The 57,671-nt window shown below is 34.8% G+C and carries 54 protein-coding genes, 1 other RNA gene and 1 pseudogene (1 of these 56 running past the window's edge); 23 read left to right on the top strand and 33 right to left on the bottom strand.

The window, feature by feature from the left end; all coding sequences use genetic code 11:
- Positions 1 to 392: the 5' portion of an HDIG domain-containing metalloprotein gene (locus AACZ92_RS01840; RefSeq protein WP_339696382.1), read on the bottom strand. Its footprint begins 1,654 nt before the window's first position; the window shows 392 of its 2,046 coding nt (coding positions 1-392); it begins with the start codon at positions 390 to 392; its stop codon lies off the left edge, out of view.
- Between the two features lie 164 nt (positions 393 to 556).
- Here AACZ92_RS01840 and AACZ92_RS01835 point away from each other — a divergent pair, with 164 nt between their 5' ends.
- Together AACZ92_RS01835 and AACZ92_RS01830 are read left to right on the top strand one after the other, a co-directional pair.
- Positions 557 to 1,735 carry an acetyl-CoA C-acyltransferase gene (locus tag AACZ92_RS01835; RefSeq protein ID WP_339696379.1) on the top strand — a complete coding sequence of 393 codons (1,179 nt, stop codon included), beginning with the start codon at positions 557 to 559 and terminating at the stop codon, positions 1,733 to 1,735.
- Positions 1,736 to 1,769: 34 nt separating this feature from the next.
- On the top strand, positions 1,770 to 2,519 hold the full coding sequence (locus AACZ92_RS01830; protein WP_339696376.1) for a C40 family peptidase: 750 nt from the start codon (positions 1,770 to 1,772) through the stop codon (positions 2,517 to 2,519).
- 62 nt (positions 2,520 to 2,581) lie between these two features.
- Here AACZ92_RS01830 and AACZ92_RS01825 read toward each other — a convergent pair whose 3' ends face one another.
- Both AACZ92_RS01825 and gyrA read right to left on the bottom strand, forming a co-directional pair.
- Positions 2,582 to 3,847, bottom strand: a complete 1,266-nt coding sequence (locus AACZ92_RS01825; protein WP_339696373.1) for a tetratricopeptide repeat protein — start codon at positions 3,845 to 3,847, stop codon at positions 2,582 to 2,584.
- 12 nt (positions 3,848 to 3,859) lie between these two features.
- Positions 3,860 to 6,406: a DNA gyrase subunit A gene (gene gyrA, locus AACZ92_RS01820; RefSeq protein WP_339696370.1), complete on the bottom strand. Its 2,547-nt coding sequence runs from the start codon at positions 6,404 to 6,406 to the stop codon at positions 3,860 to 3,862.
- Between the two features lie 259 nt (positions 6,407 to 6,665).
- Here gyrA and AACZ92_RS01815 point away from each other — a divergent pair, with 259 nt between their 5' ends.
- Together AACZ92_RS01815 and AACZ92_RS01810 are read left to right on the top strand one after the other, a co-directional pair.
- Positions 6,666 to 9,218: an ATP-dependent Clp protease ATP-binding subunit gene (locus tag AACZ92_RS01815; RefSeq protein WP_339696367.1), complete on the top strand. Its 2,553-nt coding sequence runs from the start codon at positions 6,666 to 6,668 to the stop codon at positions 9,216 to 9,218.
- 82 nt (positions 9,219 to 9,300) lie between these two features.
- Positions 9,301 to 9,678: a hypothetical protein gene (locus AACZ92_RS01810; RefSeq protein ID WP_339696364.1), complete on the top strand. Its 378-nt coding sequence runs from the start codon at positions 9,301 to 9,303 to the stop codon at positions 9,676 to 9,678.
- A gap of 1 nt (position 9,679) precedes the next feature.
- Here the strand turns inward: AACZ92_RS01810 and hutH are convergent, their stop codons facing one another.
- Complete coding sequence (gene hutH, locus AACZ92_RS01805) at positions 9,680 to 11,191, bottom strand: histidine ammonia-lyase (protein WP_339696361.1); 1,512 nt, start codon at positions 11,189 to 11,191, stop codon at positions 9,680 to 9,682.
- Between the two features lie 359 nt (positions 11,192 to 11,550).
- On the opposite strand from hutH, the gene AACZ92_RS01800 reads away from it, so the two are divergent.
- A complete protein-coding gene (locus AACZ92_RS01800; RefSeq protein WP_339696358.1) occupies positions 11,551 to 13,251 on the top strand; it encodes a T9SS type A sorting domain-containing protein in 1,701 nt (566 codons plus the stop codon).
- Between the two features lie 53 nt (positions 13,252 to 13,304).
- On the opposite strand, the gene AACZ92_RS01795 is transcribed toward AACZ92_RS01800, so the two are convergent.
- On the bottom strand, positions 13,305 to 14,837 hold the full coding sequence (locus AACZ92_RS01795) for an NAD(P)H-hydrate dehydratase (protein ID WP_339696355.1): 1,533 nt from the start codon (positions 14,835 to 14,837) through the stop codon (positions 13,305 to 13,307).
- A 165-nt stretch (positions 14,838 to 15,002) separates the two neighbouring features.
- On the opposite strand from AACZ92_RS01795, the gene gcvT reads away from it, so the two are divergent.
- The 5 genes from gcvT (at position 15,003) to AACZ92_RS01770 (ending at position 18,967) form a co-directional block, all read left to right on the top strand.
- Positions 15,003 to 16,085 carry a glycine cleavage system aminomethyltransferase GcvT gene (gene gcvT, locus AACZ92_RS01790; protein WP_339696352.1) on the top strand — a complete coding sequence of 361 codons (1,083 nt, stop codon included), beginning with the start codon at positions 15,003 to 15,005 and terminating at the stop codon, positions 16,083 to 16,085.
- Position 16,086: 1 nt separating this feature from the next.
- Complete coding sequence (locus tag AACZ92_RS01785; protein WP_339696349.1) at positions 16,087 to 17,001, top strand: glutaminase; 915 nt, start codon at positions 16,087 to 16,089, stop codon at positions 16,999 to 17,001.
- A gap of 12 nt (positions 17,002 to 17,013) precedes the next feature.
- Complete coding sequence (locus AACZ92_RS01780) at positions 17,014 to 17,874, top strand: sugar nucleotide-binding protein (protein ID WP_339696346.1); 861 nt, start codon at positions 17,014 to 17,016, stop codon at positions 17,872 to 17,874.
- 4 nt (positions 17,875 to 17,878) lie between these two features.
- Complete coding sequence (locus tag AACZ92_RS01775; protein WP_339696343.1) at positions 17,879 to 18,160, top strand: 4a-hydroxytetrahydrobiopterin dehydratase; 282 nt, start codon at positions 17,879 to 17,881, stop codon at positions 18,158 to 18,160.
- A gap of 81 nt (positions 18,161 to 18,241) precedes the next feature.
- Positions 18,242 to 18,967 (top strand): YebC/PmpR family DNA-binding transcriptional regulator, encoded by a 726-nt coding sequence (locus tag AACZ92_RS01770; protein ID WP_117160203.1) that lies wholly within the window; start codon positions 18,242 to 18,244, stop codon positions 18,965 to 18,967.
- A gap of 73 nt (positions 18,968 to 19,040) precedes the next feature.
- Here AACZ92_RS01770 and AACZ92_RS01765 read toward each other — a convergent pair whose 3' ends face one another.
- The 6 genes and pseudogenes from AACZ92_RS01765 to AACZ92_RS01740 all read right to left on the bottom strand — a co-directional run bounded on the left by AACZ92_RS01765 (position 19,041) and on the right by AACZ92_RS01740 (position 24,741).
- The gene (locus AACZ92_RS01765; RefSeq protein WP_339696340.1) at positions 19,041 to 20,069 is read right to left on the bottom strand and encodes a hypothetical protein; all 1,029 of its coding nucleotides are present in this window, start codon (positions 20,067 to 20,069) and stop codon (positions 19,041 to 19,043) included.
- A gap of 188 nt (positions 20,070 to 20,257) precedes the next feature.
- Complete coding sequence (locus tag AACZ92_RS01760) at positions 20,258 to 20,794, bottom strand: 1-acyl-sn-glycerol-3-phosphate acyltransferase (RefSeq protein ID WP_339696337.1); 537 nt, start codon at positions 20,792 to 20,794, stop codon at positions 20,258 to 20,260.
- 23 nt (positions 20,795 to 20,817) lie between these two features.
- Positions 20,818 to 21,876: an iron-containing alcohol dehydrogenase family protein gene (locus tag AACZ92_RS01755; protein WP_339696476.1), complete on the bottom strand. Its 1,059-nt coding sequence runs from the start codon at positions 21,874 to 21,876 to the stop codon at positions 20,818 to 20,820.
- A gap of 45 nt (positions 21,877 to 21,921) precedes the next feature.
- A pseudogene (gene kdsB / locus AACZ92_RS01750) lies at positions 21,922 to 22,632 on the bottom strand (3-deoxy-manno-octulosonate cytidylyltransferase); the annotation flags it as partial.
- Between the two features lie 51 nt (positions 22,633 to 22,683).
- Positions 22,684 to 23,262 carry a DUF4126 domain-containing protein gene (locus AACZ92_RS01745; RefSeq protein ID WP_339696334.1) on the bottom strand — a complete coding sequence of 193 codons (579 nt, stop codon included), beginning with the start codon at positions 23,260 to 23,262 and terminating at the stop codon, positions 22,684 to 22,686.
- A 54-nt stretch (positions 23,263 to 23,316) separates the two neighbouring features.
- Entirely contained in the window at positions 23,317 to 24,741 is a 1,425-nt protein-coding gene (locus tag AACZ92_RS01740) for an AAA family ATPase (RefSeq protein ID WP_339696331.1), read from the bottom strand.
- A gap of 131 nt (positions 24,742 to 24,872) precedes the next feature.
- Here AACZ92_RS01740 and AACZ92_RS01735 point away from each other — a divergent pair, with 131 nt between their 5' ends.
- From AACZ92_RS01735 to AACZ92_RS01720, 4 genes are read left to right on the top strand one after another with little or no spacing between them, the layout of a single operon-like run.
- Positions 24,873 to 25,532 (top strand): hypothetical protein, encoded by a 660-nt coding sequence (locus tag AACZ92_RS01735; RefSeq protein WP_339696328.1) that lies wholly within the window; start codon positions 24,873 to 24,875, stop codon positions 25,530 to 25,532.
- Positions 25,510 to 26,334: a DUF3822 family protein gene (locus tag AACZ92_RS01730; RefSeq protein ID WP_339696325.1), complete on the top strand. Its 825-nt coding sequence runs from the start codon at positions 25,510 to 25,512 to the stop codon at positions 26,332 to 26,334. Before AACZ92_RS01735 ends, AACZ92_RS01730 begins: the two co-directional genes overlap by 23 nt.
- Complete coding sequence (locus AACZ92_RS01725) at positions 26,334 to 26,867, top strand: RsmD family RNA methyltransferase (RefSeq protein WP_339696322.1); 534 nt, start codon at positions 26,334 to 26,336, stop codon at positions 26,865 to 26,867. Before AACZ92_RS01730 ends, AACZ92_RS01725 begins: the two co-directional genes overlap by 1 nt.
- 8 nt (positions 26,868 to 26,875) lie before the next feature.
- Positions 26,876 to 27,265, top strand: a complete 390-nt coding sequence (locus AACZ92_RS01720; RefSeq protein ID WP_339696318.1) for a hypothetical protein — start codon at positions 26,876 to 26,878, stop codon at positions 27,263 to 27,265.
- A 41-nt stretch (positions 27,266 to 27,306) separates the two neighbouring features.
- Here AACZ92_RS01720 and rnpB read toward each other — a convergent pair.
- An RNA gene (gene rnpB / locus AACZ92_RS01715) (RNase P RNA component class A) lies at positions 27,307 to 27,620 on the bottom strand.
- A gap of 91 nt (positions 27,621 to 27,711) precedes the next feature.
- Here rnpB and AACZ92_RS01710 point away from each other — a divergent pair.
- The 3 genes from AACZ92_RS01710 to AACZ92_RS01700 are packed head-to-tail and all read left to right on the top strand — an operon-like array spanning position 27,712 to position 31,112.
- Complete coding sequence (locus AACZ92_RS01710; protein WP_339696316.1) at positions 27,712 to 29,586, top strand: DNA polymerase III subunit gamma/tau; 1,875 nt, start codon at positions 27,712 to 27,714, stop codon at positions 29,584 to 29,586.
- Between the two features lie 53 nt (positions 29,587 to 29,639).
- The gene (locus tag AACZ92_RS01705; protein WP_339696313.1) at positions 29,640 to 30,221 is read left to right on the top strand and encodes a tRNA-(ms[2]io[6]A)-hydroxylase; all 582 of its coding nucleotides are present in this window, start codon (positions 29,640 to 29,642) and stop codon (positions 30,219 to 30,221) included.
- 57 nt (positions 30,222 to 30,278) lie between these two features.
- A complete protein-coding gene (locus tag AACZ92_RS01700) occupies positions 30,279 to 31,112 on the top strand; it encodes an RluA family pseudouridine synthase (RefSeq protein WP_339696310.1) in 834 nt (277 codons plus the stop codon).
- Here the strand turns inward: AACZ92_RS01700 and AACZ92_RS01695 are convergent.
- The 8 genes from AACZ92_RS01695 to pyrR form a co-directional block, all read right to left on the bottom strand.
- The gene (locus AACZ92_RS01695) at positions 31,109 to 32,023 is read right to left on the bottom strand and encodes an exopolyphosphatase (RefSeq protein ID WP_339696307.1); all 915 of its coding nucleotides are present in this window, start codon (positions 32,021 to 32,023) and stop codon (positions 31,109 to 31,111) included. The two genes, AACZ92_RS01700 and AACZ92_RS01695, sit on opposite strands and share 4 nt — an antisense overlap.
- Position 32,024: 1 nt before the next feature.
- Positions 32,025 to 34,118, bottom strand: coding sequence for a polyphosphate kinase 1 (gene ppk1 / locus AACZ92_RS01690; RefSeq protein WP_339696304.1), 2,094 nt, complete (start codon positions 34,116 to 34,118; stop codon positions 32,025 to 32,027).
- Complete coding sequence (locus AACZ92_RS01685; protein WP_339696301.1) at positions 34,118 to 34,603, bottom strand: histidine phosphatase family protein; 486 nt, start codon at positions 34,601 to 34,603, stop codon at positions 34,118 to 34,120. Before AACZ92_RS01685 ends, ppk1 begins: the two co-directional genes overlap by 1 nt.
- 27 nt (positions 34,604 to 34,630) lie before the next feature.
- Entirely contained in the window at positions 34,631 to 35,275 is a 645-nt protein-coding gene (gene pdxH, locus AACZ92_RS01680) for a pyridoxamine 5'-phosphate oxidase (protein ID WP_339696298.1), read from the bottom strand.
- A gap of 74 nt (positions 35,276 to 35,349) precedes the next feature.
- Positions 35,350 to 36,255 (bottom strand): ribonuclease Z, encoded by a 906-nt coding sequence (locus AACZ92_RS01675; RefSeq protein WP_339696295.1) that lies wholly within the window; start codon positions 36,253 to 36,255, stop codon positions 35,350 to 35,352.
- 40 nt (positions 36,256 to 36,295) lie between these two features.
- Positions 36,296 to 36,631, bottom strand: coding sequence for a ribonuclease Z (locus AACZ92_RS01670; RefSeq protein WP_339696292.1), 336 nt, complete (start codon positions 36,629 to 36,631; stop codon positions 36,296 to 36,298).
- Position 36,632: 1 nt separating this feature from the next.
- Positions 36,633 to 37,559: an aspartate carbamoyltransferase catalytic subunit gene (locus AACZ92_RS01665; RefSeq protein WP_339696289.1), complete on the bottom strand. Its 927-nt coding sequence runs from the start codon at positions 37,557 to 37,559 to the stop codon at positions 36,633 to 36,635.
- 74 nt (positions 37,560 to 37,633) lie between these two features.
- On the bottom strand, positions 37,634 to 38,173 hold the full coding sequence (gene pyrR, locus AACZ92_RS01660) for a bifunctional pyr operon transcriptional regulator/uracil phosphoribosyltransferase PyrR (RefSeq protein WP_339696286.1): 540 nt from the start codon (positions 38,171 to 38,173) through the stop codon (positions 37,634 to 37,636).
- A gap of 180 nt (positions 38,174 to 38,353) precedes the next feature.
- On the opposite strand from pyrR, the gene AACZ92_RS01655 reads away from it, so the two are divergent.
- Positions 38,354 to 38,785 (top strand): hypothetical protein, encoded by a 432-nt coding sequence (locus tag AACZ92_RS01655; protein ID WP_339696283.1) that lies wholly within the window; start codon positions 38,354 to 38,356, stop codon positions 38,783 to 38,785.
- A 1-nt stretch (position 38,786) separates the two neighbouring features.
- On the opposite strand, the gene corA is transcribed toward AACZ92_RS01655, so the two are convergent.
- Positions 38,787 to 39,875, bottom strand: coding sequence for a magnesium/cobalt transporter CorA (gene corA / locus AACZ92_RS01650; protein ID WP_339696280.1), 1,089 nt, complete (start codon positions 39,873 to 39,875; stop codon positions 38,787 to 38,789).
- 85 nt (positions 39,876 to 39,960) lie between these two features.
- On the opposite strand from corA, the gene AACZ92_RS01645 reads away from it, so the two are divergent.
- The gene (locus AACZ92_RS01645) at positions 39,961 to 40,746 is read left to right on the top strand and encodes a LytTR family DNA-binding domain-containing protein (RefSeq protein ID WP_339696277.1); all 786 of its coding nucleotides are present in this window, start codon (positions 39,961 to 39,963) and stop codon (positions 40,744 to 40,746) included.
- Between the two features lie 178 nt (positions 40,747 to 40,924).
- Positions 40,925 to 41,887 carry a DUF5694 domain-containing protein gene (locus AACZ92_RS01640; RefSeq protein ID WP_339696274.1) on the top strand — a complete coding sequence of 321 codons (963 nt, stop codon included), beginning with the start codon at positions 40,925 to 40,927 and terminating at the stop codon, positions 41,885 to 41,887.
- An 83-nt stretch (positions 41,888 to 41,970) separates the two neighbouring features.
- On the opposite strand, the gene hisIE is transcribed toward AACZ92_RS01640, so the two are convergent.
- Genes hisIE through hisG form a run of 8 tightly spaced genes read right to left on the bottom strand, consistent with a single transcriptional unit; the run spans position 41,971 to position 48,965 of the window.
- Complete coding sequence (gene hisIE, locus AACZ92_RS01635; protein WP_339696271.1) at positions 41,971 to 42,573, bottom strand: bifunctional phosphoribosyl-AMP cyclohydrolase/phosphoribosyl-ATP diphosphatase HisIE; 603 nt, start codon at positions 42,571 to 42,573, stop codon at positions 41,971 to 41,973.
- A gap of 4 nt (positions 42,574 to 42,577) precedes the next feature.
- Entirely contained in the window at positions 42,578 to 43,333 is a 756-nt protein-coding gene (gene hisF / locus AACZ92_RS01630) for an imidazole glycerol phosphate synthase subunit HisF (protein WP_339696269.1), read from the bottom strand.
- Positions 43,323 to 44,051, bottom strand: a complete 729-nt coding sequence (gene hisA, locus AACZ92_RS01625; protein WP_339696266.1) for a 1-(5-phosphoribosyl)-5-[(5-phosphoribosylamino)methylideneamino]imidazole-4-carboxamide isomerase — start codon at positions 44,049 to 44,051, stop codon at positions 43,323 to 43,325. Before hisA ends, hisF begins: the two co-directional genes overlap by 11 nt.
- Positions 44,052 to 44,053: 2 nt before the next feature.
- The gene (hisH, locus tag AACZ92_RS01620) at positions 44,054 to 44,635 is read right to left on the bottom strand and encodes an imidazole glycerol phosphate synthase subunit HisH (protein WP_339696264.1); all 582 of its coding nucleotides are present in this window, start codon (positions 44,633 to 44,635) and stop codon (positions 44,054 to 44,056) included.
- Positions 44,635 to 45,771 (bottom strand): bifunctional histidinol-phosphatase/imidazoleglycerol-phosphate dehydratase HisB, encoded by a 1,137-nt coding sequence (hisB, locus tag AACZ92_RS01615; RefSeq protein ID WP_339696261.1) that lies wholly within the window; start codon positions 45,769 to 45,771, stop codon positions 44,635 to 44,637. Before hisB ends, hisH begins: the two co-directional genes overlap by 1 nt.
- Positions 45,768 to 46,820 (bottom strand): histidinol-phosphate transaminase, encoded by a 1,053-nt coding sequence (hisC, locus tag AACZ92_RS01610; RefSeq protein WP_339696258.1) that lies wholly within the window; start codon positions 46,818 to 46,820, stop codon positions 45,768 to 45,770. The genes hisB and hisC overlap by 4 nt, the downstream gene beginning before the upstream one ends.
- 4 nt (positions 46,821 to 46,824) lie before the next feature.
- On the bottom strand, positions 46,825 to 48,108 hold the full coding sequence (hisD, locus tag AACZ92_RS01605) for a histidinol dehydrogenase (protein ID WP_339696255.1): 1,284 nt from the start codon (positions 48,106 to 48,108) through the stop codon (positions 46,825 to 46,827).
- Entirely contained in the window at positions 48,108 to 48,965 is an 858-nt protein-coding gene (hisG, locus tag AACZ92_RS01600) for an ATP phosphoribosyltransferase (RefSeq protein ID WP_339696252.1), read from the bottom strand. The genes hisD and hisG overlap by 1 nt, the downstream gene beginning before the upstream one ends.
- Positions 48,966 to 49,265: 300 nt before the next feature.
- On the opposite strand from hisG, the gene AACZ92_RS01595 reads away from it, so the two are divergent.
- Genes AACZ92_RS01595 through AACZ92_RS01585 form a run of 3 tightly spaced genes read left to right on the top strand, consistent with a single transcriptional unit; the run spans position 49,266 to position 52,522 of the window.
- Positions 49,266 to 50,228, top strand: a complete 963-nt coding sequence (locus tag AACZ92_RS01595; RefSeq protein ID WP_339696249.1) for an OmpA family protein — start codon at positions 49,266 to 49,268, stop codon at positions 50,226 to 50,228.
- Positions 50,229 to 50,280: 52 nt separating this feature from the next.
- On the top strand, positions 50,281 to 50,784 hold the full coding sequence (locus tag AACZ92_RS01590; RefSeq protein WP_339696246.1) for a hypothetical protein: 504 nt from the start codon (positions 50,281 to 50,283) through the stop codon (positions 50,782 to 50,784).
- Between the two features lie 10 nt (positions 50,785 to 50,794).
- A complete protein-coding gene (locus AACZ92_RS01585; protein WP_339696243.1) occupies positions 50,795 to 52,522 on the top strand; it encodes a sodium:solute symporter family protein in 1,728 nt (575 codons plus the stop codon).
- A gap of 255 nt (positions 52,523 to 52,777) precedes the next feature.
- Here AACZ92_RS01585 and AACZ92_RS01580 read toward each other — a convergent pair whose 3' ends face one another.
- The 4 genes from AACZ92_RS01580 to sucD form a co-directional block, all read right to left on the bottom strand.
- A complete protein-coding gene (locus tag AACZ92_RS01580) occupies positions 52,778 to 53,593 on the bottom strand; it encodes a prohibitin family protein (RefSeq protein ID WP_339696240.1) in 816 nt (271 codons plus the stop codon).
- A 21-nt stretch (positions 53,594 to 53,614) separates the two neighbouring features.
- Positions 53,615 to 55,648 (bottom strand): vWA domain-containing protein, encoded by a 2,034-nt coding sequence (locus AACZ92_RS01575; protein WP_339696237.1) that lies wholly within the window; start codon positions 55,646 to 55,648, stop codon positions 53,615 to 53,617.
- A gap of 37 nt (positions 55,649 to 55,685) precedes the next feature.
- A complete protein-coding gene (gene fabG, locus AACZ92_RS01570) occupies positions 55,686 to 56,432 on the bottom strand; it encodes a 3-oxoacyl-[acyl-carrier-protein] reductase (protein ID WP_339696234.1) in 747 nt (248 codons plus the stop codon).
- A gap of 134 nt (positions 56,433 to 56,566) precedes the next feature.
- A complete protein-coding gene (gene sucD, locus AACZ92_RS01565) occupies positions 56,567 to 57,439 on the bottom strand; it encodes a succinate--CoA ligase subunit alpha (RefSeq protein WP_339696231.1) in 873 nt (290 codons plus the stop codon).
- Positions 57,440 to 57,671: the final 232 nt, after the last annotated feature.

Raw genomic sequence — 57,671 nt, 5'->3', positions numbered from 1 at the left:
TTGGTATAAATTTCTTTAAAAACAGCAAGGCCTTCCTCTTTAGCTACATTTTTTGATGTAGTATAAAGGCTGTCAACAAAAGCGTCATTAAATAGTTGAATAAATTCCTCTCTACTCCTCTCTACTATTTCAGCGTCATAATCAAAATAAGGTGTTGCATTCTCTTTAATTGTTTCCCCTTCCTTCTGAAGGGTTTTTGCATCTTTTTTTATAGTAAAACTAAACGGGGCGTATAGGTTTTCATATTGCCAAGGCTTTCCTTTTTGGAAGTTATATTTAAACTGTCCTCCTTTTGGTAATAAATAGATCACCAAGACTATAGAAAGTATAAATAGAAATCCCTTGTAAATAAGGGATTGGTTTTTTGAAAATAGAGCAAAAATATTATTCATAGAATTTTTTCGATACGTAAAGGTATAAATAACCGTTGACTAATCCCAAAAGCGAGTAGCTTAAAGATTGATATTTCAGGATAAAATCCGTAAATTCGCAGTCCTTTACTGCTGTATAGGAAAAATAGCGGTACTTATAAATTTAATAAAAAAAGTGTTATATAATGAGTAAAGAAGTTGTAATTGTAGCTGCGGCCAGAACCCCAATAGGAAGTTTTATGGGAAGTCTTTCTTCAATAACGGCAACCCAATTGGGCGCTACTGCTATTAAAGGAGCATTAAATAAAATTAAGCTAGATCCTTCAAACGTTCAAGAAGTTTTTATGGGTAATGTAGTGCAAGCTGGTGTAGGGCAAGCACCTGCTCGGCAAGCTGCTTTAAGCGCGGGTATTCCAGATACGGTGCCTTGTACAACTGTAAATAAAGTATGTGCCTCTGGAATGAAAGCTGTTATGCAAGCTGCTCAGGCTATCGCTCTTGGTGATGCAGATATTATCGTTGCTGGTGGTATGGAAAGTATGAGCAATATCCCTCATTACGTACATATGCGAAATGGGAAAAAATTTGGTCCCGCAACGCTTATTGATGGTATGCAAAAAGATGGATTAGTTGATGCGTATGATCAAAATGCGATGGGTGTTTGTGCAGACTTATGCGCAAAGGAGCATAATTTTTCTAGAGAAGATCAAGATAATTTTGCTATTGAATCGTATAATCGTTCTGCTAAAGCATGGGAAGAAGGAAAGTTTGATGACGAAGTAGTACCAGTTGAAGTTCCACAACGTCGTGGAGAACCAATAATGGTAAATCAAGACGAAGAGTTTAAAAACGTAAAGATGGATAAGATCAAATCATTACGGGCAGCTTTTAGTAAAGATGGTACTGTAACGGCAGCTAATGCTTCTACCATAAACGATGGTGCTGGTGCAATGGTACTAATGAGCGCCGATAAAGCTAAAGAGATGGGCTTTACTCCTCTTGCTACTATTAAAAGTTATGCAGATGCGGCTCAAGAACCAAAATGGTTTACAACTGCTCCTTCTAAAGCATTGCCAAAAGCACTAGATAAAGCGGGTGTTTCTAAAGATGACGTTGATTATTTTGAATTTAACGAAGCTTTTGCCGTTGTAGGATTGGCCAATATGAAAATATTAGGGCTTGACTCTTCAAATGTAAATGTGAATGGTGGTGCCGTTTCTTTAGGTCACCCACTAGGTTGTAGCGGTGTTCGAATATTAATTACTTTATTAAATGTATTAAAACAGAACGATGCTAAATTAGGTGCTGCAGCTATTTGTAATGGTGGCGGCGGAGCATCTGCTATGGTAATCGAAAGAAAATAAATATCCACAACGAGCTTTCGATTTTATAAAGAGTATGAAATACGGCTTATGTAACTTAAGTGTTGTTCCGTTGCGAATTGAAGCATCAGATGCTAGCGAACTTGTTTCGCAAGTATTATATGGTGAGCTTTTTAAAGTTTTAGAGCAACGCAAAAAATGGAGCCGGATCCGATTGCATTTTGACGGTTATGAAGGTTGGATAGATAATAAACAGTTTCTTTTAATTTCTGAAGAAGAATATAATACTTTAAGAAAAAACAAGCCTGTTTATGCAACTGATTTGGTTGATATAGTCACTACTGAAGAAAATCAATTACTATCCATTTTTATTGGCTGTCAGGTTAACAATTGTAATTTTCTGAAACATGCTTTTGAAGGAAAATCTATTTCAGAAAAACTTCCGAAAGAAAATTTAACCAATACTGCGTTAACTTATTTAAACAGTCCTTATATGTGGGGTGGAAAAACACCGTTTGGTATTGACTGTAGTGGTTTTACTCAAATGGTATACAAATTAAATGGCCACAAGTTATTACGCGATGCCAGTCAACAAGCTACGCAAGGGGAAGCTTTAAGTTTTATAGAAGAAAGTGAACCTGGAGATTTAGCCTTTTTTGATAATGCAGAAGGATTAATAACTCACGTGGGGATTATTATGGAAGATAATCATATTATTCACGCGCACGGAAAAGTGAGGATAGATCGATTAGACCACACAGGAATTTTTAATTATGAAGTTCGTGGTCATACACACAAGCTAAGAGTTATAAAACGTATTGTATAAAAAAAAAGGCACTTTTAAAAAAGTGCCTTTTTTTATCTTGAAACCTGGTGTTTCAGTAAATTTTAATTGCCTTCCAACTCAGCTAACCTACTTTTCAATTCTTTAAACTTAGCATCTTCACCAAGTTGACTATAGATATTCATAAGGGTTCTGATAATTTCAGGATCATTTGGACGTAATTCTTTGGCTTTTTCCAAAGTAGGGACTACGTCTGCATACATTTGCTGTCTTTTCTCTTTTAACTTTTCATATTTAGCATTATCAGCCCTTGAAGTTCCTAAGTTGTTCATTTCACTTACAATGCTTTCTTCTTCTGAAAGTTTTAAAACAGCAAGGTTTATCAACGCAGATGCGTAGTCAGGCTTTAACTCAATAGCTCTATTATAATACTCTATAGCTTTTTCAGTTTCTCCTATCTCAGCATTACTAACTGCTAAATTGTAAAAAACCTCTGGATTATCAGGATCTGATTCAGCAATATTTTGCATTAATTCACTATAAAGTTGTTTGTCGCCCATCTTGTAGGCCATATTAGCTTCAGCACGCATTAAAGAAGTATCATCTGGATTTTCTTTTCTTGCATTTGACATTAGCTTGGAAGCTTTTTCATCTTCTCCTTTATCAATGTAAATTAAGGTCATATTACGAAGAACTTCACCTTTTTTAGATTGCGTCATTCTTTCAACTGGTTTAATAAAGTCACCTGCCTTAATCATAAGGTCACGTTCAGACTTTGAAGAAAAGGTTTTCTCTTCTCCAGTTTCTTTATTAGTAGCAACATACTCTTTTGAAGCACCATCGTACCCCATATCTAGTAAGTTTTGGTAATATTTCAATGCTTTATCAAACTTTTTTGCATTAACAGCATTACTTGCAGCATAGTAAAGATCTGACGTATCTTTCTTGCTTACCATATAACTGTTGTACAACTTGTCTGAGGCCATCTCAAAATTTTGTGAATTTTGATCCTTTATAGCACTGTTAACTAAAGCTGCACGAAGATTCTGCTGCAGAGCACTCATTCTTCCTTCTTCTTCGGTCCTAGCGCCTAACTCAACTGCTTTTTGATAAGCTTCTGAAGCTGTTTTCATTTTGGCTATATCGTCACCAGCACTTGCTGTATAAACTTCAGATTTTACCAAATAATACTGCGCCTTTTCTTCTTCATCAGCATTAGCTAAAGAAGCTTCGGCTTGTTTTAATTCTGCAATTGCTTCAGTATAATTTTTGTCTTCAAAAGCCCGCTCAGCTTTTCTTATTTCTCTTTTTTGTCCAAATGCTATAACAGATATGGTTAATGCACCTGCTACTAAAATTTGCTTTTTCATTGTTTTTAATTTTTATTCGTTGTTTTCGGTTTGTTCATCATTAGTATCAAGAGTGGTGCCAGAGTCATTTTCAGTTTCTGCTGAATCTTCTGAAACTATATCCTCGTTGTCCATATCGTCATCTTCATTTTTAACTTTTGCCACTGCAGCAATAGCATCATCCTCACGCATTTTTATTAAACGAACACCTTGAGTGGCGCGACCCATTACTCGTAAATTTTCAATTGCCATACGTATAGCAATACCAGATTTATTAATAATCATTAGTCCATCACTATCCGTTACATTCTTGATTGCCACTAATTTACCTGTTTTTTCGGTAATATTAATGGTTTTAACGCCTTTTCCACCTCTATTGGTTATTCTATAGTCATCTAGATTAGAGCGTTTACCATACCCTTTTTCAGAAACTACAAGAATATTAGATTCGTCATCGTTTATGGCTACCATTCCTACTACTTCATCATCATCGCTGCCTAAACGGATACCACGTACACCTGAAGCATTACGGCCCATCGGTCTAGTTTTCTCTTCCTCAAAACGAATGGCTTTACCAGACTTAACCGCTAACATCACATGGCTATCACCTCTGGTTAATTTTGCTTCTATCAATTCGTCACCTTCTTTGATGGTAATAGCGTTAATACCGTTAGATCGTGGTCTTGAATATTGTTCTAGAGAAGTTTTCTTAACCTGTCCTTTTTTTGTTGCCATTATGACATAGCGACTATTAATGTACTCTTCATCCTTGAGATCTTCTGTACAAATAAAAGCTTTCAGTTTATCGTCTGGCTCAATATTAATCAAGTTTTGAATGGCGCGTCCTTTAGATTGTCTACTTCCTTCTGGAATTTCAAAAACACGCATCCAATAACATTTACCTTTTTGAGTAAAGAACAACATATATTGGTGGTTGGTACCAACAAAAAGATCTTCTAAGAAGTCTTCGTTACGAGTGTTAGAGGCTTTAGAGCCTACTCCTCCTCTGTTTTGACGCTTATATTCAGTTAAAGAAGTTCGCTTAATGTAACCTGCATGAGAAACTGTAATAACAACTTGCTCATCAGGAATTAAGTCGGTAATACTTACATCACCACCAGCATATTCAATTACTGAACGACGCTCATCACCGTATTTTTCACGAATTTCTTCAAGTTCTTCCTTAATGATTTCCATTCGGCGGTCTTCATTTCCAAGAATTTCTCTATAGCCTTCAATGGTTTTCATTAATTCATCGTATTCAGAACGAAGCTTATCTTGCTCCAGTCCTGTTAACTGACGTAAGCGCATTTCAACAATGGCCTTGGCTTGAATTTCGGTTAACTCAAACCTGTCAATTAATTTTTGACGGGCTTCTTCCGTATTTGAAGAAGACCTGATTAATGCAATTACTTCATCTATATTATCTGAAGCAATGATTAGACCTTCGAGTATATGTGCTCGTTCTTCGGCTTTGCGAAGTAAATATTCTGTACGGCGAACCACCACTTCATGACGGTGTTCTACAAAATATTGAATTAACTGTTTTAAGTTTAATAATTCTGGTCGACCTTTAACCAGTGCAATATTGTTTACACTAAAACTAGACTGAAGTGCTGTATATTTATATAGCATATTTAATACTATATTAGGAATGGCGTCACGCTTTAGTATATATACGATACGCATTCCGTTTCGGTCAGACTCATCCCGAATGTTTGAAATACCTTCAATTTTCTTTTCGTTAACAAGATCGGCAGTTTTCTTAATCATATGTGCCTTGTTAACCTGATACGGTATTTCAGTAACAACGATACATTCACGACCATTTACTTCTTCAAAACCAGCTTTTCCACGCATAACCACTCGCCCACGGCCTGTGTGAAATGCTTCCTTAACACCTTCATATCCGTAAATAATTCCGCCTGTAGGAAAATCAGGAGCTTTTACGTGTTGCATAAGCCCATCGATATCGATATCATTATCTTCGATATAAGCGATGGTTCCGTCAACAACTTCAGTTAAGTTATGGGGAGGCATATTGGTTGCCATCCCTACTGCAATACCCGAAGCACCGTTAATCAATAACCCAGGAACACGCGTAGGTAAAACGGTTGGTTCTTCTAACGTATCATCAAAGTTTAATTGATGGTCTACAGTCTCTTTGTCAATATCGGCTAGCATATCTTCGGAAATCTTCCGCATACGTGCTTCTGTATAACGCATTGCTGCCGGGCTATCACCATCAATAGAACCAAAGTTACCTTGTCCATCTACTAGCATATAGCGCAAACTCCACTCTTGAGCCATACGTACCATAGCATCGTAAACTGATGTATCACCGTGTGGGTGATACTTACCAAGAACTTCACCAACTATTCTTGCTGATTTTTTATGAGATCCAGTAGCTCGAACTCCTAATTCGTGCATACCAAATAAAACCCTTCTGTGTACAGGCTTCATCCCATCACGAACATCAGGTAATGCACGTGACACAATGACCGACATTGAATAGTCAATGTAGGCCGATTTCATCTCATCTTCAATGTTTATGGGAATTAACTTTTCACCTTCCGCCATAAAATATATAGTTTAATTTTACTTTTAATCTTAACGAGCAATATACACTATTTCCAAGCTTTTTAGAAGGATTTTGAAAGCTATTATTCACTATTTTATTAACATATTTCACAGTAAAAATAGTTAATAACTATACCAACCTAACCTTTGATATTAGTAAGTTTTTTTGTCCTTTTACTACTACACTCTTAAATAAGGTATAATATTTGTCGTACTAAGGGTAATTTAGTATTTTTAGAAGTATAAGGAATTTAGATATATGGATGATAATTTTTCACCGAGAGTAAAAGATGTAATTGCTTACAGTAAAGAAGAAGCATTACGATTGGGTCATGATTTTATAGGCACAGAACATTTAATGTTAGGTTTATTACGTGATGGCAATGGTAAGGCTGTTTCTATTTTAAGTGCACTGGATATAGATTTAAACCACCTAAGAAGAAAGGTTGAGATATTAAGCCCAGCAAACCCAAATACCGAAAGCAATACAAACGATAAAAAGAACTTACATTTAACCCGTCAAGCAGAGCGAGCTTTAAAGACGACTTTTTTAGAAGCGAAACTTTTTCAGAGTTCCTCAATTAATACCGCTCATTTATTGTTGTGTATTTTACGCAATGAGAACGATCCAACTACCAAGTTGTTAATTAAGATGAAGGTAGATTATGACGGCGTTAAAGATCAATTTAAATTAATGATGGCAAACGATGAAGATTTTATAGACAGACCAAGTGCAGAATCATTTCCTAGTGACGATGATGCTTCTGCAGCTGGTGGTGGCAAAGAAAACCTTTTCACAGGTGGCGGTACCAAAGGGAATAAAAAGTCTAAAACTCCAGTTTTAGATAATTTTGGTAGAGATTTAACGGCGATGGCCGAAGATGATAAATTAGACCCAGTTGTAGGTCGTGAAAACGAAATACAACGGGTATCACAAATATTAAGTAGAAGAAAAAAGAACAATCCTCTGTTAATTGGAGAACCTGGCGTTGGTAAAAGTGCCATAGCTGAAGGCTTAGCATTACGTATTATTCAACGTAAAGTTTCTCGAATTTTATATGATAAACGGGTTGTTACTTTAGATTTAGCAAGCTTGGTGGCCGGTACAAAATACCGCGGTCAGTTTGAAGAACGTATGAAAGCCGTTATGAACGAGCTTGAAAAGAACGACGATATTATACTTTTTATTGATGAAATTCACACTATTGTAGGTGCTGGTGGTGCTACTGGATCATTAGATGCTTCAAACATGTTTAAACCGGCGTTAGCACGTGGAGAAATTCAATGTATTGGTGCTACTACCTTAGATGAATATCGTCAACATATTGAAAAAGACGGTGCTTTAGAGCGACGTTTTCAGAAAGTAATAGTTGAACCTACGAGTATTGATGAAACTTTAGAGATTCTAAAAAACATTAAAGATAAATATGAGTTACACCATAATGTAAATTATACAGATGAAGCCTTAGAAGCTTGTGTAAAATTAACTAATAGGTATATGACTGAACGCTTTCTTCCAGACAAGGCTATTGATGCTTTAGATGAAGCAGGTTCTCGCGTGCACATAACTAATATTAATGTGCCAGAAAAAATACTGAAAATTGAAGCAAAACTTGAAGAAGTTAGAGAGCTGAAAAATTCAGTAGTCAAAAAGCAGAAATACGAAGAAGCGGCCAAGCTGCGTGATGATGAAAAAACTTTAGAGAAAGATTTAGCTACCGAGCAAGAGATATGGGAAAATGAATCTAAACTCCATAAGGAAACTGTAGACGAAGAAAATGTAGCTGAAGTGGTTTCTATGATGACAGGTATTCCTGTAAGTCGTATTGCGCAAACTGAAAGCAATAAATTAGCTGCCCTACCCGACCGAATTAAAGGAAAGGTAATTGGTCAGGATGAAGCTGTTGGTAAAGTAGTTAAGGCTATTCAACGTAACCGTGCTGGTTTAAAAGATCCAAACAAACCTATTGGCTCGTTTATTTTCTTAGGACAAACAGGTGTTGGTAAAACCCAATTAGCCAAGGTGTTAGCAAATGAGTTGTTTGATTCAGAAAATGCATTGGTTCGTATCGATATGAGCGAGTATATGGAAAAATTCTCCGTATCTCGTCTTATTGGAGCACCTCCAGGTTATGTTGGATATGAAGAAGGAGGTCAGTTAACTGAAAAAATACGCCGCAAACCTTACGCTGTTGTATTGTTAGATGAAATTGAAAAAGCCCACCCAGATGTATTCAATATGTTGCTTCAAGTATTAGATGACGGCTATTTAACAGACAGTTTAGGACGTAAGATCGATTTCAGAAATACGATAATAATTATGACCTCTAATATTGGAGCTCGTAAGTTGAAAGACTTTGGACAAGGTGTCGGTTTTGGTACTGCAGCAAGAGAAAATCAAGCAGATGCAAATGCAAAGAGTATTATACAAAATGCTTTAAAAAAGGCTTTTGCTCCAGAATTTTTGAACCGTGTTGACGATGTTATGGTGTTTAATGCTCTAGATAAAGAAGATATCCATAAAATTATTGATATTGAATTAGAGAAACTTTTTGTCCGTATTACAGATATAGGCTATAATTTAACACTAACGAAAAAAGCAAAGGATTATATAGCTGACAAAGGATTTGATAAAGAATATGGTGCTAGACCCCTTAAAAGGGCTATACAAAAGTATATTGAAGATGCTTTAGCCGAAGAAATTATTAATTCAAACCTTAAAGAAGGAGATCGCATCACGATGGATTTTGATGATAAAAAAGAAGAATTAACCATTAAGATTAAAAAGCAAAAGAAAACAACAGAATCTTAATTTAATTAGAATTTAGATACCGTGTTTATTGAGTTAGGGTAGGCACGGTATTTTTTTTGTATCTTTATTTAACTTCTTTTTTATGATAACAAAACTGACATATCATTTTGGGATAGCAGAAATTCACGAAAATTATATAATTTTTGAAATGAATGAAGGTATTACTGTAAAACCAGAATACAATGATATTTTATTGAATGTTGCAACAAAATATTATGTCAATAAAAACTTCGGGTATATAACAAAAAGGGTAAATTCATATTCAGTAGATCCAAGAGTTTATTTTGAAACCTCAAAAATTGAAAATTTGGTGGCTTTTGCGGTTGTATCACCAGAAGATATTAAAGCCTCTACTACCGAGGTTGAGAAAATTTTCTTAAAAAAACCATTCCAACATTTTAAAACTATGAAAGAAGCTACTGGTTGGATAAATTCAATTGTTGAAAAATCAACAGTATAAATTAGCTAAATAATAAGTCTTTATCAATAGTAAAACTTTGTAAAAAGGCTACAGAAGCATGAATATCATTTGCCAACACTCTATCCTCTTCAACAAATGGAGCCGTTTTTCTGAATGATTCTAATAAAGATTCTAATAACGGTGAGGTTTTTTTCGGTCTTCTAAATTCAATAGCTTGCGAAGCATTAAGTAGCTCAATAGCAAGAACCGTTTCAATATTATCGATTACGCGTAATGCTTTTGTGGCGGCATTCGCTCCCATACTCACATGATCTTCTTGTCCGTTAGAAGAAACAATAGAATCTACTGATGCTGGAGTTGCCAATTGCTTGTTTTGGCTCACAATACTTGCGGCCGTGTATTGCGGAATCATAAAACCACTGTTTAATCCTGGATTGTTTACTAAAAAATCTGGAAGTCCGCGTAAACCAGAAACCAATTGGTATGTACGGCGCTCACTAATATTCCCTAGTTCAGCAAATGCGATACTCAGGTAATCTAATGCCAATGCTAATGGTTGTCCGTGAAAGTTTCCGCCAGAAATTATTTTATCATCATTTATAAAAATATTAGGATTATCTGTTACCGAGTTTATTTCAGTTTTAAAGGTTTTGTGTACAAATTTTAGGGTGTCTTTTGTAGCTCCGTGAACTTGTGGAATACATCGAAAGGAATACGGATCCTGCACGTTCTTCTTCTCGCTCTTCCCTAATTCGCTTTCTTCCAAAAACTCCCGTACCCGTTCTGCTGTTTTTATTTGACCGGTATGAGGTCTTACCAAATGCACTAAAGGATCAAAAGGGCTCATATTGCAATCAAACGCATCAACTGAAAGTGATCCAATCATATCGGCCAAATACGAAAGTTTATAGCTTTTTAATAAAAGATGAACACCATAGGCGCTCATAAACTGAGTTCCGTTTAATAATGCTAACCCTTCTTTTGCTTCAAGGACTATAGGTTTAAGATCTAATTTTTTTAATATTTCTTCTGAAGGAACACGTTCATCTTTATAATATACCTCTCCTTTGCCCAAAAGTGGTAAAGCCAAATGAGCTAATGGTGCCAAATCACCTGACGCACCAAGGCTTCCTTGAGTATAAATTACCGGTAGAATATTTTCATTATAAAAAAGAATAAGTCGCTCGACAGTTTGTAATTGCACACCGCTATACCCGTAGCTTAACGATTGTATTTTTAACAACAGCATCAATTTTATAATAGGTTTTGGCACATAATCACCCGTACCACAAGCGTGAGACATCACTAGATTCTCTTGTAGCTTGGAAAGGTTTTCATTAGAAATTTCCACATTACACAAGGAGCCAAAACCGGTATTGATACCATAAATAGGTTTGTCGTTGTTCTCTATTTTAGAAGTAAGGTATTCTTTAGATTTTTTTATGTTCAATAACGCCTCGTCTGAAAGATCAAGCTGTTTATTAGTAGTTATTATATCTTGAATAGTTGATAAGTCTAACAATTCACTGCTTATATAATGTGTTTCTTGCATAAATGAGTGGGTTATTTTCTGCAAAAATAGTAATTTACTGAAGTATTTTAGTGGTTACTTTAATAAAAGGAAGTAAATTAATTTTTATTATGCTGCATTATATAGAAACACTCAGTTAAAGAATATTTAAATTTTTATTAGAAAAATTATAGTTACTTCATTTTTATTAAAAAAACATATGTAAAATTATAAACACTTAAAAATCAAGTGCTTTTAAAAGCTAATACCATACTATTTCTATAGGTTAAACCGTTGTTTATCAGTGTGATAATTGTACAGTTTTATTTCTTTAACAATTAAATTTACTATATATTTGTTAATATTAACTTAAAATATTAATAACTAAATATTATACAACTATGCTTAAAAATCTACTTGCTTTATTAGTATGCGTTTTTTCAGTTTTGAGTATGTGCGGGCAAACTATTGTTGGTACGTCTCCAGAAAACAAAAACGTAATTTTAGAAGAGTTCACAGGTATCAAATGTGTTTTTTGTCCTCAGGGTCATCAAATAGCCCAAACGCTACAAGACAATAATCCAGGCGATGTTTTTTTAATCAATATCCATACTGGTGGTTTTGCTATTCCTTCAGCAGGTCAACCAGACTTTAGAACACCTTTTGGTGATGCTATTGCAAATCAATCACAATTGGCTGGCTACCCTTCTGGTACGGTAAACCGTCATAATTTCCCTGGATTCGAAATGAACGGGTCCCCTGCAGGTGCAACAGCACAGGGAAGAGGTACTTGGAACACTACCAGCAATACGACGTTGGGAGAGCCGTCTTATGTAAACGTTGGTGTTGAAACTTCCATTAATGTTCAAAATAATGAAATAACAGTTCACGTTGAAGCATATTACACAGGCGATAGTCCAGAAACCTCTAATTTATTGAATGTTGCCTTGTTGCAAAACAATACTTTGGGGCCACAAACTGGTGGAGGTCAGGGAGATGAGTATGTACATATGCACAGGCTTGTACATATGATAACTGGGCAATGGGGTGTCGAGATAAACACTACCACTGAAGGATCTTTTATAGATGAAACATTTACCTATACTATTCCAGCAGATTATAATGACATTCCTACTGAAATTTTAGATATGGAAGTTGTTGCTTTCATTTCTGAAACACAACAGGAAATAATAAGCGGTAGTGGAGCATTACCCACCTACACAGGTATTGATAATAATAATGATGTAGTACTTGAAAGTATTGATGATATAACAGTACCCTGTACTGGAAGCAGTAGTATTACACCTGTTATTGAAATAATGAATAATGGACAAGAAACTGTTACTTCATTAGATATTGAATATGTTTTAAATGGTGATGTAAATACATATACTTGGACAGGAAACCTTGAATCCTTATACAGCGAAACAATCGAGTTACCAGAAATTACATTTGATATTCAAGACAACAACACCCTTGCCATTTCACTTCCTTCAGATGAAGACAACTCAAACAATGAGAGTGAGGTGAATTTTGAAGATGCTCCCAATAGTACAGGAACTGTATTTATGGAACTAACAACTGATAATAACGGACCACAATGTAAATGGCGGATTAGAGAGCCAGACGGTACCGTTATCTATGCTGGTGGTCCTTACCAAAATAACACTACTGTAAACCTAAGGTTTGATTTACCATTAGAAGACTGTTACTCTTTTTTACTTTTAGATTCTGGTAATGATGGAGGGACAATAGTTGACTTAATTGACTCAGATGGGAATACTGTATACAGCACAACTGGAGATTTTGAAGATGAAGTTATTATTAACTTTCAATCTAATGGTGTACTAGGGGTTAATGATGAAAACAACCTTAGTAAGGTAAGTATTTATCCTAATCCTGCTAATGACATTTTAAATATTAAAAATGCAGAGAGTACTTCTTTAAAAGTATATGATGTACTTGGAAAGCTAGTTGCATCTAAGGATAATATAGCTATAAATGAACAATTGAAAGTTTCAGCACTACAAAATGGAACCTATTTTATTAAATTCACTGATAATAATTCTGTTTCTACCAAAAAGTTTATCATAGCGAGATAAAAAGGGACTAAACTTTCATATTAAAAAAAGCTGCCAGTTTTGGCAGCTTTTTTTTAACTTTTTCTTTCTGATTCCGGCTGCTCAAATAAACTCATATAAGCATTGCCTAAATTTTCTATGATATCTGTAGCCATTACAGCTTCGTAACCCATAGTCTGCGAAGCTATTGCACCAGCAGTTCCGTGTACATAAACTCCAAAAACCGTTGCTAATAATGGATCGTAGCCTTGCGATAACAAACCTGTAAGTACGCCACTTAAAGCATCACCGCTACCAGCAGTTGCCATTCCAGGATTCCCTGTGGTGTTTATATATAGGTTGTTATCATAAATTACGGCAGTGTGTGCACCTTTGATCAATAACACTATTTCATGTTTTTTTGAAAAGGTCTTAGCTTTTTTCAGTTTATCGTAATCGTCGGTCCACTCCCCTATTAAGCGTTCCAATTCTCCTGGGTGTGGGGTTAAAATAGCATGCTTCGGAAGTACTTTAAGCAAGTTTTTATTTTCTGAAATACAATTTAACGCATCGGCGTCAATCACCATTGGAGATTTGGCGTTTTTAAATAGTGTTTCCAAAGCGGAAACTGTTTCAGGCTGTGTCCCAATGCCCATTCCAATGCCGATGGCAGATGGTTCTATTTCATAGGAAATATCAGTTATTAAATCGTCTTCTTTATCGCTAAGCGTCATCGCTTCGGGCAAAGCAGTCTGTACAATATCGTAACCACATTCTGGTACAAAAACCGTAACTAATCCAGCTCCAGTTCTAAAAGCAGCTTTTGCACTCAATACAGCGGCTCCTATTTTCCCATAGCTTCCAGCGACGATTAAAGAATGACCGTAAGTACCTTTATGGTCAAAAGCCTGTCGGGGCTTGTAAAACTGTTGCGCTTGTTGTTTTCCTATTAATTGGGCCAACGGTTCAATTTTATGCAGATGTTCTGGATCTAGACCAATATCAATAATATCGAAAAAAGGTACAAACTTTCCTGTTTCGGGCAAAAAGAAAGATAGCTTAGGTGCTTGAAAAGTTAATGTATGATTTGCTTTTATTACAGATTCTTCATCTTCCAGAGCCTGGTTGGCGTAGAGTCCGCTTGGAATATCGATAGCCAAAGTAAACGCTTTACTTGCATTTATGTGTTGTATTAGTGGTTTTAACCAACCTTGTGGCGGACGGTTAAGTCCAATACCAAACAAAGCATCAATAATGATATCTTGGTCGTTTATTTCAGGAAAATCTTTTTCCGAAGTCATTAACAACGGCCATTTTTTAGTTGTTTCTTTAATGCGATCATAATTTATTAAAAAGCATTTAGAGCGTTTATCGGTAAAATTGGCGATATATATATGTACGTTGTAGCCTTTTTCAATAAGTAATCTACCAACTACAAGACCATCACCACCGTTGTTTCCAATGCCACAAAAAATATGGATAGGAACGGTAGCGCCTTGTAAACGTTGGTGCAACCAGTTGAACACTTGTGTTCCGGCGTGTTCCATTAAATCTAATGAAGAAATATCGTGTTTTTCGGTAGTTACTTTATCGGCTTCGCTTAGTTGTTTGGCTGAAAATATTTTCACGGAATTTATTTATTTTGAAGTTTTTCTTTTTAGTAAAGGTACTCATTGTGTCAATAACAGCAAGAGATTCCGAATCGATTTAAAGACTAAAATGTTGAAAACATACAACTAAACTCTTCGTTACCTTTGTAGATTGTAATACATTTGCGAAAAGAACTTTTTACAATGAAAAACACTGCACTTTCACACATACATGAGCAATTAGGGGCTAAAATGGTTCCTTTTGCAGGTTACAATATGCCAGTTTCATACGAAGGCGTTACCATTGAACACGAAAACGTACGTAATAATCTAGGGGTTTTCGATGTTTCGCATATGGGCGAGTTTTTAGTTACTGGACCAAATGCGTTAGAACTCATTCAAAAAATTGGGTCTAACGATGCTTCAAAATTGGTTGATGAACAAGCACAGTATACCTGTATGCCTAATGCTACTGGCGGTATTGTTGACGATTTGATTATTTATCGTTTTAATGCTGAAAAATGGTTATTAGTGGTAAACGCTTCAAACATTCAAAAGGATTGGGATTGGATCTCTTCGCATAATACGATGAATGCTGAGTTACGGGATATTTCAGAAGATTATTCCCTACTTGCCATTCAAGGACCAAAAGCTATTGAAGCTATGCAGTCGATAACTTCGGAAGATTTAAGTGCTATCAATTTTTACAATTTTAAAGTTTCAGATTTCGGAGGTATTGAGCACGTAATTATCAGTGCAACTGGTTATACAGGGAGCGGTGGTTTTGAAATTTACTGCAAAAACACTGAGGTAGAACAAATTTGGGAGCAAGTAATGGAGGCTGGCGCCGATTTTGGCATTAAACCTACAGGCTTAGCTGCTAGAGATACACTTCGTTTAGAAATGGGCTTTTGTCTTTACGGAAACGATATAGATGATACTACTTCTCCAATTGAAGCTGGTTTGGGGTGGATTACAAAATTTAACCACGATTTTATCAACAAAGAAGCATTACAAAAACAAAAAGAAGAAGGTATTACCCGAAAACTCATTGGGTTTGAACTTACCGAACGTGGTATTCCTCGTCAAGGATACGATATTGTAGATGCTGAAGGTGTAAAAATAGGACACGTAACTAGCGGAACTATGTCACCTTCCTTAAATAAAGGGATTGGTTTAGGCTACGTTGGGAAAGAGCATAGTAAATTAGGAACCGAAATTTTTATTCAAATACGTAAAAAAGCTGTTCCTGCAACAATCGTAAGGCCTCCATTTTACAAAAAATAATATGATAGATTACCAAGCCATTTTAGATACCATCACCAACAGCTTGAAACATTCTGCGGTAAAGGGTGAAGTGGCTTCTTATATCCAGGAACTAGGTAAGGTAAAGGATACTAATTTTGGCTTGTTTTTAAACCTAGTTGATGGTGAAAAATACGGCTCGGGCGATTGGGATAAACCATTTTCTATACAGAGTATCTCTAAGGTGTTAACACTTTCTAGAGCGGTCCCATTAGTTGGCAACAAAATATTTGACCGTGTAGATGTAGAGCCTTCGGGAAACCCTTTTAATCATATGGCTTTGTTGGAGTTGGAAAAAGGAATTCCTAGAAATCCTTTGATAAATTCAGGATCAATTGTAATCGCAGATATGCTGCTTTCACACTTAGAAAACCCGAAAGAAGATTTTCTTCAATATGTACGTGATTTAACCAATGACCAATCTATTTCGTATAATGAAAAAGTAGCAGCTAGTGAATCTGAAACAGGTTTTAATAACTATGCTGCGGCTAATTTGCTTAAATCATTCGATAATCTTGAAAATGAAGTAGAAGATGTGTTGGATTTTTATTTCCATCAATGCTCCATTGAAATGACCTGTGAGCAACTTTCCAACGCTTTTTACATGTTTGCCAATCGAGGAAAATGTATGCGAAACACAGCACATCTTACCTTAAATCAAGTTAAGCGTATTAATGCCATTATGCTTACCTGCGGATTTTATGATGAAGCTGGTGAGTTTGCTTTTGAAGTAGGCTTACCCGGTAAAAGTGGTGTAGGTGGTGGTATTGCAGCTTTGTTACCTAACGAGTTTACAATAACATGTTGGGCTCCTGGATTAAATGATAAAGGAAATTCTTACCTTGGTATGCAAGCCTTGGAGCTGTTCACCACACAAACGAAACGCTCCATTTTTTAAATATTTCTTTTTTTGAATACCAAAACAATACATAACAGAATCCTTATTTTGGGTGCCAGCGGCTTTATAGGTAACGCGATTTATAAAGACCTAACCTCCTATTTTGATGTGTTTGGCACCTACTGTACAAAACATCATGAGTATAAAGACAATCAGGTTTTTTACCGGTATTGCGTAGAGAAAGATAGCATCACTCCTATTCTCGATAAAGTGAAACCTCGTTTTATTATTGTTTCAGTAGCCGGAAATTATATTGACAGATTGAATATGCTTCGTGAAATTTGTTTATGTGCAGAACGTTTTCCAGAAAGTAAAATATTCTATTTTTCTTCTTCTGAAATTTTTGATGGAGAACGTAATTATCCAGGGTACGAATATGATAAACCAATTGCTGAAAGTAGATTTGGGAGGTTTAATATTTCCGCAGAAAAACTATTGCAAGAACAGTTGCCTTTTCAAACCGCTGTATTACGATTGCCATTAGTTCTAGGAGTAAATTCGCCAACTCTAATACAGTTACGACAAAGTATGAAGCATAACGCTGCTTTTGAGGTGTTTCCTAAACATATTGTTAGTGTTATTACTGAAGATAAAATAGCGCAACAAATACATTATATTATAAATAAAAATCAAACTGGGATATTTCATTTGGCGAGTAGCGATGTTATTCACCACGACGATCTTTTTACGGAAATTGCTGCAAAAATTGGTCGTAAAATGCCTATATTTAAGACAGTTTATAGTACTAACGTAGATATATACAGAGCAATTTTACCAAAAGAAAACAAATTGCCTGAAGCATTACAAATTACAGTTTCAGAAGTAATTGATGCTTGTACATTAAAAGAAGAAATTGTAACATTTAAAAATTAAAAATATGAAAGCTTACACTGAAAAAGAAGTTAATGATAAACTAGACAAATTTGAAGGTTGGGAGTTTGAAGACAACGCTATACATACCGCATTTGAATTTGAAAATTTTAAAGAAGCCTTCTCTGCAATGACACGAATTGCTTTTGAAGCTGAAAAAATGCAACACCATCCAGATTGGCATAATGTTTACAATACATTAAACATCACACTCTCTACCCATGATGCTGATGGCGTTACAGATAAAGATTTTGAACTTGCTAAAGTAATTGATGAACTTTTAGGATAAAATCTGGTAAACTGGCCGTTCAGAAAAAAAAGTTTTTCTATTCAGTCAATTTTCTATTTTTGTAATCCAAATTGAAAAACTATGGGAAGAGCGTTTGAGTTTAGAAAAGCTAGAAAAATGAAACGTTGGGCAGCGATGTCCAAAGCCTTTACTCGTATTGGTAAAGATATTGTTATGGCCGTTAAAGAAGGCGGTCCTGATCCCGATACCAACTCTAGATTACGTGCGGTAATACAAAATGCCAAGGCAGTTAATATGCCTAAGGATAATATTGAGCGTGCTATTAAACGTGCGAGCGATAAAAGTCAAGGCGATTATAAGGAAGTGCTTTTTGAAGGCTACGCGCCCCACGGTATTGCTATCTTGATTGAAACCGCTACCGATAATAATACCCGAACTGTTGCAAATGTACGCTCCTATTTCAATAAATGTGATGGTAGTTTAGGTACTTCAGGTTCTGTGGTCTTTATGTTTGACCATACGTGTAATTTCCGGATCAATGGAGAAGGCTTAGATATTGAAGAACTCGAGTTAGAATTAATAGACCACGGTATTGAAGAAATTTTTGAAGATGAAGATGGAATCATGATTTATGCTCCATTTGAGAGTTTTGGCGCTATCCAGTCTTTTTTAGAAGAAAATAATATCGAAATATTATCTTCAGGTTTTGAACGCATTCCGCAGGTAACCAAATCACTTTCAGAAGAAGATGCAGCCGATGTAGAAAAGCTTTTGGAAAAAATTGAAGAAGATGATGATGTACAGAATGTGTATCATACTATGGAAGAAACATCTTCAGAAGAATAATTTAATAAATTACTTTATAAAAAAAATGCCGCTAATAGTTTAGCGGCATTTTCATTTTCAAAAATTATATTAATTATTCAGAATAATAATATACTGAAGAAGCACCAGATAGCTCATTATTGATATCAGGAGAAATATTTCCTCCTTCTGAAGCATCTACAAAGGCTAACACACGTCCTCCTCCGTTTGCTCTTTCAGCAATAAATACAGTATCGGAATCTGCATCATAATCTGCAGAAACTGGGTTTCCTAAGAAAGTAGAACCGCCAGAAACTCTAATCTGATTATCGGCAACCACTAAGGTTTCCCCGTCAGCTACACCATTAAATTTACTTTGGAAATTTGAAATGATATGAAATCCACCGTCTGAATCTACAGAAGCATCTCCAATATCTGTTAAAATCATTGTTCCATCGTCAAACCCAATTCCGTGAGTTCTTACTATTCCCTCAACAGTAATTTGTTTTGTAGGAGCCACAGTTGTATTTGTTGTCACGCTTGAGAAATCACTAAATTGAGCAATATCTGAAGTTTTGTCTACCACGGCAAACAAATCATTACCAACAAATTCAATTCCCCATACTGCAAAACTAACTTCTACAGTGTTTCTAAGGGTAAATCCAGATGCTGTTTTGGTATATACAAAAAACCGTCCGTCATCTGTATTAGGATCACCATCTACATCAGCATTATCTGAAACCACAAAAATATCACCGTTTACGGCAATGTCACGCGGACTTTCCAAATCTGCACTGCTTTCAAGCACTAAATCAAGGTTTATTCCATCTTCAGTAACTGAAATATCTCCATAGGTGTTGAGTTTCAGCATACTTCTCGAAGCTTGTGTTAATTGGTCTTCATCCTCGTCGTAATAAATTCCTTCAGCGTCTGTTGAGAGCGTTAAAAACGTTTTCGTTTCAATGTTATCTGAATCACTTAAATCATACATTGTAGGGTTTCCATTTGTATTACTAGATGCATACAGTTCTGCTCTTGAATCTTCTGAAACTTCATCATCGGTTACAGAATCATCATCATCACTACACGAATAGATAAATAGGGATGAGCAGAGAATAATTGTTAAAATTTTAATCGTTTTCATAGTTTTGTTTTTAATTGTTATCTAAGGATACAATTGAAAATGGTTACTATGAAGTTTTATTATATTAGTTAACTAAAATTTAACTTTATTTGATGATTATCAGTCACTTATAAAATAAGATGAATTATTTAGTTAACAAATATTTCAACTAATTAAATGTTAATGATATTCAATATAAAACCTTAAAATTAAGAGTATTCTGGTTTTTTTCCAACTACGTTGTTGTAGTGCTTTTGCAACTCTTTGGTGTCAACAACAATGTCGTCGGTTAAATAATGGGGTTTTCCAATTAAAACACTTTTTGTTTTATAATCGAAAGCTACAGGAATAACCGGAACATTAGCTGTTCTGGCGATGTAATAAAATCCTGTTTTCCAACTTTCAACTTTTTTTCGGGTGCCTTCGGGTGATAGGGCTAGTCTAAATTCATCTTTTTCTGAAAAAATTTTAGCAATCGCTTGTACCTTATTTTGTCCAGGTGCTCGGTCTAAAGGTGCGCCGCCCATCCATTTAAAATACCACCCAAAAGGTGGTGTAAAAAGTTCTTTCTTGGCAATAAAGTTAATTTGGACTTTTAAAATTCGTCTTGTAAACACACCAATATAAAAGTCGTGCCAGCTAGTATGGGGAACAACGATTATTACCGCTTTCTTAACATGGGGATCAAATTTCCCTTTGATTTGCCACCCCATGAGGTTATAGAAAATAAAACGAGCTAGACCCATATTTCAGTTATTTTGGAGCTACTTTACATTTTTAAGTAAAGTGATTTTAATTTTTCTCTAGTCATTATAGCTTTCCAATTATCACCTAATGCGTTTTCCCACAACGGAACAAGACTTAATGCAATATCAATCATCTTATTCATTTCTTTATCAGATAAGTTGGCGCAGAGCCCTTTTGGGATTTCTATATCATGATTTTTAACCATTTCTTTAAAAAGAACAACATCTTCAGGATAAAAGTCTTCTAAGTGGTTAAAAACAATACAGTTACCTATACCGTGCTTGGTGCCTAATACATAGGAAAGACCGTAACTCATGGCATGTGCAACACCTACTTGTGAATATGCAATACTCATCCCACCGTGCCACGAAGCCATCATTAATTTAGCTCTAGCCTCTTCTTCTGTATCTACTTGCGTTATGAATATTTCCTTGCACAAATCGTACGCTTTTTCTCCATAGCTTTGGCTAAAGGCATTTAAAAACGTACCGTTTAGGGATTCTACACAATGAATAAAACAATCCATCCCCGTATAAAACCATTGGTTTTTGGGAACCCCTTCGGTTAGTTGCGGATCTAAAATTACTTGGTCAAATGGTGTGAAGTCACTGTTAATACCTAGTTTTCTAACGGGTCCTGACAAAACTGTAGTTCTTGAAACTTCGGCTCCAGTTCCTGAAATGGTAGGAACCCCAACGTGGTAAACAGCTTTGTTTTTAACTAAATCCCAACCTTGGTAATCAGCAGCACTTCCTTCATTTGTAAGCATAATGGAAACTGCTTTTGCGATGTCCATAATTGTTCCGCCACCAACGCCAATAATCCCAGAAGGTTTTTTCTTAAACTCTGAAGTAATTTCTTTAACTATTTGATCAATTTGAGCAGTTGCTGGTTCTTCTTCTGCTGAAATAAATACCAATTTGTCATTAAACCGAAGTTTTATTCTATCAGTCAATGCTTTATTGTTTTCAAATACATCATCAACCAAAAAGACAAACGGAGCATTTTCTTGTCGTTGCGGGGCTAATATTTCAGGTAATTGATCAAAACATCCGCTACCGAATACCACTTTTGGTACCATCGGGAAATTTCGGAACTTATTATTTACCGATTTTTTATCTTCTTTTTTCAATAACTTGTTTGCTTCAACTAAGTCTTCAGGAGTATCTATTTCAACTCCTTGAGTGTTTGTTACAGCCATTTTTATTCTTTTTCCGTATTCTAAATATCGTATACATTCAATTTTTTCAACCGCTTCCAACGATCGCATAGGTAAATGATAAAAATCCATCAATGCTTCTTTTCTGAAAGCATATATTCCTTTGTGTTTATAATACTTTACATCGGCATTTTTATCTCTCGGGTATGGTATGGGAGATCTTGAAAAGTATAGGGCGAAATCATCTTTATCGGTAATTACCTTTACACAGTTGGGATCGCTTATTTCTTTCCAATCATCTATTTCGGTCATTAATGAGGCCAAATCTATCGAATCAGCATCTTCACCTTTAAAAACTTCTAACACTTGCTGCAGTCCTTTTTTACTGGTAAAAGGCTCATCACCTTGTACATTTACAACAATGTCTACATCCATGTTTTCAACTGCTTCGGCAATCCGATCACTCCCACTTTCGTGAGTTTTTTTACTCATAATGGCTTTACCGCCATTACTTCCAATTTCTTTATAAATAACATCGCTATCGGTCACTACATATACTTCATCGAAAAGATTGGTTTGTTTTGCAGCTTCGTAGGTACGTATAATTACAGTTTTTCCACCTAGGTCTTGCATCAATTTTCCGGGAAATCGAGAGGCGCCGTAACGCGCAGGAATCATGGCTATTATTTTCAAGGGAATCGTTTTAAAGTGAATTCAAAAATAAGAAGATTAAGTTTTGGACAAGCGCTTTTTCCGAAGCTTTTTATAAAACCTAAAAATTATAAAAAATAGAACAAGGACTAAAATAAAGGCAATAATAGGTACAAAGATGGAAAGTATGGACATTAGCGTTGAAATACCCGTTTCCACTGTTGTTAATATCGGGTTTGCAAATCCTGCTGTAGTTGTACTAGAAGTAAGCCTTGCTGCCGAGGCATTTCCTTTTATAGCAGCTGCAGTACCACCACCGGCTATAATTGCCAAGGCCCAAGTTATAACAGGATCTAAGTTAGTAATTGTAGCAACCATAACAGCGGTCCCAGCTAAGGTGGCCAGTGGCAAAGCAATGGTATCAAGTAAATTATCGAACCACGGAATATAGTATCCGAAAATTTCAATTAAAGTGGCAACTCCTAAAGTTATGACCGCGGTAATACTGCCAATCCACTGCCAACTTTCGTTTAGTGAAATTACATCGTAATATCCAGCTAAACTCAAAATTAGCAAGGGTAAGAATACCCGGAAACCAACGGCCGCGGCAAGACCTATGCCTAAAAAAATACTTATTAAAACTTCAAATGTTTCCATACTTTAGTTGGTTCAAAAACCTACAGAATTTTAAAAACCTTGCGGTAACCACTACTAATCTACAAAAAATTCATCCTTAAAGCCTATTAAGTATAATTTTTCTGTTGCACGGGTAATGGCGGTATAAAGCCACCTTAAGTAATCTTTATCAATACCGTTTGGCAAATAGGGTTGTTCTACAAAAACAGTGTTCCACTGCCCACCCTGAGATTTATGACAAGTAATGGCGTATGAAAACTTTACCTGTAAGGCATTAAAATATTTGTTATTTTTTACAGCTAAGAATTTTTTATACTTAGATTTTTCTGAAGCATAGTCCTTCATTACTTCTTGGTATAGTTTGTTGGAGTCTTCATAAGACAGAGATGGTGTTTCTGAAGTAAGCGTGTCTAACAATAAAACGGTTTCCAGTGGTTTCATTTTAGGGTAATCAACCATATTTACTAGTACTTCAGCAAATCGGAAGCCGTACAAATCTTTAAACCCAAAAATTTCCAATACTTCAATAATGTCTCCATTAGCAATAAAACCAGCTTCACTTTCCGGTTTTACCCAATGATAATTATTTTTTACTACCATTAAATAATCACCAGCGGCTAATTCAGATTCTTGAAAAAGGATTCGGTTCCTAATATTTTGATTGTACAGGTTAGCTCGTTTATTGGAACGTACTATAATTACTGTATCTTCATTGCCCAACGAACTATAACTATCGCTTATGGCATCCATTAACTCCTGTCCGTCCATTGGCCTTATTACTTCAGGATATGGAGTTTCAGTAAATTTAAAATCTTTAAAAAAGCCATCATCCAATCGCTCACGCAGGGTTGTAGCATTCATTAAAATACCACTGTCTTTTTGTTGGCGAACTACTTCGTTCAACTCTAATTCAACAACTTCCTTATTGTATTGGTTTTGTAAGGTATGTTTATCCAAAGCAGGACTCAAGGTGAGTTTTACTGGCGGTAATTGAGCTGTATCCCCTATTAATAGAAGCTTACAGTTATGGCCACTATAAACATATTGCATTAAATCGTCCAACAATGAGCCATTTTCAAATAATTTTGAATCTTGGTTTATATCAGGAATCATAGAAGCTTCATCTACAATGAAAATAACATTTCGACTCTTATTGGGTTGTAACCTAAAGGATACACCTCCACCCTTTTCAGATTTAGGAAAGTATATCTTTTTATGAATGGTGAATGCTTCTTTCTGTGAATAATTACTAATCACTTTTGCTGCACGTCCTGTTGGAGCCAATAAAACAGAAGATTTTTTTAATTTCCATAGGTTTTTAACCAATGTCCCCACAATCGTAGTTTTTCCGGTACCTGCATAACCTTTTAGTAAAAAAACCTCATTGTCGTTTGTTTCTACTGAAAATTTAGCCAATAATTGTAGTGCAATATCTTGGTTTGTAGTAGTTTTATGAGGAAAATCGTGCTTTAAAAGCGAATAAAATCTTGATGTATCCATATAGTATTGCAAACATAATGGTTTTGCACTTAGTGATGATTTTTTTAGATTATAGTTTTACGAACAAAAAAAAATTGTAGATTTGCGAGAGACCTATACATAATTTTAAACGTTAACAAAACTATCGTACAATGAGACTTGTAATACAGATAATTCTTTGGATTGTTATTATCTTCCTAGGATACCAGCTTTATAGCTCCATCAGTGGGCCATATGAATTTAATAAAGAAAAAGAAGTTCGCTATCAAAAAGTTATTAATAACTTAAAAGATATAAGAGATGCAGAATTAGCTCACCAAGAAATTGCAGGTAATTTTACAGGAAGTTTTGATAGTTTAGTACGTTTTATAGATACTGCGCAATTTGCAATTACACAAAGACGTGACTCAGTTTATGCAGATGTTGAGAAAAATAAAGCATACGGTATTGATGAAGGATATTTTATTACAGAATCACTAATAGATACACTTAGCTTTACTCCTGTAAAGGATTCTTTATACGGTTCAGATCGTTACAAAACGATGATGAATGTTCCAATTGAAGGAGTTGATGCAAAATTTAAACTTCAAGCTGGAAGCATTATGAAGAATGGATCTAAGTATTCAGTTTTTGAAGCAACTGTTTCAAAAGATATAGTATTACAAGGAATGGATGAAGAGTTGGTTTATCAAGAAAAGCAAGCAAATACCGTAGAAGGAGTTCGAGGTGATAAAGTACAAGTTGGATCTATGGAAGAAATAACAACTAATGGTAACTGGGGAAAATCATATGACTCAGCCGATAACCAATAACAATACCTTACATATCAATAAAAGTCTGTCCGTTCAAATTTCTTTGACCGGACTTTCTTTTTTAGTCACAACGAGTGACAATAAGGAGGTTTTGTATTTTCTAGAAGAAAAATATGAGAGCTCCGCTACTCCAGAAGAATTACTTACTACAATTGAGAGCACTATAAATAGCAATGAAGCGCTACAGCATAGCTTTAATCAAGTAACGTTACTCTATGCCACAAACTTATATGCTCTTGTCCCTTATCCGCTATTTGATGAAGCGAAAGCAAGCGAATATTTAAAATTCAATTCAAAAATACTTGCCAACGATTTCATTTCACACGATACATTGAAAAATCAAGACATCGTTATTGTATATGTTCCTTACATTAATATAAATAATTACTTTTTTGAGAAATATGGCTCGTTTCAATATTTTCATGCTACGTCAATATTAATACCAACCATACTTAAAGCAGAAAAATTTCTAAAAGAGCCGAAAGTATATATAAATATCCAATCAGAAAGTTTTGACTGTATTGTAGTTAAAGAAGGTAATTTAAAGCTTTGCAACACCTTTTCATACAGAACACCCGAAGACTTTATATATTATTTATTATTCTGTATGGAGCAACTTAAACTCAACCCTGAACGTACTGAAGTTGTTTTAATGGGTGCTATTGAAAAGGAAAGCGATATTTTTGAAATACTCTATACGTATGTAAGAAATGTATCTTTTGCTTCAGATAATTTTTCTAAGGTATCTTTTTCTGAAAAAACAAATCAACATCAACACTTTGTTTTAAAAAACAGTTTATAATGCGCATAATTTCTGGAACACATAAAGGAAGACGATTAATTGCTCCAAAAACACTTCCCGTAAGGCCTACTACCGATTTTGCCAAGGAAGCGCTCTTCAATATACTGAGAAACTCCATTTACTTTAATGAAATTAGTTTATTAGATTTATTTGCCGGTACCGGAAACATTAGCTACGAATTTGCTTCCCGCGGTACTGAAAATATTACAGCTGTAGATGCACATTTCGGCTGTGTAAAATACATTAAGAAAACAGCTGAAGAATTAGAGTTTCCAATTGAAACCATAAAATCTGATGTAATAAAATACCTCTCGGCTGTATCATCGAAGTTTGATGTTATTTTTGCCGACCCACCCTATAAGTTTGAAACTCAACAGTTCGAAGATATTATAGGGAAAATCTTTGAAAACGACTTGATAAATACAAACGGATTGGTTATTATTGAGCATTCAAAAGACACTGATCTCTCACACTTACCCCAGTTTAAAGAGCTTCGTAGGTATGGTGGATCTGTATTTAGTTTTTTTCAGTAATAAAATATATGTTATCCCCTGAACCTATTTTAGTAGAGTTAGAATTCGGTACTCTTGAAATACACGAAAATTGCGTTATTTCTACCATTAAAGAAGGTATTCTTTTTGATAAAGAAGAACGTAAAAAAATGTATCGTATTTTTGAAAAATATTTTGAAGGAAAACCCTTTATCTATATTTCAAACCGAAAAAACGATTACACTGTTAACCCAACAAGTTACTTACAAGATGACCATTTTAGCAATCACTTAGTAGGGATGGCTGTGTTGTGTTACTCTAAGTCTTCTTTCGATAATGCACTATTTGAAAAACAGTTTTACAAACGTGCCTTTAATGTTTTTTATACTGTTGAAGCGTGTAAACTTTGGGCAAACGAAATATTAGTTTCTGAAAACTAATATTTAGTAAGGTTCAATTTCCACATTTATCATTAAAAAAATATAAAAGCAGGCCTGTAAGCCGGATTCTGTATTCCGAAGTATTTCGAAATCCTTATCATTTATCTGGACATATTGTTGCCAATATGCTCTATCTGCCTACCCTCCTGCATCGGGTGGGAACCCTTAAGCACAGGTTTACGTGGCATTTCACCGCATAGAGTTTACCTGGTTTCACTACAGCATTACCTGTACATTCTTTCTGTTGCACTTGTCCGCCTCCAAAAAATGGAGTGACGGCTGTTAGCCGCTATGCTTCCCTATGGTGTCCGGACTTTCCTTTCTAATAAATTAGAACGATAAGGCGGCCTGCGGTGCAAAAGTAAACCAATGTTAATAAATACAGTAAAAATGAAACATCTAATTTTTTAAAATGATACCAGACATAGTTATATTTGTTAGCAACTATGGAACACTTTATTGTATCTGCCCGAAAATACCGCCCCACACAGTTTAAAGATGTGGTTGGGCAACAAGCTATTACCAATACATTAAATAATGCCATAGAAAATGATCATTTAGCACAAGCGCTTCTATTTACAGGACCTCGAGGCGTTGGAAAAACCACCTGTGCTCGTATTTTAGCAAAAAAAATAAATCAAGACGGTACCCAACAGGAAGACGAAGATTTTGCCTTTAATATATTTGAATTAGATGCTGCTTCAAATAACTCAGTAGATGATATTCGTAATTTGATAGATCAAGTACGGATACCACCGCAAGTAGGTAGCTATAAAGTCTATATTATTGACGAGGTACATATGCTTTCTTCTGCAGCTTTTAATGCTTTTTTAAAAACGTTGGAAGAACCGCCCAAACACGCCATTTTTATATTGGCAACTACCGAAAAGCATAAAATAATCCCTACCATACTCTCACGTTGTCAAATTTTTGATTTCAGAAGAATAACGGTACGTGATATTAAAGGACATCTTGCTGAAGTAGCCAAACAAGAAGGAATCGATGCAGAAGACGATGCGCTACATGTAATTGCTCAAAAAGCAGATGGCGCCTTGCGAGATGCACTGTCTATTTTTGATCGAGTAGTTAGCTTTTCAGGAAAAGAATTAACGCGTCAAGCCGTTACTGAAAACTTAAACGTTCTTGATTACACTTACTACTTTCAAATAACAGATTTGTTGTTGGACAACAATATACCAGAGGTTTTACTTGCTTATAATAACATACTAGCAAAAGGGTTTGATGGCCACCATTTCATTATGGGTCTTGCCTCCCACTTCCGTGATTTATTGGTTTGTAAGAGTCAAGAAACTATTGAACTTCTTGAGGTTGGAGAGCAAGTAAAAGCTATGTATTTTGAGCAATCACAAAAAACAACTCATACTTTTTTAATTGAAGCCATTGAGATAGCGAATGGGTGTGATTTACAATACAAAACGAGTCGTAACCAACGTCTTTTAATTGAGTTATGCTTAATGCAACTAGCGTCTCTTACCGCTACCGGTGAAAAAAAAAAGCATAGCGGCAACGGAACCGCTTCAAAAAAGCGATACGTAATCCCTCCTTCTCATTTTAAAAGTACTGTAAAAGAGACAACTAAATCTTCTTCAGCCGAAATAGTAACTCCAGAACCTAAGGTTGAAAATGAAACAGAAATGAAGTCTTCAAAAGAGGGAGTTTCTGCTTCACTTAAAGATGGAGAACCGAAAAAAGAAGAGCAAGAACCGACTTCAACAGTTGCTGAACCTACTTTAGATCCTAAACCTAAAGAGCATCAACCTAAAGAAGATGAAAATATCAGTGATGATTCAGGTAGTAAAATAGCTGATAAACGCTCTCAAATTATAACTGAGCACGGAAACAAGAAAGTTTCTGCCTTATCGCTGAAGAGCATTCGTAAAAAGCAAGAACTTAAAAAAGAGCAATTAGCTAACCAACCAGACGAAGAAAACCTGCCAACCAACCCTTTCACGGAAGACGAAATGCGCACCGCTTGGACGCAATATGCAAAAAAAGTAGAAACCGATGGCAAGTATAATCTGCTTTCACACCTTACCATGGGCATCCCGAAATTAGATGGTAATATTATTCACTTAGAATTTCCGAATGACACAATAAAGGTGGAAGTAGAACGTGCTAAATACGACTTATTAGGGTTTTTAAGAGATAAACTTCAAAACTACGATATTGACCTTGATATCCTAGTGAATGAAACGGTACAAAAGAAATATGCGTATACCACCCGCGAAAAATTTGATAAACTCACTCAAAAGAATCCTGCTCTTGAGAAATTACGACGTGAGTTTGATTTGGATATATAATATCGTTCCTTACTTAATATGTATTTTTACAATTCAAAAATAACACTTTATATATGCTAGGCTTACAACTTCCAACCGATCCTCGATGGGTAAATATTGTTGAAAAAAACGTTGAAGAAATCTTGACCGATCACGCTTTTTGTGAACAGAAAGCTGCTTCTACAGCTATTTCTTTTATCGTTACCTATCCTGAATATACAGAGTTGGTGCAAGAAATGACCGCTTTAGTTAAAGAAGAAATCAGTCATTTTAAAATGGTACACGACCGGATTATAGAACGTGGTTGGACCTTAGGTCGTGACCGAAAAGACCTTTACGTTAATAAATTGATGCAGTTTTTCCCAAAAGGAGGAAGCCGAATCACTAATCTGGTTCATCGATTACTTTATGCAGCGTTGATTGAAGCCAGAAGTTGTGAAAGATTCCGTTTACTAAGTGAAGAATTGGAAGACAAAGAATTAGCTTTATTTTATAAAAATTTAATGGTAAGCGAAGCCAATCACTACACCATGTTTTTGGGTTTTGCCCGTAAGTATGGTGATCGTCAAGAAGTAGACAAAAAGTGGAAAGCATTATTGGATCACGAAGCTGAAATAATGAAAGACTTGAGCAAAAGTGAAACTATACACGGATAAGGTTTTAAGCCTTTAATAATCAAACTTATCAAAAGAGAAACCCACACTGTTCCACCGTTGGATACTCCTACCCGACTTTCAGATTATGTGGGTGGTGTTTTTAAAACGATTTCGTCTCGAAAAGGAATGAAAAAGGCGATTGACAAAGGTTTGGTTTCAGTAAATGGAACTGTCGCCGGCACAGGAAAGTTTTTAAGCGGTGGGGAAAAAATCATTCTTTCTTCTGAAAAAAATAAAAGTGATAATCCAATTTTAAAACTACAATTAGAAGTTTGTTTTGAAAACAATCATCTGGCCATTATTTACAAACCTCCAGGGATTTTAGTGAGCGGCAATAAAAAGAAAACCATTGCCAACGCATTAGCGTATAACTTAACTAAAAGTAGCGCTACTGATGCACTTACAAGTCCGAAACCTGTTCATCGACTAGATTTTCCAACAAGTGGTTTATTATTGATTGCTAAAACACATACGTCCGTAATCGCACTGAATAATCTTTTTGAAGAACGGAACGTAAAAAAAACATATCACGCTGTTACGTATGGTGAAATGCCTCTAAAAGGAATAATTACAACCAATGTAGATGAAAAAGATGCCTTCACTGAATATAAAGTACTTAAAACAGAACCATCAGAGCGATTTAGTTGTTTAAATTTGGTTGAATTGTTTCCCAAAACTGGACGGAAACATCAATTGCGTGTTCACCTATCAAGTATTGGGACACCTATTTTAGGTGATAAAAACTACCATAAAGAAGGGTTGTTGTTAAAAGGAAAAGGTTTATTTCTACATGCTTCATCGCTAGAATTTACAGATCCAATTACAAGTAAAATTATTTCAGTAACGAAAGACCTCCCGAAGAAATTCAGAAAAATATTTCCTGAAAATTAATTGTTCACTTCTAGTTCAGCAGCCAATTTTTCGTTGTGAAGACTTTTTATAATCCCATCAGAGAGTCCTATTTTAGGAACATAAACGTTTTTAGCGCCGCTCCATTTCATCGCAGATAAATAAATTCGAGTTGCAGGCACAACCACATCGGCTCTATCGGGGTTCATATTTAGTTCGGTAATACGTTCATCGTAGCTAAGCGATTTTATCATATCGTAATAGGAACCTAAATAAAAGTAACTAAGGGGCTTTCCTATCTTTTTCCCACTGTTTTTATAAATGTGGTTAATATTTCCACCAGAACCAATTAAAGATACTTTTTTATAGGGTTTGGTCACAGCCTTTATCCATTCTTCTACATCTTGCCAAATGTTCTCCCTAATCATGTTATTGATAATTCGTACCGTCCCCAATTTAAAGGACTTAGAATCAACTGTGTGTCCGTCACTAAATAGCGTAAATTCAGTGCTTCCGCCACCTACATCCACATATAAAAACGTTTTTTCAGTTTGTATTAATTCTTTTAAATCGGTTGTAGCGATGATTGCGGCTTCATCATTACCATCAATTATATTAATATTAATTCCTGTTTCTTTTTTTAGTCTTTTAGCGACCTCGCTACCATTTTTAGCCTCACGCATTGCGGAAGTTGCACAGGCTCTAAAGCGAGTAACCTCGTGGTTTTTCATTAATAAATCAAATGCTTTCATGGCATCAAGCATTCGTAATTGATTTTTTTCTGAAATTTCACCTTCCAAGAAAACATCGGCGCCTAAACGAATAGGAACGCGAACCAAAGAACGTTTTTTGAAAATAGGGTCTTTCCCCTTTTGTTCAATAACCAAAGCGATTAATAATCTAATTGCATTAGAACCAATGTCTATTGCAGCATATTTTTTTATTGTAAGCAAATTAAGTGTTTAATTTTTGTTGGTAATATTCGTATAATTTAAATTGTGAGCGGAATGGTTCCTCCTCATTTTTACGGTACTTATTTAAAGCCTTTCCTGATATAATTCGAGCTTTCACATTGTCTTTCCAAGAAATTTCAAACGTATCGATCAATTCTTGTTTAATGTCTTCGTCATAAATAGGACACGAAATTTCAACTCGGTTGTCTAAATTACGCCCCATAAAATCTGCTGATGAAATATAAATTTTGGTATCTCCGCCATTTTCAAAAATAAACAATCTAGGATGTTCTAAAAACTTATCCACCACGCTTATAACTTCAATGTTTTCACTCATTCCTTTTACACCGGGCATTAAGCAGCAAATTCCTCTAATTATTAGTTTTATTTTTACTCCTGCCCTGCTCGCTTGATACAATTTATCTATCATTTTAAAATCTGACAAACTGTTCATTTTTAAACGAATACCGCTAGGTTTTCCTTCCTTGTGATTTTTTATTTCTGTATCAATTAATTGATACATTGCATTACGCGTGTAATGTGGTGATACGATAAGGTGACTGTATTTTTTAATCTTATAGTTTACTTCAAAAAAATCGAATACTTTATTAATTTCTTTACCGATTTTCTGGTTGGAAGTAAACAAGGTGTAATCTGTGTATATACGGGCGGTAGACTCATTAAAATTACCCGTACTTATAAAAGCATAGCGCTTAATCTTTTCATTTTCCAATCTTTCAATCACACAAGCTTTGCAATGTACTTTTAAGCCAGAAACACCAAAAATAAGCCGTACGCCTTCGCTTTGCATTTGCTCTGCATATTCAATATTTGCTTCTTCATCAAAGCGAGCTTGTAATTCTATTTGTACCGTTACATTTTTACCATTTTTTACAGCGTTTATTAAGGAACTAGCAATATGCGATATCTGTGCAAGGCGATAGATGGTAATGCGAATTGATTTCACTTTAGGGTCTAATGCTGCTTCCCGTAAAAACTTTACCACATATGAGAAGCTTTGGTAGGGAGCGTACAACAAATAGTCCTTATCAGCGATTTTGTCGAACAAGCTTCCTTGCATACTTAACCCTTTTATGGGTAACGGCTCAATCTTCTTATATAATAAATCGTTCCTACCCAAACTAGGAAACTTCATGTAATCTCGGCGATTGTGGTACCTTCCCCCTGGAATAATACTATCGGTAGTATCAATGCCCATTTTCTGTAACAAAAATTGAAGTGTTTCAGCATCAATACTTTTATCATACACAAACCGAACCGGATCACCACTACTTCGATTTTTTACACTTTTTGAAATCTTTTCAATAAAACTTCGGCTTAAATCACTATCGATGTCCAATTCGGCATCTCTCGTAATTTTAATCATGTGCGCCGAAATGCTTTCATATTTAAAAATACTGAAGATGTTATTTAAGCAATACCGTATTAAATCATCAAGAATTATGATGTATTGTTTGTCTCCTTTTGAAGGCAAAACAATAAACCTATCTATTACTTTAGGAATTTCTATTAATGCAAAATTACTTCGAGACTGGAACGTTTCATCATCTTTCTTCATCACCATTCGTACGGCTAAATAAGCAGCACTATCTTTTAAAGAAGGGAATTCTTCTAATTCACCAATCATAATAGTTACTAAGGCCGGACTTACTTTTCGAATAAAATAATCTAAAATAAACTCACTTTGGGCTTTAGTTACTTCGGTTTCATTTATAATATATATGTTTTCTTTATGAAGCTCTTTTCTTATTTTTTGAAGTATACGTAAGCTTTGAGATTGTTGTTCTATTACAATTTGTGTAATTTCTTCTAATAAATCTGATGCTGAAATTCCTCCTAAAAAGCTTCTTCCACCTTTACCTGCTTCCACAATACGACGAACGGTAGCGTAGCGAACCTTAAAAAATTCATCTAAATTATTTGAAAAAATTCCTAAAAAACGAAGCCGTTCAATTAAAGGCACCGAATGGTCTTCCGCTTCTTGTAAAACACGGGCATTGAACTGTAACCAGCTAAGTTCGCGGTTACGGTATTCGTTTTTGGTAGTATTTAAATTCTCTATTTTTTCGGTCATTATTTTAAATGTCTAGGAAAAACCATTTTTTTGGTAGTGCCTGTAGAAACGTCTTTCCAGTCATCTTCATCAAACTCAATCATTACAAAACCACTGGTGGGCAAGTTTTCAATTTTCTCACTGCCCATCATATTTACAGTTGAAGTAAATGCGTGATTATGACCAACAATCATTACCTTATCTAACGAATTGTCTAAAGTTTTAATTACTTGCATTACTTGTTGACCGCTAAAATCATATAAATCATGTGTCAATTCGTAATTATCATCACTAATATCTAAAGCAGTTTTAAAATATTCTGCCGTAGTTCGTGCTCGATTAGCATCGCTTGTCACTATTTTTTGAGGCGACTCTATTTCACCTTTAATTTTTTCTGAAACTAATGTTGCATCATTATGCCCCCGTTTTTTTAAAGGGCGCATATGATCATCTACTTCATATTTCCAAGAAGATTTTGCGTGTCTTACCAAATAGAGTGTTTTCATTATTTTGAAATTTTAAACGGTTTTAATTTACGGTTGTAAGCGTTTTATTTTCCAATCTGCTCCTTCTAAAGTGTATTGAATACGATCGTGAAGCCTATTGGGCCTTCCTTGCCAAAATTCAATTTCTATCGGTTTTACCAAGTAACCGCCCCAATCTTTTGGTTTTGGCACTTCTTTACCTTTATATTTTTTTTCTAATTCGTCTAGTTTCTTTTCTAGGGCTTCCCTACTTTCTATTTCGCTACTTTGATTAGAAACAAAAGCTCCTAACTGACTTCCATGTGGTCTGGAATGAAAATAATTGGTAGAATCTTCTTCTGAAGTTTTTTCGGCCACTCCTTTAATAATCACTTGACGCTCCATATTAGGCCAAAAGAATGAAAGGCAAACTTTTTTATGATGAGCAATTGAATTTCCTTTCTCACTATTGTAATTAGTATAGAAATAGAAGCCGTTTTCATTATATTTTTTAAGTAATACTACCCGACCTCTTGGAAAGTCATCTTCGCCAAATGTAGATAGTGTCATCGCATTCACTTCATCAACTCCACCAGATTCTTTTACTTCAAAAAACCACTTTTGAAACTGTTGTATAGGGTTTTCATCAACGTTCTTCTTAATTAGTTCAGCTTTCTCGTACGATTTTCTATATGTGTGCAAATTCGTGCCCATGAGTACTTGTTTACTGCAATTTACGAGTTTTGCACTTGGTTTTAAAATAGAAAAGTTTAAATATGTATTAAATTTTAAATTTCAAATTGTTTGCCATCTTGGGCCAACTCAACAGTAAAAAAAACCTCTTCGGCTTCTTTTTTAAACAAGGATAGATCACCGTAGCGCCCAGAGTAATGTCCCAAGATTAAAGTACCAACCTCGGCTTTTTTGGCAATAACAGCAGCTTCTTTAGCCGTACTGTGCTTTGTTTTTTCGCATAAATGGTGATGAGACTCTAGAAAGGTAGATTCATGGTACAAAACTGTAGCATGTTTTATCTGCGGGACTATTTCAGGGTAAAAAGCTGTATCACTACAATAAGCATACGATTTTGAAGGTTCTGGTTCTAAAGTGACTGTTTTATTTTCGATCAACTCCCCTTTTTCGTTTTCTACGTCAAACCCCTGTTTTAGTTTCTGAAAATAGGTATGATGGATACTAGCTTTTTGAGCAGCCTTAAAATCTAATTTTCTTTCTTTAATCTTTTCCTGAAACAAGAACCCATTGGTGTAAACCCTATGATTTAAAGGGATAGTGGTTACCTTTACTTTTTCATCTTCAAAAAGTAAGGTAGGTTCTTTACTATCTAATTCGTGAAAAAATAAGGAGTAATTGGTCCAAGATTTTCCTAATTTTAATTGAAGAAGAATGGCTTCTTTAATTCCTTTTGGGCCATACACATGCAAATCTGCTTCTCGTCCCAATAGCAAAAACGTAGAAATTAATCCTATTAAGCCATAAAAATGATCACCGTGTAAATGTGAAATAAAAATATGCTTAATACGTGAAAATTTCACTTTGTAGCGACGTAGTTGTACTTGGGTGCCTTCTCCACAATCTATTAAAAAAAGATGTCCTTGAACTTCTAACACCTGCGCAGTAGGATGTGCGTTTATATGTGGTGTTGCAGAATGACAGCCAAGGATAGTCAATTTCATAAAATGGAATTTAGTAAGTTGTTTTTTAAGAAAAAATGATTTAAAAACCTAAATCACGCTCTATTTCTTCCATGTCAACAATATCTGAAGCTTCTTGAACAGTAGGTACTACTATCATTTCCATTGGAATTACATCTGGACTAATAGCATTGTTTACTATTACAAATGATTGTTTTGTTTTACGGTGTAAATTTGAAACTTTCAAAAATTGAAGTAGTTCTTCCAATTCAAGTGTGTCGTATTTCAGTAAATCAATAACTACATTCTGACCTTTAAATTTCTTCGGAATTTGATATTCCAAAAAAGAAGCAAAGTCTGAAATATCATTCTGCTCATCTGCTAATATCACATAATTATCGTGATTTGTAATTTCCATCTTATTGAATTTTTGAAGCTAATAGATACAGCACAGCCATACGTACAGCAACTCCATTTTGCACTTGATTTAATATAATTGCCTGTTTACTATCGGCTACATCACTTGTAATTTCCACCCCTCGGTTTATAGGGCCTGGATGCATGACTACAATCTCTTTATTAAGTGAATCTAATAGTTTTTTGTTAACCCCAAACTGCTGTGTGTATTCTCTAGTGGTTGGAAAATAACTTATATCCATCCGTTCATTTTGAACTCGCAACATATTGGCGACATCACACCATTCTAACGCTTTTTGAAGATTGGTTTCAATACCTACATTTAAATGTTCAATATATTTAGGAATAAGTGTTTTAGGACCACATACTTTAACCATTGCTCCAAGCTTTTGCAGCGCAAAAATATTACTTAAAGCTACTCTAGAATGTAGAATATCACCAACGATAACTACCTTTTTACCGGCTACATCCCCTAATTTTTCACGAATGGAATAACAATCCAATAATGCTTGTGTAGGATGTTCGTGAGCGCCATCACCTGCATTTACAATACTGGCTTTTATATTTTTTGAAAGAAAAATACCTGCACCAGGATTTGGGTGCCGCATCACCACCATATCTACTTTCATGGATAAGATGTTGTTTACAGTATCAATTAACGTTTCTCCTTTTTTTACAGAAGAGGAAGCAGCAGAAAAGTTGATTACATCTGCTGACAGTCGTTTTTCAGCTAATTCAAAAGAAAGACGCGTTCTGGTACTGTTTTCAAAAAAGAGGTTTGCTATTGTAATATCACGCAGTGAAGGAACTTTTTTAATGGGTCGGTTGATCACTTCTTTAAAATGATCTGCCGTTTCAAAGATAAGGTTAATGTCATCTTCGGTTATGTATTTTATTCCCAGTAAGTGGTTTACACTTAGTTCGCTCATTATAGTTGGTATTTCTTATATTTTACCCTTCGGCTCCGCTCAGACTACGGTTGCTGAGTGGAGCCGAAGTAACATCAATTACTTACTAAATACACTACATCTTCGCCTTCATTTTCTTTCCAACACACCTTAACTTTTTCATTATTAATAGCATCTACTTGTCGCCCTCTGTAATCTGGTTGAATAGGTAAATGTCTACTAAAACGCCTATCGATAAGGGTTAAGAGCTCTATCTCTAATGGACGACCAAAGGATTGCATTGCTGTTAAAGCAGAACGGATGCTTCTACCCGTATATAAAACGTCATCTATAAAGACAACCTTTTTATTTTCAACCACAAAATTAATATTGGTTTTATTGGCTTCTAATGGTTTTCCGCTTCGTCTAAAATCATCTCGATAAAAAGTGATATCTAAATACCCCAGTTGAATATTTTTGATTTTATATTCTTCTTCCAATAAAATTTTTAAACGTTCTGCAAGAAATACACCACGCGGCTGTATTCCTATTAAAACTGTATCGGTAAAAGTATCGTGATTTTCAATTAATTGGCAAGCCAAGCGATGAAGCGCAATATTGATTTCGGTTGCGTTTAGTAACACTTTTTGGCTCATAGAGTAGTCTAGCTAAGATTCAAAATACAAAAGTACTATTTTTTTGATGAAATAATACGGTTACCCATCATTCAGTTTTAGTGGTTTTTTTCTTTTTTACTATTTTCAGAAGAATATATCTTTAATTCAAACTAAAAACTATTTTGTACTTTTAACAGAACCAACCAAAAACTAAAATTTATGACAACCACTACCAAACCCAATACAGCCTTTTGGATCATTGCAGTTTTAGCACTCCTATGGAACATCATGGGGGTTATTCAATTTGTTGTTTCCACCTTTATGTTAGAAATGGTAACTGAAGGAGCTTCTGCAGAAGAAATGGAATTATACACAAGCATGCCTGCTTGGTACACTGCTGCTTTTGGTATTGCAACCATTACCGGGTTACTAGCTTGCATAACAATGCTCATGCGTAAGAAAATTACTGTTAGCTTATTTGGACTTTCTTTAATTACTGTCTTAATAGCGCAAATTTATTGGATCTTTGCTACAGATGTTATGGATATTATTGGACCAACAGCGATTATTATGCCTTTAGTGGTCATAGCCATTTCTATTTTTCTTTATTATTACAGTAAAGGTGCTAAACAACGCGGTTGGCTCAATTAATTTAAAGCCACTTTTTTCTTTTAAAATACCAAAGTAAGCCAAAGAACACAAGGATCATTGCGGCCCATAGATAATAGTATCCATACCGTAGATGAAGTTCGGGCATATGCTCGAAATTCATCCCATAAATACCTGCCATGAACGTTAATGGAATGAAAATAGACGCCATGATGGTCAACACTTTCATGACTTCATTCATTTTATTACTTATGGTGGTCATGTACATATCCATCAAGCCCCAGATCATTTCGCGGTAAATATCCACGCTTTCTGAAACTTGAATAATATGATCGTATAAATCACGTATGTAATTTTGAGTACGTTCTTCTATTAAAGCGGTATCTGTTTTTTCAAGTCTATTAATCACCTCTCTAAGTGGCACTACTGCTCGCCGAATACGTAATATTTCTTTCTTTAAAACTTGAATATCTTGAGTAATATCTTCTTCAACTTTATCTTCGAACAATTGATCCTCTATCAGTTCAATTTTAGCGCTTAATGTTTCAATTACACTAAAATAATTATCAACTACAGCATCTAATAAAGCGAACATAAGGTAGTCTGCACCTTTATTTCGCACGCGACCCTTAGCGTTTTCTATCCGGTCTCGAAGTCCGTCAAACACATCGCCATCGGCTTCTTGAAACGTGGTTACGTAGTTATGACCAACCACTAAACTTACATGTTCATTCACAAAATCGCCATCGTCAGTATAGTGAAGCATTTTAAAAACAATGAATAAGTAATCTTCATATTCATCCATTTTGGGACGTTGGTTGGTGGTCACAATATCCTCTTGAATTAATGGATGCAAACTGTAATAATCACCAAGGCGTTCTATTTCTTTGGTATTGTTAAGGCCATTGACATTTATCCATGTAACGTGTTCAGACGTTTCAAATTCAAATGCATCTTCAATATTTTCAGTATCTATTCGTTTGTAATGATCTTTCGAGTAGTCAATGATTTCTAACTTAGTAACCGTAGATGCTTTTTTACCTGTATAGGTTACTTGTCCAGGGACTTCATTCCTGTTTTTCTGAGGATTTACTTTAGGAAGTTTTATACGTCTTTTTTTTCTTGCAGTCATTTTTATAAATTGTTTTTTAAAGATAGAAAAACTAATTCTTTTAATTATTTTAGACTTGTAACTAATATTAATTAAGCTTAAGAAATTGCTAAACACCACTTATCCATTTGATCCATTAGTAAAGCATCATTTACTTGTTGCATTAGGCCTTGTTATATGGATTTTTACTTTTTTGTATTTAACAGAACCCCTTGATGTTAATGAGTTAACTAATATTGAGCAACTTATTTATTTACCTATTTATGGCTTAGTAGGCGGGATTGCATACTTTTTTATGATGCCTTTTCAATATTGGCTTTGTAAAAATACATTATGGACTATTGGTAAAGAGTTGTTATTCATACTCTGTTTTAGTATTCTGGCTTTTATAATTGCTAGATCTGTCTATTTATATATCATTGTTTCAGGCGAACCTAACCCGTATGGAGTATGGTATTTCTTTTCTTCAATATATTTACCTGTAATTGCCATTATTTTACCTATCGTTATAGGAGGCCGTGTAGCTCTAGGCAAATACAGAGAAAAAAAATTAGACGATCAAAAAATAAATATAGACGGTGAAGGAACCTATGAAGGGTTGCATTTGCTATTAAACGATATCATATCCATAAAAGCTGAAGACAACTATATTGAAGTGACTTTTTTAGACTTCGGAAATTTAAAAAGACAACTAATTCGAAACAAACTTTCTTATATCGAAACACTCGACACATCATTAATCCGAAGTCACCGTTCTCATATATTTAATCCTTTTCATTTTAAGCAGTGGAAAAACAAAAAAGGAAAAATATCCCTTCTTTTAAGTAACGATATTGAAATTCCCGTTTCAAAAACATATTTTGAAAATGTAAAGTCCGTTTTAGATTCTTAATTTTTTTCTACTAAAAACAAATACTTAGCATTTACATATATTCAACATAAATTTCACCACAAATAAGTATTGTTTCACCCCAAACGCCCTATATTAAGGATGTTTGAGGCCTTCTCTATTTATATTTGTTTTAGAAATAATCAACTCCCAAAATACAAAGGGATCTAAAAACAACATCATGAAGAAACTAATCATTTTTTTAATTACGGTAATTTTAGCAACTAACTTGTTTTCACAGATACAAAACAAAAAAGAAGTTTTTATAATTGGTACAATGCACGAAGTACCAAAAGTTGTTAAAAACAGTTATAAGCCTCTTTTAAAATTAGCTATAAAGTATAACCCTGAAGCTATTTATGTTGAAAGTCCGCAGCCTAATGACTCAATAAGTTGGGAATATTTAAAAAATGGTTGGTCAAAACATTATAAGAAGTTTTATTATTTATCTGATTCGCTAAAAAACAGTTTCAATTTTGATCAGCATACCTTGGATTCTTTACTAAGAAAAGATTTTGAAAATCTTACAGAAGATAATTTAAAACTAATAACTAACTCGTTTGCTTATCTTAGAGACGATGCCAATTATCAGTTTTATAAATACATTCAAAAGCATGGTATTAAGGGGTCAAAAAAGCCGACACGTGCTGAAGACGGAGATTTAACAGCTAAACTAGCATTAAAGTTAAATATTAAACAATTAAACTCCATGGACGATCAACAGACAAATAAACAGTACCATGAAGCTTGGCAAGCTTGTGCTAAAAAAGGTCAAACAAATGGTGATAATAAAATTAATAGAGAGCTCAATAAAAAAGACTACAATAGAGCTATACTGCCTGCCCTATTAGGAGGTTTAGGAAAACACGTAAATAAGCGTAAATCTTTGTTGCGGCTACACAAACTATCTTCTTTTACCTATGTAGAAAACGAAACAAAAAGCTGTACTTTAGGTGAAAAATACTGGAACGAACGTAATAGTAGAATGGCTAAAAACATTGCGACTCAAGTACTAAATAAAGACTATACTAAAAATATTGTCATTGTCGGGGCTGCCCATGTTATTGGATTAGAAAGAGAGCTAAAGAAAAACTATCCAGATATCAGTATCAAATTAGTTGATGAAAATTTTTATAAAAACTGAGTCTGGCATAAACAAAAGGAATGGTTTATTCCACTCCCTTAGAGCAAACAGTTAGAATTTAGTTATATTAAAGTGTTGCAAACTTATCGACTATGCCTCATTTGCAACACTTTTTCAATATCGCTAAGTTTGTAGCCCTTCGCTTGCAATAAGATTAGGTAGTGAAACAATAAATCGCTGCTTTCATTTAAAAAAAGATTATCATCACTATCTTTTGCCTCAATTACTACTTCAACAGCCTCTTCTCCTACTTTTTGAGCTATTTTGTTCATTCCCGCTCTAAAAAGAGATGAAACATAGGATTTTTCGTTTTCTGAATTATCTTTTCTGTCCTCAATTATTGCTTCCAATTTTGAAAGAAACCCGAAATTAGAGTTGTTTTTTTCGTTCCAACATGTATCTGTTCCTTTGTGACAAGTTGGCCCTTCTGGCTGCACTTGAACAAGCAGAGCGTCATTATCACAATCAACTTTTATGGAAACTAAGTTTAAAAAATTGCCACTCTCCTCTCCTTTGGTCCACAGTCTATTTTTACTTCGGCTAAAAAAGGTTACTTTTTTAGTTTGATTGGTTTTTAAAAACGCCTCTTCGTTCATATAGCCTAGCATCAACACATTTTTAGTGATTGCATCTTGTATAATTGCCGGGACTAAACCGTTTTCGTATTTCGTATAGTCTATTTGCATAATCTTATAATCTAACAGGGATTTCCTGTGTTTTTAATTCTTTTTTTAATTCTGAAATCTCTATTTCCTTAAAGTGAAAAACACTAGCAGCCAAAGCAGCATCAGCTTTTCCTAATTTAAAAGTATCTGTAAAATGATTCATAGTACCTGCACCACCTGAAGCAATTATTGGAATATTGAGTGTTTCTGAAAGTTTTTTCAAAGCTTCATTAGCAAAACCGTCTTTGGTACCGTCATTATCCATTGAAGTGAAGAGAATTTCTCCAGCACCTCTTTTTTCAGCCTCCAAAGCCCAATCAAATAAATTTAACGTTGTAGGTTGCTTCCCTCCTACTAAATGTACAACCCAATCACCATCTATCTGTTTTGCATCGATAGCAACCACAATACATTGCGAACCAAATTTAGCAGCTAAATTGTTTATAAGTTGCGGGGTTTTAACTGCGGAAGAGTTTATAGAAACCTTATCTGCTCCGTTTTTCAATAATACGGCAACATCTTCCACACTCGAAATTCCGCCGCCAACGGTAAACGGAATGTTTATAGCTTCAGCAATTTGTAAAACCATATTGGCAAGTGTTTTACGGCGTTCTTCAGTAGCTGATATATCTAAAAAAACCAACTCATCGGCTCCCGTTTCAGAATATATTTTAGCTAATTCTACTGGGTCTCCAGCATCTCGAAGGTTTACAAAATTAACGCCTTTTACGGTGCGGCCATTTTTTATATCCAAACAAGGGATTATTCGTTTAGTTAGCATCTAGAATATATTTTTCAAGTTGTTTTAAAGATATTCTGTTTTCATAAATAGCTTTTCCTAAAATAGCTCCTTCACATCCTATTTCAGATAGCTTAGGAAGATCGTCGAAGATAGCTACACCTCCAGAAGCAATTAGTTTTAAATTCTCAGTTTCAGCTAAAATTTGTTTGTACAATTCAAACGAAGGGCCTTCCAACATCCCATCCTTACTAATATCTGTACAAATTACATACGTGGCTCCTTCAATTTGATATTTTTGAATAAACGGAATGACAAACTCATCACTTTCTTCTAACCAGCCACTTACAGCAACTTTTTCATCTTTTGCATCAGCACCTAAAATAATTTTGTCGCTACCATATTTTTGTAACCAGTTTTTAAAAACAGCCGGGTTTTTAATTGCAATACTTCCACCAGTTATTTGATTGGCGCCACTATTAAAGGCTATCTCTAGATCTTTATCACTTTTTAAACCACCTCCAAAATCTATTTGTAGATTGGTTTTAGAAGCTATTTCTTCTAAAATTTTATGGTTAACAATATGGCTACTTTTTGCCCCATCTAAATCTACTAAATGTAGATATTTAATGCCGTGATCCTCAAATTGTTTAGCAACCTCTAGCGGGTTCTCGTTGTATATTTTTTTTGTGTTGTAGTCACCTTTTGAAAGCCGTACACATTTACCTTCAATAATATCTATAGCAGGTATTATTCTCATAGTTAAATCATTAAAAAGTTCTTTAATATTTTTTCTCCAACAGCGCTACTTTTTTCTGGGTGAAATTGAACGCCGTAGAAGTTATCTTTTTGAAATGCAGAAGAATAATCTCCGTCATAGTCAGTCATTGCAATGGTTTCATCGCAAATTGGGACATAGTAGCTGTGCACCAAATACATAAACTCGTTTTCTGAAATACCTTTAAATAAATCAGTCTGTAAGTTTGAAATGGTATTCCAGCCCATTTGCGGAACTTTCAATGTATTTGAAAATCGTTTTACGTCAAGGTTAAAAACACCTAAACCCTTCGTGTTTCCTTCTTCCGAAGAATTACAAAGCAACTGCATGCCCAAACAAATACCTAAAACGGGTTGTTTTAAGTTGGGTATGAGCTTGTCTAAGCCTGTTTCCTTTAGCATTTTCATCGCACTGTCGGCATGACCGACACCCGGAAAAATCACTTTATCGGCAGTTTTAATTTCTTCTTCATTACTACTCAAAATAGCATTAAACCCTAACCTTTCAATAGCAAATTGAAGGCTCTTAATATTTCCGGCACCATAATCTATAATAACTATATTCATTACAATACGCCTTTTGTAGATGGTAAAATCATCTTATCTGTATCTCGCTTTACTGCAACTTTTATCGCTTTGGCAAAGGCCTTAAAAATTGCTTCTATTTTGTGGTGTTCGTTCGTTCCTTCTGCTTTAATGTTAAGGTTAGCCTTAGCTCCGTCTGTAAAACTTTTAAAGAAATGGTAGAACATTTCAGTAGGCATTTTACCAATCATTTCACGTTTAAAATCTGCTTCCCAAACCAGCCAATTTCTACCGCCAAAGTCAATCGCTACTTGCGCTAAGCAATCGTCCATTGGTAAACAAAATCCGTAACGCTCTATCCCTAATTTATTACCCAATGCTTTTGAAAAAACTTCCCCTAATGCAATAGCGGTATCTTCTATCGTGTGATGTTCATCTACTTCTAGATCGCCTGTTACTTTTACAGAAAGGTCCATTTGACCATGCCTAGCTATTTGATCTAACATGTGGTCGAAAAAGGCAATTCCAGTATCAATAGCGCTTTTCCCAGTTCCATCAAGGTTTAATTGGATTGATATATCTGTTTCATTTGTTTTTCTATTGATTTCAGCCGTTCTAGAGTCTAATTTTAAAAACTCGTAGATAGCCATCCAGTCATTAGTTTCTAGTGCTATAACCGAGTTTAACTCTTCCTTTTGAACTGTGATTTCATTTGTTCCTAACTGCGTGTCATCATTAATAAAAATAGCTTTTGAACCTAGATTTTTAGCCAATTCTACATCGGTAAGTCGATCGCCTATTACAAATGAATTTTCCAAATCGTATTCTTCTGAAAAAAACTTTTTTAACAATGCTGTACCTGGTTTTCGAGTGGGCGCGTTTTCGTGCGGAAAGGTTCTGTCTAGAAAAACCTCATTAAAAACGACTCCTTCATTCTCAAAAGCTTTCATGATAAAATTATGAACTGACCAAAATGTTTCTTCTGGAAATGAGTCCGTGCCTAAACCGTCCTGATTGGTTATCATAACGAGCTCAAAGTCTAACTCTTTGGCTATTTTAGCCATATATGTAAAAACCTTTGGGTAGAACACCATTTTATCAAAGGCATCAATTTGTTCGTCGACGGTTTCTTTAATTAGGGTTCCGTCCCTATCTATAAATAATACGTTCTTTTTCATGATTGAAGTTGTTTTAAGGTGGTAATTAAAAGCTCATTTTCTTTTGGCGTTCCAACTGTTAAGCGCAAAGTATTTTCACAAAGCGGTTGACTGCTACGGTTTCGAACTACAATCCCCTTTTCTACTAATTGATTGTGACGTTTTGTAGCGTCATCTACTTGGCATAGAATAAAATTAGCTTCTGAAGGAATAATTTTATTAATAAAGTTTACTTCAACTAAAGCTTTATATAACTCTTTCTTTTCATCTATCAATAAACTTATTTCATCTTTTAAAATTGATATGCTTTTTAACCGATTAATCGCTTTTTCTTGTGTTAAAGAATTAATGTTATAAGGTGGTTTAATTTTATTTAAAACCGTTATTATTTCTTCGGAAGCAAAACAAATACCCAGTCTTATTCCAGCCATTCCATACGCTTTTGATAGGGTTTGGGTAACAACCAAATTAGGATATTGAGTCAACTTTTTTGACCAACTTTCGGTTTCTGAAAAGTCGATATACGCTTCATCAATAACAACCAAACCTTTAAAATTGTTTAATAATTTTTCAACTTGAGTTTCAGAAAAAAGAGTCCCTGTAGGATTATTGGGTGAACAAAGAAAAATCATTTTTGTTTGCTCATCAACTTTTTCTAAAATTGCTGGGATATTGGGTTGAAATGCTTCAGTTAGCAGCACCTCCCTATTTTCAATATTATTAATTCCAGCAAGTACTTTGTACATTCCGTACGTGGGAGGAAGTGTGATTATATTGTCTTTTCCAGGCTCACAAAAAGCTCTAAAGAGTAAATCCAAAGCTTCATCACTGCCATTGCCTAACAGCATATTTTTTTCTGAAATATCTTTAATTAAACCTATTTCTTTCTTTAAAAACCGTTGTTGCGGATCTGGATACCGATTTACTCCGTTTTCAAAAGGATTTTCATTAGCGTCTAAGAAAACCATAGATTCACTCGTTTCTGTAAATTCATCTCTAGCAGAGCTATAAGGCTGTAAAGCTGCAACGTTAGGACGAACTAGTCTGTCTAGTTTAAATATATTTTTCATAATATTATTGTAAGCTTTTTAAACGAATGGATACTGCGTTTTTGTGAGCTTCTAATCCTTCTGCTTCAGCCATGATTTCAATTGCAGGACCGATATTCTTAATTCCTTTTTCTGAAATTTTTTGAAACGTCATACTCTTTAAAAAACTATCCAAATTAACACCGCTATACTGTTTTGCATAGCCGTTGGTCGGTAAAGTGTGATTGGTGCCTGAAGCATAGTCACCAGCGCTTTCAGGCGTGTAATTCCCTATAAATACAGATCCAGCGTTTTGAATATTTGATACGAAGTATTCTTCATTTTCTGAAATAACAATAAAGTGTTCCGGGCCGTACTCATTAATCATTTCAAGCGCTTCTTCTTTCGTATCTATTAAAATTAATTTTGAATTTGCAATAGCTTGTGTTGCAATATCTTTTCTGGGTAGTTTTTCTAGCTGTGCTTCCACTTCTTTTTCGGTTTCAACAATAATTTTTTCAGAAATAGAAACCAAAATTACTTGGCTGTCAGGTCCGTGTTCTGCTTGGCTCAATAAATCTGATGCTACAAAAGAAGCATTGACAGTATCATCTGCATAAACTAATAATTCTGAAGGACCCGCAGGCATATCGATAGCTACATTATATTTGGTTGCTAACTGTTTTGCAACCGTAACATATTGGTTTCCGGGACCAAAAATCTTATAAACGGAAGGAACGGTTTCGGTACCAAAAGTCATCGCCGCAATGGCTTGAATTCCGCCTATTTTATAAATTTTCGTGACGCGACAGAGTTTTGCAGTATATAAAATAGCCGGATTGACTTCTCCTTTTTTATTAGGTGGCGTACATAATACAATTTCTTCACATCCTGCTATAGTTGCAGGCACAGCAAGCATTAATAAAGTTGAAAATAGCGGTGCTGAACCTCCTGGAATATACAATCCCACTTTTTGAATAGGCCGTTTTTCTTGCCAGCAGGTAACTCCGTTAGTAGTTTCTACCGTTACACCCTCTGTTTTTTGTGCAGCATGAAAGGTAGTGATGTTCTTTTTTGCTATAGCTATCGCTTCTTTTAATTCAGAAGTTATAGATTTCTCTGCTTGGTTAATTTCTTCTTCAGAAACTAACAATTTATCAGGTGTGGTGCCGTCAAAAAGCTCTGTATACTTTAACACTGCCTGATCGCCTTTTGTTTTTACTTCCTTAAAGATGTCATTGACGACAGCTTCAATGTCTGCCACTGTTTTCGTAGGTCTTTTAAGTAGTTCAGACCAAGTATTTTTAGCTGGATTAAGTGCTTTTTTCATTATGCAATCATTTTTTCAATAGGACACACTAAAATACCTTCAGCACCTACAGCTTTTAATTCTTCAATTACTTCCCAAAACTCCTCTTGATTAACTACAGAATGCATACTGCTCCAGCCTTCTTTGAGAAGCGGTAAAATAGTTGGGCTTTTCATCCCGGGTAATAATTTCGTAATGGCTTCGATTTTATCGTTTGGAGTATTAAGCAAAACGTAGCGATTGTCACGACCTTTTAATACAGATTGAATTCGAAAAAGTAATTTTTCTAGCAATTGATTTACTTTGTTACTAATTAAGGGAGATGCTGCCAGTACAGCTTCACTTTCGAAAATAACTTCAACTTCTTTCAGATTATTTTTAAAAAGTGTACTTCCACTGCTTACTATATCGCAAATACCGTCTGCTAAACCAATGTTAGGGGCGATTTCAACGCTTCCGTTAATAATATGTAAATCTGCTGTGATTCCTTTTTCGGTAAGATACTTTTGTGTGGTATTAGGGTATGAAGTGGCGATTCTTTTTCCTTCAAAATCTTTTATGCTATCATACTCAAAAAACTTAGAAACCGCTAATGAAACACGGCATTTAGAAAAACCTAATTTTTCTTTTACGGTAATTTCGTTACCGTTTTCAACTAAAAGATTCTCTCCTATTATCGCACAATCTACTACACCATCTTTTAAATATTGAGGAATATCTCCATTACGCAAATAATAGATTTCCAACGGAAAATTTTTAGCAGGTGCCTTTAATTGATCCCTGCCATTATCTATGGAAATGCCACAATCTTTTAAAATTTTTAAAGACTCTTGGTTTAGCCTTCCTGACTTTTGTACTGCAATTTTTAATACTTTCATTTTTTTAATTTTAGTGCATGAAAAAACCCGTTTGAGAATGCTCAAACGGGTTTCGATATAGTTTATATAAGTTTACTTACAACATATCAGTATCACCTCGCAAGAGCGTGGAAATTAATATGGTGATGATGTAATGCTATCTGTTTCATAAGATGTGTACAAAGTTAGATAAAAATGTTTATATAATTATTAATAAACATATTATTATTAAGTAAAAATAAATGCAATATTTTATTAGATTTGTTTTTTATAGAATTATAAGAAATAACTTACGTTCTATAAATCAATTTTTTACACGCTTTGAAAAGTTTTTTAATAGCTTTTATCATTTTTCTTATTTGGGCTTTTTTTGGGCTTTGGCTCTATTCATGGCTTCAGACAGACAATGAACCTACTGCCGTTCTAACGGAAAACACATCCATAAATAAAGATACGCTTACTTCTACTGCAATCGATAGTATTAATAAAATGGAGAAAAATTTATACAAAATAGACTCTATTTCTACGGTCGAAAACACTCCAATGGTTGTAAAAAATGATCAAGGGGATATTTTATTTTTGTTTGAAGATGGAATAATATCGCATAAAAACAGCACAGAAATTATTGTACCTGAATCGACTATTGATTTTAAATACAAAATCAACACCTATTTAATTGAACACCCAAATAAAGAAATACAAATTACTTCAATTTACAGCCCTGATGAAAATATGGAAACACCTAATATAGGAGTTCAAAGGGGTAATAAATTAAAACAAATTTTAATTACAACTGGAATTGCTTCAGAAAAAATCGTAGTTAAACCTGTAATTAAAGACATTAATTTTAATGAAAGTGAAGAATTTAATGACGGCTTTTCCTTTTCCTTTAAACCCTGGGATAAAGATCGTATAGAAGAAATGGAAACAAATATTCCTGAATCTGTAACAGTATATCCTAAATTTTCTGAAACCGGAATTATCGTAAACAATAATTTACGTAATTTGCTTGAAGAGATTAAAACCGCCTTTACAAACAATCCAAAAATGACCATTGCAGTAATTGGACATACAGACAATGTAGGTAATGCAAACGACAATTACAGTATGGGGCTACAATATGCAAGGCAGGTAAGATATTATTTAATTTCAAAAGGAGGTTTTGAAAAATCACTAATTAAAGCAATCTCTAAAGGTGAAACTGAGCCAATTGACACTAATAATTCTAAACGAGGCAGAATCGCCAATAGAAGAATTGAAATAGTTTACAATTATAATGGATAGTTTTTTTGAATACATAAACCAATTTTCGAACTTAATAAGCATTTTTATTTTAATGTTTAGTTCATTCGTTATTGGTTATTTTTCAGGCTCATGGTTCCAGAAAGAAAAAAACAAAACCTTTATAGCAAAGTTAAAAGGTGAAGTAAATGCAGCTAAATCACAACAAAAAATAAACGACATAGAAACTATTTTCACGGAAATAAAGCCTAAAATTGTCGAAGTCGTAAAACAAACTCAAAAAGAGATTGTTAATCCTGAAGAAGTTTTGAAAAAGGCACGTACTAGCTTTGTTACATACACAAAAGATAAACCTAAATTAGATTATGAAACTATTGGTTTTGCTCATAGTTTTGAACGGGATGACCTTACTAAGATTGAAGGTATTGGTCCTTATATTGAAGAAAAACTCAATGAAATTGACATTTACACCTTCGAACAAATAAGTAAGCTTACCTCTTCTGATATACGCGCACTTACCGATATCATTGATTTTTTCCCCGGAAGGATTGAACGTGATAATTGGGTGGGTCAAGCAAAATCCTTAATAGCTTACTAAAATATAGTGTATGCACTTAGCCACTCTCGATTGGGTATTAATCCTTTCTTTTTTCGCAATTTTTTTATTTATCGGTCTTGTAGTTGCCAGAAAGGCCGGTAAAAACACCCAAGAGTTTTTTCTTTCTGGGCGGAATATGCCTTGGTGGTTGTTAGGTATTTCTATGGTTGCAACAACATTTGCAGCCGACACACCAGGTTTGGTAACCGAACTAGTCAGAAAAAACGGAGTTTCTGGAAACTGGGTTTGGTGGGCCATGTTGCTTACGGGAATGCTTACGGTGTTTTTCTATGCTAAATTATGGCGAAAATCTGGAGTATTAACAGATTTAGAGTTTTATGAATTACGTTACTCTGGCAAAGCTGCAAAGTTTTTAAGAGGGTTTAGAGCCTTGTATTTGGGTGTTGTGTTTAATATTATAACTATGGCAGGCGTATGCTTGGCAGGTGCCAAGATTGCAAATATTTTATTAGGTATTTCACAAGAAGAAGCCCTACTCTACTCTTCTATAATTGTCGTTATTTATTCTTCATTAGGTGGTTTAAAAGGTGTATTAATTACAGATTTAATACAGTTTATAATCGCAATGGTCGGTTCTATTTGGGCAACAGTTTACATACTGAACCTACCTGAAATTGGAGGACTGTCCAACTTACTTGAAAATCAACAAGTAGCTACAAAACTGAATATACTTCCAGACTTTTCAAATACTGAAATGTTAATCACCCTTTTCATTATTCCTTTAGCAGTACAATGGTGGAGTACTTGGTATCCAGGTGCAGAGCCTGGCGGTGGTGGTTATATTGCACAGCGTATGCTAGCAGCAAAAAACGAAAAACACGCTACATGGGCTACGTTGTTTTTTAATTTTGCACATTATGCCGTACGACCTTGGCCATGGATATTAGTAGGATTGGCTTCTATTGTTATGTTCCCCAATTTAGAAAGTATTGCTACGGCTTTTCCTAATCTGAATGCTGAAATGCAAGGTCATGATGTTGCGTATGTAGCAATGATGACATATTTACCCGCAGGTTTAATAGGCTTGGTACTTGTTTCTCTTATAGCTGCATTTATGAGTACTATTTCAACACAATTAAACTGGGGAAGTTCATATATTGTAAATGATTTTTACGGTCGTTTTGTTAATCCCTCAGCCTCAGAAAAACAAAAAGTATTGGTTGGTAGAATCTCTACAGTCGTATTAATGACCTCCGCCGCCTTATTTTCTTTTTATCTACAATCAGCAAAAGACGTATTTGACCTATTGCTACAAATTGGTGCAGGAACTGGTTTATTGTTTATCCTAAGGTGGTTTTGGAGCCGGGTAAATCCATATAGTGAAATCGCCGCTATGTCTATTTCGTTTATCATTGCCATTTTCTTCTTTGTAAATGAAAAAATGGATAGTCCCCTTTTTGAATTGGCCAGTCATTGGCAATTAACCATTGGAGTGATTATTACAACAATAGGATGGGTTTTAGTTACCCTAATTACAAAACCAACTGACAAAGACACGTTAGAGAGTTTTGAATCTCTGGTTTTTGGTGAAAAAAGTAAGTTTTACAATTTCAATTATAAAATATTAGCTTTCCTTTTAGGCGTTATCGGCACGTATAGTGTCCTGTTTGCTACAGGATACTTTATCTATTCAAAATTTGTAACAGCAACCTTACTGTCCATTTTAGCAGCCATTTGTTGTTTTGTATTAGTGAGAATTTGGAAACGAATTAATTAAGGATTATATTTTACTGTATCCAACGGCAATTAGCAGTGCCGTTAGATTGTAAAAAACACCATTTTAAAAAGTCTTAGCCTCGAGTAATCCAGATGATACTTAGATTTAGTCAAATTCTACACCTATTGACTGTATAAAGTATATTCAAAACTGACTTAGAGCCAAAATAAAAGCCTTTCAGAAGATTCTGAAAGGCTTTTTATTCCAGTTTTAGTATTTAATGTGTACTGATACTGCTAACTGATTACTTACTTCTTATTGGTTTCCTAAGATAATAGGCATTCCACTATCGCCAGAACCAATAACAATTACTTTACTATTATTAGATTCAGAAAGTTTTACTGTTGCCTGAATACCTTTTTCTTGTAATATTTTATCAGTTAACGAAGCGCTTAAAATGCTGTTTGCTGCAGCTTTACCCTCTGCTTCAATACGCTGACGCTCTTTTTCTTTCTGTGCTTTTTCTAAACGGAATTCATACTCCAAAGATTCCTGTTCTTGTCTTAATTTACGCTCAATAGCTACTTTAATAGTTTCTGGTAACGAAATATCACGTACTAAAATCCGGTTTACTTGCACAAATTGATTGTTAAGTAAATTTTCAGTTTCTTCTAACATTTCACTCTGGATTGATTCTCGCTTACTAGCATACAATTGCTCAGGGGTATAACGACCTACTACCGCACGAGTAGCAGAACGTACAGCTGGCTTTATCAACCTCGTAATGTAATCCTCTCCTTTTTCTTGGTGTAATTTTCCTAAGTTTACATCTTCAGGTTGAAACCAAACAGAGGCTTCTAATCGAATATCCAACCCGTTTGAGGATAATACTTTCATAGATTCATCTAACGATTGCTGACGTACTTCGTATATAAAAACGTCATTCCAAGGAGCTACAATATGGAACCCTTCGCCCATAGCAGGCTCATCGGTTACAACCCCACCGCCAAAGCGTTTGTAAAGCACTCCGGCTTCTCCAGAAGATATGGTTACAGCAGATTTTGCTATAACGATTATAATTATGATGATACCAATAATTAGTGGTATCCCTATTTTGGGTAATCTTTCCATTATAATTTATATTTTTTTGGTTTATATAAGTCCGTTGTATTTTCTAATAAACCACTCAGCACTAAGCGTTAAAACTATAAGCCCGAGCAGGTATTTCCAATCAATCAAAGGTACGGTTTTTAGTTCGCTTTTCTGAATGGATTGGTAAGAATCATCAGCCATTAAGCGCTCAATTAAAAGCTCCGTTTCTGACGGGAAATAGGCGGTTCCATTTGTGTTTTGAGCTACTCGTTGTAACTTGGAAACATCGGCATTTAAAAACTGCTGTTCTACGTTAAAATCGAGAATGGTAAAGTTTCCGCTACGCGAAATTGATTCATCAGCAACTGAAACCGTATACTTGTACTCCCCAGCTGGCAAGCTATTTAAATCTACTTCATAGAAGTTATTCCTTAGCAACATAGGGAAAACTGTTTGCTTTTCAGTTTCGGTATTATTTACTGTAATATTTAGAGCTGCACGAGAATCAAACACAAAGTTTTTATCAAAATATTGAGCTGAAATTTTTATCGAGTTGTTATTGTAGTAAAAAGTTTCATTACTAACTTCTAGACGGCTTCGACGTTTATTAGAAGCTAAATATTGTATTAGTTTTCCTGTAAAATTATCAAACTCCTGAAAGTTTTCGGTTTGTAAAAACGACTGTGCACGCCATTTCCATAAACCTTCCCCATCCCAAATGGCATCGCGCTTTCCATTTAGCTCTAACGTGGCTAACATAGGTGTGCCTGTTTCAAAACCATTAATGGATTGTCCCAATAATGTTTCGTGCGGAACTAGTACGCTTAAGTCTCCAAAGGTTGTTTTTAATGGCGGAAACTCATCAAACCTAATATTCTCTACTGCAAAAGTGCTATAGTTGTTGTTCAGTGTTGCTGAAACTTCTTCGGTTTGTAAACTGGACTCTTTTTTAAATTCCTGTTGAATTGAATTCAAGAAACTCCAATCGGTATTGGTACCAGTTATTGTTAAGGTGTTTTTTTTAAGATTTTTTATTTCTGAATATATCTGGGAAAAACTACGATCGGGCTGAAAAAATACAACTAATTGATAGTCATTTAATATAGAAGCGGCTTCTGATGGTTTTTTAAAAGTAACCGTTCGTTGGTCATTAGTTGTTATTGAGTTTTTTAAAGCTCCTAAATCTGGATGAGAAATATCACTCACCACGAGGACATTGGTTGCTTGGTCAATTACTTCAACCGCAAACTGTTTGCTATTGTTGGTCTTATTTTTTTCATCATCTAACGGTACAATTTGAGCGGTATATTTTTGTAATCCCACGCTTGATGCCGGAAGCGTAAAATTTAATGTTTTACTATTATTCTCTTCTGAAAACCCTATGGTTTCCCTAAACACAGTTGTACCGCCTTGAGATATTATAAACTGTGAAGTAACCAATCCTGTTCCGTTATATACCAAGATTACTTCCACCGGGAACTTATTTTTTAAAAAAGCATAACGATTGCTGTTTAAGCGTTCAATTTTAAGATCGGTGTATTTAATGGAATCACCTAAAATAAAAGGATAAATAGCGTTTTTATATGTTGCCGAAGTGAACTCGTAATCGCTCCCCAATGTCTGATTACCATCGGTTATCAAAATAGTGGGAGCATTTTCCTTTTTAAAAAGGTTATCTGTGGATTCCAAAGCTTTTGAAAGATTGCTATTCTTTTCTGAAAAGGAAAGAGAATCTAACTCCTCGAAATCACTTCCGAAGGAAAAGAAAGAGAGATCGAACTTTTCATTCAAATTTTCATTACTCTTCAACTTTTCAAGTAAAACTGAAACTTGATCTGTTTGCTTTAGTTCTGCTATTGAACCTGAATTATCGACAAGTACAGGTAGTTTCGGTTTTTCAATGGAATACGTTTCACTTTTAAACTTCGGGTTAATTAGTAAAAGCAAAAGTGAAAACAAAGTAACAAAACGTAATATCCCAAATATCCAGCTTAGCGATTTAGAATATTTTGTTTTATAACCATACATGAACAACGCCAGCGCAAAAGAAATTACGCCGGCGATGATGATATATAGTATGGTTTCAGTTGTCAATTATGTAAGTTCAAGTTTAATATTTCAAAAATACTAATTATGTAAGCATTCCTCCATCTACGTTTAAAACTTGCCCTGTTATATATCCAGAAAGATCACTTGCTAAAAACACACATGCATTTGCGATATCTTCTGGTGAGCCTCCTCGCTTTAAAGGAATCGCCTCTCTCCAGCTTTGAACTGTTTCTTCATTTAGTTTTCCAGTCATTTCAGTTTCGATAAAACCTGGTGCAATTGCATTACAACGAATATCACGAGAGCCTAATTCTAAAGCTACAGATTTTGTAAAACCAATAATTCCGGCTTTTGAAGCAGCATAATTAGTTTGTCCGGCATTACCCTTCACTCCTACTACCGAGCTCATATTGATAATAGAACCTTTACGCTGTTTTAACATAGCGCGTTGTACAGCTTTTGTCATATTGAAAACAGACTTCAAATTCACTTCAATTACTTTATCGAAATCTTCTTCTGAAATACGCATTAAAAGATTGTCTTTTGTAATACCTGCATTATTTATTAAAACATCGATGCTACCAAATTCTTTTAAAACTTCAGCGGCTAACTCTTGAGAATCTTCAAAATTAGCAGCATTACTTTGATACGCTTTCACTTTTACTCCTTCCTTAGAAAGATCGGAAGCAATTGCTTCTGCAGATTCTTTAGATGAGTTATATGTAAATGCTACATTAGCGCCGTGTTTTACAAACGTTTCCACGATTCCTTTTCCTATTCCACGGCTACCTCCTGTTATAATTGCTGTTTTCCCTTCTAATAATTTCATAGCTATTTGTTCTATTAATTTTGGTTGGTTCTTTTTTCAGAATAATGTAAGATACCAATTATCTTACTTAGATATCAAATATAAAAAAAGCCCTGTTAAAAAAACAGGACTTTAGTACTTATATGATTCGTGATTTACCCTAGAACTTCGGCAACTTTCTTACCTATTTCTGCAGGTGAATCTACAACGTGAATTCCACATTCACTTAATATTTTCTTTTTAGCTTGTGCAGTATCATCGCTTCCACCTACAATGGCTCCAGCGTGTCCCATAGTTCGTCCAGCAGGTGCTGTTTCACCTGCGATAAAACCAATAATTGGCTTTTTACTTCCGCTTTCTTTGTACCATTGTGCTGCATCGGCTTCCAATTGACCACCAATTTCACCAATCATAACAACAGCTTCTGTTTCTTCATCATTAATTAAAAGCTCTACAGCTTCTTTTGTGGTAGTCCCAATAATTGGATCTCCACCTATACCAATTGCGGTTGTGATTCCTAATCCTTGCTTTACTACTTGATCAGCAGCTTCATAAGTTAATGTTCCAGATTTTGAAACAACGCCAATTTTACCTTTCTTGAAAACAAAACCAGGCATGATACCTACTTTAGCTTCGCCAGGAGTAATAACTCCAGGACAGTTAGGACCTACCAAGCGGCAGTCTCTATCTTTAATATAATCGGCAACTTTAATCATATCACCCACTGGAATTCCTTCAGTAATTGTAATGATCACTTTAATTCCAGCGTTTGCAGCTTCCATAATCGCATCTGCTGCAAAAGCAGGGGGAACGAATATAATAGTTACATCTGCTCCTGTTTCTTTAACTGCATCTGCTACGGTATTAAAAACCGGTTTGTCAAGGTGTTTTTGTCCACCTTTTCCCGGGGTTACACCACCAACTACATTTGTACCGTAATCAATCATTTGACCTGCGTGAAACGTACCTTCACTTCCAGTAAAACCTTGTACGATAATTTTTGAATCTTTATTTACTAAAACGCTCATTCTCTTTCAGAATTTTTAATTGTTTTATATTGAAATCTATGTTGCCCTATTTATATTCTTGATAAAGCAATGCAAAGGTACTATTTTGAAATAGCTTTTAAAAGAATTTATACTTTAACCTTATGATACGACCCATCGGTATCATCATTATCTGTTACAGGTTGACTTACTTGGTGTCCGCGATATATTTTTCCATCTTTTACTTCCCAAATAGCCATAAAATGCGCTATTC

The organism is uncultured Marixanthomonas sp., assembly GCF_963974425.1.
Classification (GTDB): Bacteria; Bacteroidota; Bacteroidia; order Flavobacteriales; family Flavobacteriaceae; genus Marixanthomonas.
This window is presented reverse-complemented; position numbering and strand designations above follow the sequence as displayed.

Coding starts and splice junctions, on each gene's coding strand:
- AACZ92_RS01835 (WP_339696379.1), top strand. CDS start 557: ATGAGTAAAGAAGTTGTAATTGTAGCTGCGGCCAGAACCCCAATAGGA.
- AACZ92_RS01830 (WP_339696376.1), top strand. CDS start 1,770: ATGAAATACGGCTTATGTAACTTAAGTGTTGTTCCGTTGCGAATTGAA.
- AACZ92_RS01825 (WP_339696373.1), bottom strand. CDS start 3,847: ATGAAAAAGCAAATTTTAGTAGCAGGTGCATTAACCATATCTGTTATA.
- gyrA (WP_339696370.1), bottom strand. CDS start 6,406: ATGGCGGAAGGTGAAAAGTTAATTCCCATAAACATTGAAGATGAGATG.
- AACZ92_RS01815 (WP_339696367.1), top strand. CDS start 6,666: ATGGATGATAATTTTTCACCGAGAGTAAAAGATGTAATTGCTTACAGT.
- AACZ92_RS01810 (WP_339696364.1), top strand. CDS start 9,301: ATGATAACAAAACTGACATATCATTTTGGGATAGCAGAAATTCACGAA.
- hutH (WP_339696361.1), bottom strand. CDS start 11,191: ATGCAAGAAACACATTATATAAGCAGTGAATTGTTAGACTTATCAACT.
- AACZ92_RS01800 (WP_339696358.1), top strand. CDS start 11,551: ATGCTTAAAAATCTACTTGCTTTATTAGTATGCGTTTTTTCAGTTTTG.
- gcvT (WP_339696352.1), top strand. CDS start 15,003: ATGAAAAACACTGCACTTTCACACATACATGAGCAATTAGGGGCTAAA.
- AACZ92_RS01785 (WP_339696349.1), top strand. CDS start 16,087: ATGATAGATTACCAAGCCATTTTAGATACCATCACCAACAGCTTGAAA.
- AACZ92_RS01775 (WP_339696343.1), top strand. CDS start 17,879: ATGAAAGCTTACACTGAAAAAGAAGTTAATGATAAACTAGACAAATTT.
- AACZ92_RS01770 (WP_117160203.1), top strand. CDS start 18,242: ATGGGAAGAGCGTTTGAGTTTAGAAAAGCTAGAAAAATGAAACGTTGG.
- AACZ92_RS01765 (WP_339696340.1), bottom strand. CDS start 20,069: ATGAAAACGATTAAAATTTTAACAATTATTCTCTGCTCATCCCTATTT.
- AACZ92_RS01760 (WP_339696337.1), bottom strand. CDS start 20,794: ATGGGTCTAGCTCGTTTTATTTTCTATAACCTCATGGGGTGGCAAATC.
- AACZ92_RS01755 (WP_339696476.1), bottom strand. CDS start 21,876: ATGGTACCAAAAGTGGTATTCGGTAGCGGATGTTTTGATCAATTACCT.
- AACZ92_RS01745 (WP_339696334.1), bottom strand. CDS start 23,262: ATGGAAACATTTGAAGTTTTAATAAGTATTTTTTTAGGCATAGGTCTT.
- AACZ92_RS01740 (WP_339696331.1), bottom strand. CDS start 24,741: ATGGATACATCAAGATTTTATTCGCTTTTAAAGCACGATTTTCCTCAT.
- AACZ92_RS01735 (WP_339696328.1), top strand. CDS start 24,873: ATGAGACTTGTAATACAGATAATTCTTTGGATTGTTATTATCTTCCTA.
- AACZ92_RS01730 (WP_339696325.1), top strand. CDS start 25,510: ATGACTCAGCCGATAACCAATAACAATACCTTACATATCAATAAAAGT.
- AACZ92_RS01725 (WP_339696322.1), top strand. CDS start 26,334: ATGCGCATAATTTCTGGAACACATAAAGGAAGACGATTAATTGCTCCA.
- AACZ92_RS01720 (WP_339696318.1), top strand. CDS start 26,876: ATGTTATCCCCTGAACCTATTTTAGTAGAGTTAGAATTCGGTACTCTT.
- AACZ92_RS01710 (WP_339696316.1), top strand. CDS start 27,712: ATGGAACACTTTATTGTATCTGCCCGAAAATACCGCCCCACACAGTTT.
- AACZ92_RS01705 (WP_339696313.1), top strand. CDS start 29,640: ATGCTAGGCTTACAACTTCCAACCGATCCTCGATGGGTAAATATTGTT.
- ppk1 (WP_339696304.1), bottom strand. CDS start 34,118: ATGACCGAAAAAATAGAGAATTTAAATACTACCAAAAACGAATACCGT.
- AACZ92_RS01685 (WP_339696301.1), bottom strand. CDS start 34,603: ATGAAAACACTCTATTTGGTAAGACACGCAAAATCTTCTTGGAAATAT.
- pdxH (WP_339696298.1), bottom strand. CDS start 35,275: ATGGGCACGAATTTGCACACATATAGAAAATCGTACGAGAAAGCTGAA.
- AACZ92_RS01675 (WP_339696295.1), bottom strand. CDS start 36,255: ATGAAATTGACTATCCTTGGCTGTCATTCTGCAACACCACATATAAAC.
- AACZ92_RS01670 (WP_339696292.1), bottom strand. CDS start 36,631: ATGGAAATTACAAATCACGATAATTATGTGATATTAGCAGATGAGCAG.
- AACZ92_RS01665 (WP_339696289.1), bottom strand. CDS start 37,559: ATGAGCGAACTAAGTGTAAACCACTTACTGGGAATAAAATACATAACC.
- pyrR (WP_339696286.1), bottom strand. CDS start 38,173: ATGAGCCAAAAAGTGTTACTAAACGCAACCGAAATCAATATTGCGCTT.
- AACZ92_RS01655 (WP_339696283.1), top strand. CDS start 38,354: ATGACAACCACTACCAAACCCAATACAGCCTTTTGGATCATTGCAGTT.
- corA (WP_339696280.1), bottom strand. CDS start 39,875: ATGACTGCAAGAAAAAAAAGACGTATAAAACTTCCTAAAGTAAATCCT.
- AACZ92_RS01640 (WP_339696274.1), top strand. CDS start 40,925: ATGAAGAAACTAATCATTTTTTTAATTACGGTAATTTTAGCAACTAAC.
- hisIE (WP_339696271.1), bottom strand. CDS start 42,573: ATGCAAATAGACTATACGAAATACGAAAACGGTTTAGTCCCGGCAATT.
- hisF (WP_339696269.1), bottom strand. CDS start 43,333: ATGCTAACTAAACGAATAATCCCTTGTTTGGATATAAAAAATGGCCGC.
- hisA (WP_339696266.1), bottom strand. CDS start 44,051: ATGAGAATAATACCTGCTATAGATATTATTGAAGGTAAATGTGTACGG.
- hisH (WP_339696264.1), bottom strand. CDS start 44,635: ATGAATATAGTTATTATAGATTATGGTGCCGGAAATATTAAGAGCCTT.
- hisB (WP_339696261.1), bottom strand. CDS start 45,771: ATGAAAAAGAACGTATTATTTATAGATAGGGACGGAACCCTAATTAAA.
- hisC (WP_339696258.1), bottom strand. CDS start 46,820: ATGAAAAATATATTTAAACTAGACAGACTAGTTCGTCCTAACGTTGCA.
- hisD (WP_339696255.1), bottom strand. CDS start 48,108: ATGAAAAAAGCACTTAATCCAGCTAAAAATACTTGGTCTGAACTACTT.
- hisG (WP_339696252.1), bottom strand. CDS start 48,965: ATGAAAGTATTAAAAATTGCAGTACAAAAGTCAGGAAGGCTAAACCAA.
- AACZ92_RS01590 (WP_339696246.1), top strand. CDS start 50,281: ATGTTTAGTTCATTCGTTATTGGTTATTTTTCAGGCTCATGGTTCCAG.
- AACZ92_RS01585 (WP_339696243.1), top strand. CDS start 50,795: ATGCACTTAGCCACTCTCGATTGGGTATTAATCCTTTCTTTTTTCGCA.
- AACZ92_RS01580 (WP_339696240.1), bottom strand. CDS start 53,593: ATGGAAAGATTACCCAAAATAGGGATACCACTAATTATTGGTATCATC.
- fabG (WP_339696234.1), bottom strand. CDS start 56,432: ATGAAATTATTAGAAGGGAAAACAGCAATTATAACAGGAGGTAGCCGT.
- sucD (WP_339696231.1), bottom strand. CDS start 57,439: ATGAGCGTTTTAGTAAATAAAGATTCAAAAATTATCGTACAAGGTTTT.